The 56,346-nt window shown below is 71.4% G+C and carries 18 protein-coding genes and 2 pseudogenes; 2 read left to right on the forward strand and 18 right to left on the reverse strand.

What is annotated here, in order from left to right; all coding sequences use genetic code 11:
- The 13 genes and pseudogenes from LX83_RS36255 to LX83_RS36315 form a co-directional block, all read right to left on the reverse strand.
- Positions 1-908: beta-ketoacyl synthase N-terminal-like domain-containing protein (locus LX83_RS36255; RefSeq protein ID WP_253780331.1), on the reverse strand; the 908-nt coding region annotated here is incomplete at its 3' end.
- Positions 909-932: 24 nt separating this feature from the next.
- Positions 933-2,324, reverse strand: a complete 1,392-nt coding sequence (locus LX83_RS36260) for a glycosyltransferase (RefSeq protein ID WP_253780333.1) — start codon at positions 2,322-2,324, stop codon at positions 933-935.
- On the reverse strand, positions 2,321-3,568 hold the full coding sequence (locus LX83_RS36265; protein ID WP_301329520.1) for a glycosyltransferase: 1,248 nt from the start codon (positions 3,566-3,568) through the stop codon (positions 2,321-2,323). The genes LX83_RS36260 and LX83_RS36265 overlap by 4 nt, the downstream gene beginning before the upstream one ends.
- Before the next feature lie 350 nt (positions 3,569-3,918).
- Entirely contained in the window at positions 3,919-4,206 is a 288-nt protein-coding gene (locus tag LX83_RS36270; protein WP_253780338.1) for a hotdog family protein, read from the reverse strand.
- A 100-nt stretch (positions 4,207-4,306) separates the two neighbouring features.
- Positions 4,307-5,518 (reverse strand): AMP-binding protein, encoded by a 1,212-nt coding sequence (locus tag LX83_RS36275; protein WP_253780340.1) that lies wholly within the window; start codon positions 5,516-5,518, stop codon positions 4,307-4,309.
- Between the two features lie 31 nt (positions 5,519-5,549).
- Positions 5,550-6,638, reverse strand: coding sequence for a class I adenylate-forming enzyme family protein (locus LX83_RS36280; RefSeq protein ID WP_253780342.1), 1,089 nt, complete (start codon positions 6,636-6,638; stop codon positions 5,550-5,552).
- Positions 6,635-7,615 carry a hypothetical protein gene (locus LX83_RS36285; RefSeq protein WP_253780344.1) on the reverse strand — a complete coding sequence of 327 codons (981 nt, stop codon included), beginning with the start codon at positions 7,613-7,615 and terminating at the stop codon, positions 6,635-6,637. The genes LX83_RS36280 and LX83_RS36285 overlap by 4 nt, the downstream gene beginning before the upstream one ends.
- Positions 7,615-8,382 (reverse strand): NAD-dependent epimerase/dehydratase family protein, encoded by a 768-nt coding sequence (locus LX83_RS36290; RefSeq protein WP_253780346.1) that lies wholly within the window; start codon positions 8,380-8,382, stop codon positions 7,615-7,617. The genes LX83_RS36285 and LX83_RS36290 overlap by 1 nt, the downstream gene beginning before the upstream one ends.
- A 6-nt stretch (positions 8,383-8,388) precedes the next feature.
- Positions 8,389-9,822, reverse strand: a complete 1,434-nt coding sequence (locus LX83_RS36295) for an NDP-hexose 2,3-dehydratase family protein (protein ID WP_253780348.1) — start codon at positions 9,820-9,822, stop codon at positions 8,389-8,391.
- A 223-nt stretch (positions 9,823-10,045) separates the two neighbouring features.
- Positions 10,046-19,627, reverse strand: a pseudogene (locus LX83_RS36300) (SDR family NAD(P)-dependent oxidoreductase); the annotation flags it as partial.
- Between the two features lie 32 nt (positions 19,628-19,659).
- Positions 19,660-31,524, reverse strand: coding sequence for a type I polyketide synthase (locus LX83_RS36305; protein ID WP_253780352.1), 11,865 nt, complete (start codon positions 31,522-31,524; stop codon positions 19,660-19,662).
- A 29-nt stretch (positions 31,525-31,553) separates the two neighbouring features.
- On the reverse strand, positions 31,554-44,093 hold the full coding sequence (locus LX83_RS36310) for a type I polyketide synthase (RefSeq protein WP_253780354.1): 12,540 nt from the start codon (positions 44,091-44,093) through the stop codon (positions 31,554-31,556).
- Positions 44,075-44,497, reverse strand: coding sequence for a hypothetical protein (locus tag LX83_RS36315; protein WP_253780356.1), 423 nt, complete (start codon positions 44,495-44,497; stop codon positions 44,075-44,077). The genes LX83_RS36310 and LX83_RS36315 overlap by 19 nt, the downstream gene beginning before the upstream one ends.
- Before the next feature lie 225 nt (positions 44,498-44,722).
- Here LX83_RS36315 and LX83_RS36320 point away from each other — a divergent pair, with 225 nt between their 5' ends.
- Positions 44,723-46,057 (forward strand): NAD(P)/FAD-dependent oxidoreductase, encoded by a 1,335-nt coding sequence (locus tag LX83_RS36320; RefSeq protein ID WP_253780358.1) that lies wholly within the window; start codon positions 44,723-44,725, stop codon positions 46,055-46,057.
- Between the two features lie 433 nt (positions 46,058-46,490).
- On the opposite strand, the gene LX83_RS36325 is transcribed toward LX83_RS36320, so the two are convergent.
- The 3 genes from LX83_RS36325 to LX83_RS36335 all read right to left on the reverse strand — a co-directional run bounded on the left by LX83_RS36325 (position 46,491) and on the right by LX83_RS36335 (position 52,731).
- Positions 46,491-47,939, reverse strand: a complete 1,449-nt coding sequence (locus LX83_RS36325) for an aldehyde dehydrogenase family protein (RefSeq protein ID WP_253780360.1) — start codon at positions 47,937-47,939, stop codon at positions 46,491-46,493.
- Entirely contained in the window at positions 47,939-49,654 is a 1,716-nt protein-coding gene (locus LX83_RS36330; protein WP_253780363.1) for an HAL/PAL/TAL family ammonia-lyase, read from the reverse strand. The genes LX83_RS36325 and LX83_RS36330 overlap by 1 nt, the downstream gene beginning before the upstream one ends.
- A 284-nt stretch (positions 49,655-49,938) precedes the next feature.
- Positions 49,939-52,731 carry an AAA family ATPase gene (locus LX83_RS36335; RefSeq protein ID WP_253780368.1) on the reverse strand — a complete coding sequence of 931 codons (2,793 nt, stop codon included), beginning with the start codon at positions 52,729-52,731 and terminating at the stop codon, positions 49,939-49,941.
- A gap of 133 nt (positions 52,732-52,864) precedes the next feature.
- Between LX83_RS36335 and LX83_RS36340 the strand changes: the two genes are divergently transcribed.
- Positions 52,865-54,616 (forward strand): 3-hydroxyacyl-CoA dehydrogenase family protein, encoded by a 1,752-nt coding sequence (locus LX83_RS36340; RefSeq protein WP_253780377.1) that lies wholly within the window; start codon positions 52,865-52,867, stop codon positions 54,614-54,616.
- A 221-nt stretch (positions 54,617-54,837) separates the two neighbouring features.
- Here LX83_RS36340 and LX83_RS36345 read toward each other — a convergent pair whose 3' ends face one another.
- Positions 54,838-55,380: an AfsR/SARP family transcriptional regulator gene (locus LX83_RS36345; protein ID WP_253780366.1), complete on the reverse strand. Its 543-nt coding sequence runs from the start codon at positions 55,378-55,380 to the stop codon at positions 54,838-54,840.
- A gap of 81 nt (positions 55,381-55,461) precedes the next feature.
- Positions 55,462-55,629 (reverse strand): annotated as a pseudogene (locus LX83_RS38855) (AfsR/SARP family transcriptional regulator); the annotation flags it as partial.
- Positions 55,630-56,346: the final 717 nt, after the last annotated feature.

Raw genomic sequence — 56,346 nt, forward strand, 5'->3', positions numbered from 1 at the left:
TTCGGCGCCGTCAACCCATTCGACGCACCGTCCTGATTCACCGCACTACCCCGCACCACCGCCAACACCCGATGACCACGACGCCGCGCATCCGACAACCGCTCCACCAACACCACACCCACACCCTCAGAAAACCCCGTACCATCCGCGGAATCCGAAAACGCCTTGCACCGACCATCCGGCGACAACCCACCCTGCCGCGAGAACTCCACGAACACCCCAGGCGTGGACATCACCGTCACACCACCCGCCAAAGCCAGATCACACTCACCGGACCGCAACGACTGCACCGCCAGATGCAACGCCACCAACGACGACGAACACGCCGTGTCCACCGTCACCGCCGGCCCCTCGAACCCGAACACGTACGACACCCGACCCGACAACACACTCCCAGCGGCACCGGTGTTGAGATACCCCTCAACGCCGTCTGGCACCTGGGTCAGCCCAGCCGCGTAGTCGTGGTACATGAGACCCGCGAACACCCCGGTGCGGCTGCCGCGCAGTGACAGCGGGTCGATCCCCGCCCGCTCGAACACCTCCCAGGACACCTCCAGCAGCAGCCGCTGCTGCGGGTCCATCGCCAACGCCTCACGCGGCGAGATACCGAAGAAGTCCGCGTCGAAACCAGCCACATCGGACAGAAAACCGCCGCCAGGTACGACCGGAGCGCCTGGGCCAGCCCAGCCGCGATCCGCCGGTGGTGGGCCGATGCCCTCACGTCCCTCGATCACCAGGTCCCACAGGTCGGCTGGAGATTGAACTCCACCGGGCAGCCGTGCGGCCATCCCGACGATCGCGATCGGCTCCTGGTCGCGTGCCTCCAGGGTACGGACCAGCTGACGGGCGTCACGCAGTTCGGTTGTCACGCGCCGCAGGTAGTCGACCAGCTGTGCTTCATCGGCCATTCGACGTCGTTCCTCTTCGGTCGGTCAGCGGTGGGGCGAACCCGGTGAGTGAGGTACCGATCCAGGAAGATGGCTCAGGATGAGGTCTGCGGCGGCGTCCGCTCCACCCGCGGCTCGCATCCGGTCGCTCCAGTGCGTGGCCCTCTCCTGGAAGGAGTTCTCGGTCAGCAGCCGACGGAGTTTCCCGACGATCTCGTCGGCGTTCAGCCGCCAGCCGTCCTGAATCATCAGACCCGCTCCGCTGTCCACCACGCGCACCGCGATGTCCCGGTTGTCCCAGCCGAACGGCACCATCAGCATCGGCGTTCCGAAGTAGATACCCTGGTTGGCGCCGCCGGCACCACCATGCGCGACGCTTACCCGAACGTTCGTGTGGGCGAGGACCGCGGGCTGGGGCACCCAGGATTCCACCCGGAGGTTGGCTGGCAGCTCGGCTGGCAACAACCGTTGCTGGTCGGTGGACATGCTCCACAGCACGTGGTGCTCCGGACCCAGTTCGCGCACCACGTCCAGCAGCGCGGCGACGTGGTGCGCGGCGAGCCTGGTGATCGTCCCGAGTCCTATGTAGACAACCGATTCGTGGCGGTCGAGCCACGTGAAGAGATCACCGTGCCTGGCCCGGTCAGGCTCGCCGGTCGGCACCATCGCCCCGAGCATCTTCACGTGGGACGGAACGCCGGGGAAGGTGTACTCCACTCCGAACACCGAGTTCCCGATAACCGCGACCGCTCCGTCCGCATACCGCGCCGGGGTCACCGCGACGTTCTCGATCCCGGATGCCCTGCGCCGCCTGGTGACCTCCATCGCCTTCGGAAGCAACTTCGGCGAAAGGAAGACGGTGTGCTGGAACAGCCGGAACAGGACATTGGCACCGAGTTGGGCCGGGCTCATCCGTCTCGGCAGCCCGGACATCGGTGAGGGGAAACGCCAGGGGAGGTTGCGCGTGTAGAGGAAGCTCACCGGCATGGCGGCGTTCAGCACGTACGGCACTTCGCGGGTCATCGCCGCGTCGATGGCGGGCGGGAAGTTCCCGTCGATCACCATCAGTGCCGGCCGAATCTCATCCACCGCTTCCAGTACCCGGCGGTACATGTCCTCCGCGTAGTCGGCGTTGAGCATCCGGCTGAGCAGTGCGCGGTAACTGCGGCGACGTGAGGTGTGGTACATCTCGGCGTACGCGTCGTCGTCCCACTTGTCCGGTGCCATCTCCGGCCAGTGCGGCCCCAGCGAGGCGTGCCGGACCGGGCTCATGTCCCCGAGCGCCTCCACACTCTGCTTCGCGTCGTCGGTGGTGGCGAACCAGAGCGCACTGACGCCCCGGCGAGCCAGCGCTCCGGCGATCGCCTGGAGTGGTGTGCGCAGTCCGGCGTGGCTCTCGACCGCGAACAGGATGGGGTTTTCGGCTGATGCGCTCACGGCTTCGCGGCCCACCGCTCGATCACGTCACAGGCGTTCTCCACACCCTGTTCCCCGCGAATCCGATCGCCGAGAGCGGCAGCGCGGTCCCGCATGCCGTTGTCATCGAGCGCCTGCCGCAGTGCGGCCGTGAGGCGGTCGCCGCTCAGTTCGCTGAACGGCACGGGAGGTGACCCGACGCCCAACGCTGACACGGTCGCCGACCAGAACGGCTGGTCCCCGTACACCGGCACGGTCACGTGCGGCACCCCGGCGCGAAGCACGTCCGCGGTGTGCCCGAGCCCGGCGTGGTGTATCACTGCTGCCGACCGCGGCAGCAGCCACTGGTAGTCCACATCATGCACCCGCACCGCATCGGCTGGAAGATCCCGTTCTGGGCCGTCTACCAGGACCACACGGCGTCCCGCGCGGCGAACGGCGTCGATCACGAGCTGGTGCAGGTCTCCCGCCCGGTAGACCGACCAGTTGCTGCCCATGGCGACGACCACGGGTGCTGGTCCGGCGTCGATGAACGCCCGCAGCTCGGGGGACGGCTGTTTGGCGCGGTTCCAGTACCAGAAACCCGTGACGTGCGTGTTGGTTGGCCAGTCCGGCGACGGAGCGAGCACCTCGGGACTGAAGGGATAAATGACCGGAATGGTTCGGCCGAGATCCCTCAGCGGTGACCTGAACCCGAATTCAGGAAGTCCAGAAGATTTACGCACCCGATTTACCGACGGTCGAACGAGAGCCCACTCGATCTGGTTCGAGATGGCGTACGTCGCCCGGTTGTAGAGCGGCCCGAGGGGCAACCGGGGCAGTCCGATCGCGGGCCGTTCACCGGTCGGTGTGATCGGTTTCCACGAGGTTGTCGCCCATCGGATGGGCGGACCGGTGAGCGCCGCTCCGTGCGCGAGGCCCGACTGGTTGACCACCACGTCCGCCTGGTCGCCCGCGTCCCGCATGGCCCGGAACAGGTCGGTCTCCGTGCCCGGCGGCGGCTTGGGCAGCTTCCGGAGGGCTCGGGAGAACTGCAGGGCGGACCCGCCCTTGCGCAGGGCGTCGACCACCGCGGGATGGCTGAAGAAGTCACTGACGTTGCCGGGCAGCTCGAAGAACTCGATCCCGGCTTCTTTCACCAGTGGTCCGAGGTCACCGGGACACGCCAGCCGGACCTCGTGGCCGCGGGCGAGCAGCCCGGCACCCAGCGCGATGAACGGCTGCACGTCCCCGCGCGAGCCAGTGGTCACCAAGGCGATCCTCATGCCCTCAAACAATCATTCCCGCGGAGTCAGGTAAACCCCTAGCAAGCGAATACCGAATCCCGTCGGTTCGCCGTATTCCCGATACCGGACGTAGGGGCACGCCTTAGGGGTTACGCCCCGATCAGCCGATGTCGTAGCATTCGCAGTCGGGCAATGGACACGATTCCGTCGTTTTTGCAGCGACTGTTCGCGGCCGGGCCGGGGTGACACCACGCTCGACGGTCGTGCCCGCTGGTCAACGTTGGCGCTCACCGGTCGCCCGGCCCTAGTGCCGTCCGCCGATGGCCGTGCTGGCGGTCGTCACGACCCCGGTGGCGGACCCACCACCCCAGCCGTCGAAGTGGCCGAGGTCATGGGTAGTAGCGGAACACCGCTTCGGCGACGCAGGCTGGCTCGGCCTGGTGCTGAACCTCGACGGTGAGGTCGAGTGTCACCTGAACGGCACCGTCCTTGGTCACGACCTCCATGACGCTGGCGTGCAACCGGACGAACGCGTCCGCCGGGAGCGGGCCGGGGAACCGGACTCGGTTCAGGCCGTAGTTCACCCACATCCTGGCACCGCCGAGCAGTTCGCCGAGCAGCGGGATGACCAGCCCCAGCGGAAGGTTGCGGGCCGCTGGATCTCCGGTCGCCCTCACGAACCGCTCGACCCGAGGTTGGCAGACCCACAACCAGCCAGTCCGGCCGAGATCCAGGCCGGGCCGCACCGTGGAGAACTCGAACACGGGCCACCCCCGGTTAGTCCACAACAGACACGTAGCCGTCGGCGTTCACGGCGGCGGTGTGCCCGGTGCGCAGCCAGCCATCCCGGCCGAACACCTCGTCCTGGAGGTCTGGGCGGCGCCAGTATCCGGGCGTCACGTTGGGGCCCGCGATCACCAGTTCTCCATGTTCGCCGGGCGCCGCTTCGCGGCCGTCCGGGCGAATCACCCGTACGCTGGTGAAGAGATGCGGAACCCCTGCGAAACCCAACTGCTCCGCGGGGCTCGCCTCGGCCAGGTGCAGCACACCCTGGCCCGCTTCGGCCAACCGGTAGCCCTGGCTGAAGGCCAGTCCCCGGTCGAGGTACCTGCGGGTGGTCCCGGCGCACACCGGAGCGCCGCCGCAGTCGAGGTGCCGGAGACTGGACAGGTCCGTGCCTGCCCAAGCGTCGCTCGCCGCCATCGCCTCGTACATCGCGGGCACACCGAACATGGACGTCACCCGGTGACGCTCGATCAACTCCAGGACCACGATCGGATCGAACGCACCGACGAGCACCACCGTGCCCCCTTTCAGCAAGGTGGGCAGGCAGCTCATGTTGAGCGCCTCGCCGTGCTGCAGCGGTGCCGCGACCAAGGTGATCTCACTGCCTGCCATGTCGACGTCCACCAGCACGTTGACGCAGTTCCACGTCACGTTGCCGTGAGTCAGGACAACACCTCTGGGCAGCCCGGTGACACCGGACGCGTACATGATCATGCAGGTGTCGTCCAGGCCGGTCGGTTGGTCGATCGCGTCGGTCGCGCCGCCGGCTATCAGGTCAGCGTACCGGTGTTCGCCGTCCTGCAACGGCGAACCAAGGGTGATGAACTGCCGGATCACGCCGGAGGCCCGGATCTGGGTCACCATCGCCGCGTGGTCCCGCGGATAGACGAGCAGGGTGCTGCCCGAGTCGGTGACGTTGTGCACCAGTTCCGGGCCTGCCGCACGGGTGCTCAGCGGCACGAGGATCGCACCGAGCAGACCGGCGGCGAACAACGTGTCCAGGAAGCTGACGTCGTTCGGCCCGAGGTAGGAAATCCGGTCTCCGGCGAGCACCCCCAGGTCCCGGAAGGCGTGTGCCAGTCGGATGGCGCGGTCGTACAACGTCCGGTAGGTCCAGCTCCTGCCGTCCTGCACGACCGCGATCCGGTCGGGGCTCTTTCGGGCGCGGCGTGCCGGCCACGACCCGACACCCTGGTTGCGCATCCGACGAACCTCCTCGTGCTCGTCTCACCGGTCAGTAGACCCCCTCCGGGGCTGCCCGGATCTCCTGCAGGGGTCGGACGTTGGCGATCCCGTCGCACGGCCACACGTCACCGGTGTCGTACCGCATGACCAGGTCCCGCTCCAGGATGTTGGGCAGGAACAGGTCCTCGTGCAGCACGGTCAGCCGCAACCGGCCGTACTGCCCGTACCCGACCCGCCGTTGCCAGTCGGCCCGGTCCACCACGGCCATGGTCACCTGGGGGTAGTGCGGCACGTGTGGCATGGTCCGGCCGTCGTCGACCACCGGGAGAGCGGAGGCGGATCCGAACGTGTTCCCGTAGGAGACGGTGACCCGTCCCCCGGGCATCGCGTCCACGAAGGACATGCGCATCTCGGGCGTCACGTGCGTCCCGCCCAGCAGCGCGCCGCTCAGGCCGCTGACCACGCCTGGCGCGCGACGAATCAGTGTCCGGAACAACGCTGGCGTGGTGAAGAGGTAGTCGATCGGTTGCGCCTTGAGGATCAGCAGGCCCTGGTCGAGAACGTGGTCCGTGTACTCCTGCGCCTCGCGCACCCGCCCTTGACGCAACTCCCTCTTGACCCACCTGGGATCGAAGTCGACCGTGTGCACCTCGGCGTCGTACCCCTCGGCGAGCCAGGCGCAGTGCCCGATCAGGTGCGGTCCGCTCGGAGTGACCCGCAGCCAGGTGCGGCCTCGCTCGAACCCGGCCCGACCAGCCGCCCACCTGCGCCACGTGGCGTAGTGGTCGAGCATCGCGTCGGTGTAGACCACCCGGCACGGGTCACCCGTGGTGCCGCCGGTCTCCCACACCCGGCAGGTCAGTGGGCGCCGCACGGCCAGGGGAACCAGGTCGACGGGCCGACCGGTGCGCAGGTCGTCGAGCGGGAATGGACCGAACGCGGTCAGCTCGTCGTAGCGGGTGATGTCGCGGGGGTCGAAGGTCAGCTCCTTCGCCCGCCTCAGCCAGTACGGGCTGCCCAGGGCGGGGTCGAAGGTTCTCCGCACCACCCGGCTGGTCCACTCGTCCAGGTCGACGTCCAGCCACCGGTCGACCTGCCCCGCGCCATGCCACCTGGTGTCCGCCACGGCACCGCTCATCTCGGCTCCACCTCGATTCCCAGCTCGTACAGGATCGCGGCGGCCTTCCCGACGTCCTCGGCGGTCGACACCTGCACCACCGGGAATGGGAACTCCAGGCCCGCGACGGGGATCGCCACGCCAGGAACGATGGCGGCGCGCACCCCGTACCGGGCCAAGCCCGCGTTGACGTGCGCGAGGTGGATCGGCCGTGTGGTGTTGTCGAGGATGTCGGCGCGGACGTCGTCCCCGGTTTCCAGGCGCGCATCGCGCAGCCCCGAGAACAGCGGAACGCGCGGATCGTGGAACGCCACCTTGTCGACGTACGGCTTCCGCAGGTCGTAGGCGAACTGTTGCAGCGGGGTGTGGCCGCCGTTCAGTGCTTTCATCACCGTGATCTGCCCCGCCGGCGCCTCCGCGGCCAGCGTCTCCAGCGCGTCGACGTACCCGGAGAACATCACCACGTGAGCCTGTCCCATGTAGACCCCGTTGTCCGCCCCGAGGTAGACCCCTGGCCTGCTGTCGCCGCAGTACCAGTCCAGGTCCGCGTCGACCGGTAGCGTGCCGATCGCCATGCCTGTCGGTGGCTTTCCCGGCTCGACCGTCGGCAGCTTGGTGATGTGGGCCACCAGGTCCAGCAGATCCCGGCGCTCCAGCGAGCCGGCCAGGCAGGCCGCGGTGAACGCGCCGAGGCTGAGCCCGCCGATCGCGTTCGGCCGCAGTCCCATCTCGGCCAGGATGTCGGCGATCCCCAGCGAGTTCATGATCTGCCGCACCTGGGAGGTGTAGGCGACCTCGTGCCGAGGCAGCTGCTCGGCCGAGTCGGCGTCGAGCGACACCGCTGTGGTCAGGTCCTGTGTCAACAGCTGGTCGTGGTCCAGGCCGGTCCACTCCGCCACCTGGTCACACCAGCGGCGCATCACCGGGTAGCTGTCGTAGAGCGCGGTGCCTGGCGGTTCCAGCGGGATGCCCGCTGTCAGGATGTATCCGAGGGTCATCAAGTCCCCTTCCTGGTGCGGTTCGTGCCGGCTGGCACGTAACGGGTGATGAGCTGGGTGAGGTAGTCCCGCTCGAAACCGCGCTCGTCGATTTCCGGAACCAGCTCGCGCAGCCGGGCGATCCGAAGTGGACCGTTCTGTGCTGGCCTGTCGACCACTGCTTTCTCGGCGACGGTGCCGAGTCTGGCCTCGATCGCCTCGACGATCCGCTCCACCGGCTCTGGTGTCCCCGAGGCGACGTTGATGACCTCGTCGTGGACGCCCTTGACCAGCAGTCTGTCGATCAACCAGCCCAGATCCCGAACATCGAGCAGGTCCCGATGGGCACCGCGGTAAAGGGTGACCCGACCCGAACGGACCTGCTCCGTCAGCGCCGGCAGCAGTTGGTGCCTCGGTTGCCCGTGGCCCACCACGTGGGTCAGCCGCAGGATCAGCCAGCGCATCCCGGACCGGGCCAGCATGGACTCCAGGGCGAGCTTGTGCCGGGCGTACGCGGTGCGCGGAAAGACCGGTCCGCACTCGGTTCCCGTGCTCAGCCGGTTTCCATACATCCCCCCAGCCGCGGTGGAGAAGAAAACGATGGTGCGGCCCGAGTGGAGGTGCTCCGCCACCGTGTCGGTGAGCAGCGCGGCCTCCCGGTCGAAGTCCTCAAGGGATCGGGAATGCGTCCAGGACACCCCGGCCGCGATCGCCGTGACGTGGGGGTGCCGGTCACTCAGGTGCTCAGCCAGGTTCCTGGCGAGAAATCCGTTTCCGATGATTTGCACGGCGCCTCACCAGACACTGTTCAGGCATGCGATCAGACTGCGCAGTTCGACGTTGAGGTAGTTGCAGTGCGTCAGCAGGCTGGTCAACTGCCGCAGGGTCATCCAGCGGTACTCGGCCGGAGTCCGTTCGGGAAAGTCCTCGTCCGCCTCGACGATCAGGTAGCGGTTGACCGCGTGCAGGAAGCGCCCGCCTTCCTCGGACTGCATCCGGTCGTACCGGATTCGGGCGGGATCGGCGGACAGGACCTGGTCGAGGTAGTGCGGCCGGCAGTGATCGGGCAGATCGCGGTAGTTCGCCGGCTGGCAGTGCACCGTCGGCGCCATCTCCGCCCCGTTCAGCGATCCCGCGTCGGCCCGGGCCTGCACCAGCACGTGCAGGGTCCCGGAGATCCGTTTGGTGATCAGCGCGAGCAGGCCCGCGTCGACCGGTGCGAGGATCGGCTGGGTCCACGAGGGAACCTCCCGGTTTCCGAGCGCCGCGTTGATCCCGACGATGCGGAAGTACTTGCCGGACCGGTGCTCCACCGCGTCCCTCGTCCAGTACCAGCCGTCCTCGGCCGCCCGGTACAGCGGAACCCTGCGCTGAAGCAGTTCCCGGCGAGCCCGCAACTCGGTGAGCCAGCTCAGCACCTCGGTCATCTCGTGCACCGGGCTGCTGTCCGGTCCGATGCTGTGCAGCACCGACGCGACGAACGGACTGGCCGGTTCCGCGAACGCACCCGGCGCGTGGAACGGAATGCAGGACAGCACGGTCCGGGTGTCCATGTTCACCAGGTGGTCGACCGCGAGCAACCTGCGTATCTGACCGATCGTCAACCAGCAGAAGTCGGCGGCCTCCGGTACGTCGTCGAGGGTTTCCACCACCATGTTCCGGTTGCGCTTGCCCAGGAACCAGGCGCCCTGCTCGGACTGCAGCGCGTCGACGAGCGTTCGCCCACCGCCCTCGCCGGTGAAGTAGTCGAGGTAGGGGATCTGGGCGCCGCGGTGCACGCCGAGGTAGTTGCTCCGAGTGGCCTGCACGGTCGGGGTCAGCTGGATCTTGTTGATGTTCCCGGGTTCCATCTTCGCCTGCATCAGGCAGTGCAGCACCCCGTCGAACTCCCGGACGAGGATGCCGAGCACGCCGATCTCGGGCTGCACGATGATCGGCTGAGTCCATTCGGCGATCCACGTCCGATCCGTGCGAACTCGCACCCCTTCGACGGAGAAGAACCGGCCGCTGTCGTGTTCCAGGTTCCCGCTCTCGGCGTTGAACTGCCATCCGGACAGCGCGTCGAGCGGAACTCGCTCGACCTGGAACTGGTTGACCGCGGCGCGTTCAGCCAGCCAGGACGCAACGCGTTCGTTCGGCGTCAGCGGGCTGTCGACCACGTGCGCCGACAGGGTGAACCGGTCCAGCACGTCGGTCCGCTCGCCGACCAGTTGATCTCGATAGGTCATCGGTACCTCGACTCAGTGCCTGTTCTCGCACCCGCGACCGGGTCGTGGCGGGCGATGGGCGGAAGGGGCCTGGTCGTCCCCCTCACGTCGCTCCAGTTCCGCGGACGGGCTGTCGGAACGGTGTGCAGCCACCGTGGCCGCGGAACCGGCAGCGGTCAACCCGAGGGTTCTCTCCTCGGCCGGACAGGGGATCGTGGACTGGAGATAGGGGTGGCGGGAAACATCACTGGATTCCGAACTCCTCGTCGAGCAGGCTGATCAGCTCGTCGGCGCCGACCGCGTCGAGATCTCCACCCGCGGTCGCGTCCACAGTGGTCTCGCCCGCGTCGTCGAGCGAGGCCGCGAGCAGCCTGAGTCTCGTGGCGAGCGCTCTGCGCTGTCCGCGTCCGCCAGGCGCCGCTCGCACGGCGTCGGTCAACGCCCTGAGCGCCGATTCGGCGGGATCGGCTGCCGTGCCGGAGGCTGGCCGCAGCAGGCCGTCCAGGTGCTGGGCGACCGCGGTGGATGTCGGGTGGTCGAAGACGAGCGTGGCGGCCAGCCGCAGCCTGGTGGCCGAGGCCAGCCGGTTGCGGATTTCGATCGCCATCAGCGAATCGAACCCGAGGCCGGTGAACGCCGCGTCGGCCGGGACGTCCGCGGGCCCGGGCAACCCCGCCACGGCGGCGGCCTCTGTCCGCACCAGTTCGGTCAGCCACCTCATCCTGTCCGCTCCGGACAGGCCGGCGAAGTCACTGGGCAGCCCACTGGACGTCCGTTGCCCGGCACCGGCCAGGCCGCGCAGCAACGCCGGTCCGTCGGCCGGAACCGACCGGGCGTCGAGGCGGAACGGCAGCACTGTGCTGCGGCCGGACAGGCCGGCCGCGTCGAACAGATCGAGTCCCTCGGCCGCGGTCAGTGCCCGGATTCCGGTCCGGGCCAGCCGCTGGAGATCGACGTCGGCGAGGTCCGCGGTCATGCCACCGCGCGGTTCCCACGGTCCCCACCCGATCGCGAGAGCCGGCAGTCCGGCCGCGTGCCGCCACTGGCAGAACGCGTCCAGGAACGCGTTGGCCGCGGCGTAGTTCGCCTGTCCGGCACCGCCGAGGGTTCCGGCGAGCGCGGAGCACACGACGAACGCGGCGAGGTCACGATCGGCGGTGAGTTCGTGCAGGTGCACGACCGCGTCCACCTTCGACCGCAGCACGTTGTCGATCTGCTCCGGCGTGAGCGAGCCGAAGATGCCGTCGTCCACCACTCCGGCGGCGTGCACCACGGCCGTTGGCGGGTGATCGGCGATCAGGGCGGCCAGTGCTGCTCGGTCAGCGACGTCGCAGGAAACGGCCTGGACGCGCGCTCCCAGCCCGGTCAGCTCGCGCAGCAGCTCCGGTGCGGCGGCTCGACGGCCGGCCAGCACCAGGTCGCGGACACCGTGCCGGCCGACCAGGTGTCGGGCCAGCTGTCCGCCGATCATGCCGGTGCCCCCGGTGATCAGGACCGTTCCCCACTGCGCGGGTGGACGGTGCTGCGGGTCGGGCCGGACCCGGGTCAGCTCGGGCACGAGAACCGCTTCGCCCCGGACCGCAGCCTGACCGTGGTCGAGCGCGCGAACCAGCGCGATCGCCCGGGGCAGCACGGCGCAGTCCCGGAGGTCACCATCGAGATCGATCAGCGACAGCCGGCCCGGGTGCTCCAACTGCACCGCGCGCCCCAGCCCCCAAACCGCGGCCTGTGGCACGTCGCCGATCCCCTCCCCCGGGTGTGCTTCGACAGCACGGCGCGTGACGAGCACCAGGTGCGCTGAGTCGAAACGAGGATCGGCCAGCCAGTCGCGCACGATGCCGAACGCCCGGTGCACCGCCGCGGTCGTCGTCCCGGCGAGATCCGCCTCTGGCGGCGACTCGCAGCGCACCACGACGACCTCCGCGTCGCCGACATCGTCCAGGCCGGAGTCAGCAAGGGTCCACCCGTCCACATCGGACGTGCCGATCGCGTCCGCGGGAACCCAGGTGAGGCCGAACAGCCAGTGGCCGTGTGACGGGTGGCCGTGGGTGGCCGCAACTTCTGTCGCGTCGATGTCCCGCATGGCGAGCCCGGCGATGGACGCGACCGGTCGCCCCGCCGCATCGATGAGCGCGACGGTGAGTTCCCTCGGTCCCGTCTCGGTCAGCCGAGCCCGCAGCGTCGCTGCTCTCCCGCGGTGCGCGGTGGCTCCCCGCCACGAGAACGGCACCCTCCGGTCCCCCGCGGACGGCAGCAGCGCCAGCGGTTGCAGCACGGCGTCGAGTACCGCCGGGTGGACAGCGAACTCCCCGACGCCGGCGCCGGCTGGCAGGCTCGCCTCCGCGAAGACCTCGGTACCGCGCCGCCAGACGCCGGTCAACCCCTGGAACAGGGGGCCGTAGTGGAACCCGGTCGCCGCCGCGTCCGCGTAGAAGGTGGTCAGATCGACCGGAACCGTCCCCGGCGGCGGCCATGCGGTCGCCGCGGCCTCCGGCAGCGGTGGCGCCACCCCGGTCAGCACCCCGCTGGCGCGTCTGGTCCACTCCGCCGTGTCGTCCGGCCGCGAGTACACGCCGATCTCTCGCCGCTCATCCTCGGCCGCGCCGACGACGACCTGCACCTGCGTCGCGCCCCGGGCCGACAGCACCAGCGGGTGCTCAAGCACGAGTTCGTCCACGGTGGGACAGCCGACCTCGGCGGCTGCCCACAGCGCGAGGTCGAGGAATCCGGTCGCGGGAAACAGGATCTGGTCGAAGAGCACGTGGTCGGCCAGCCAGGGGTGGGTCGTGGTGGAGACTTCACCGGTGAACAGGGTGTCGCCACCCGCTGTCTCGACCTTGGCGGCGAGGAACGCGTGGCCGGTCTCGCGCAGGCCCGCGGCCGACAGGTCACCACGCCGGACGAGCGCGTCCGGCCAGTACCGGTGCCGTTGGAAGGCGTAGGTGGGCAGGTCCACCCGGCGCGCCCCGGTCCCGGCGAAGACCGCGGCCCAGTCCACGTCGATTCCGTTCACGTGCAGCGTCGTCAGCGCCTCAAGCAGCGCTTCCGGTTCCGGCCGGTCGCGGTGCAACGCCGAAAGGCACACCCCACCGTCACCAACGCACTCCTCGGCCAGCACACCGAGCACGGCGTCCGGCCCGAGTTCGAGAAAGGTGTGCACATCCTGTTCGGCGAGGGCACCGATCCCGTCGGCGAAGCGCACGGGCTGGCGGACGTGGCGCACCCAGTAGGCAGGTGAGCAGAGTTCGGCCGCGTCGACCACGCGACCGGTCACATTGGACACCACCGGGATCCGGGGTGGTTGGAAAGCCAGTCCGGCGATGGCGGTGGCGAACTCCTCCAGCATCGGCTCCACCATCAGCGAGTGGAACGCGTGGCCGACCGGCAGCAACCGGGCGCGCAGGCCGGCGGACGCGGCGCGTCGCGCGATTCGGTCGACCGCCTCGGCGGGCCCGGAGACCACGGTCGCGGATGGCGAGTTCACCGCGGCGATCACGACGTCGGGCTGATCGGCCACCAGTTCAGCCGTGCGGTCCTCCGGCGCCGCCACCGCGAGCATCCGTCCGGGTGGCATTTCCTGCATCAGCCGGCTCCGTACGGCGACCAACGCACAGGCGTCGGCCAGTGAGAGCACCCCGGCGACGTGGGCGGCGGTGATCTCCCCGGCGGAGTGCCCCATCACGTAGTCGGGTCGGATCCCCCACGACTCGACCAGCCGGTACAGCGCGACCTCGACCGCGAACAGTGCGGGCTGAGCACACCGGGTGTGGTTGAGTTGCGCCGCGGCTTCGCCACCGGGTTCGGCGAACACCACGTCCGACAGCGAGCGCCCCACGAGTGGGTCGAGATGCCGGCAGACCAGGTCGAAGGCCTCAGCGAACACCGGAAAGCCCCGGTGGAGTCCGGCCCCCATCCCCGGGCGCTGAGCCCCCTGTCCGGAGAACAGGACCGCCAGCCCCCCTTCCCGCGCGGTGCCGGTGCCACCAGCGGTGCCGTCGACGACCGAGGCCAGTGCGGCGAGCACCTCATGCCGGTCGCGGGCGAGGAAACCGACCCGGTGCGGCAGTGCGGCGCGGCTGGTGGCGAGCGAGTGGGCCAGGTCGGCCGCGTCGAGGTCAGGGTGGTCTCGCACGTGTTCGCCAAGGCGCTCCGCCTGCGCGCGCAGCGCGACACCGTCGCGGGCGGAGAGCACCACGGGCGCCACCGGCAGTGGCTCGCCCGCATTGTCCACAGCAGATTCATCCGATGTGGACGGTGCTTCCTCCAGGATCATGTGGACGTTGGTTCCACTGATGCCGAACGAGGAGACGCCCGCCCTGCGCGGGTGCCCGTTCCGCTCCCAGTCCCGAGCCCGTCCCAGCAGCCGCAGCGGCCCGGACAGCCAGTCGACGAGTGGCGTGGGCTCGTCGACGTGCAACGTCCGGGGCAGCCGGCCGTGCCGCATCGCCATCACGACCTTGATCACGCCGGCCACTCCGGCCGCCTGCAGGGTGTGGCCGATGTTCGACTTGACCGCGCCCAGCCACAGCGGTTGGTCCTCGGGCCGGCCCCGGCCATAGGCGGCGATCAGCGCCCCCGCCTCGATCGGGTCACCCAACCGGGTTCCTGTGCCGTGCGCCTCCACCACGTCGATGTCCGCCGGTGCCACACCCGCCGCGGCAAGCGCCCGTTCGATCACCCGCTGCTGTGCCAGCCCGCTGGGCGCCGTCAGCCCGTTGGAAGTGCCGTCCTGGTTGACCGCCGAACCGCGCACGACGGCGAGCACCGGGTGCTGCCGACGGCGTGCGTCCGCCAGGCGCTCCAGCACGAGCAAACCGGCCCCCTCCGCCCATCCGGCGCCGTCCGCCGCCGCGGCGAACGCCTTGCAGCGGCCGTCCGCTGCCATGCCGCCCTGGCGCGCGAAGTCCTCGAACAGGAACGGGGTCGACAGCACCGCGACTCCGCCCGCCAGCGCGAGGTCGCAGTCGCCGGCACGCAGCGCCCTGGTCGCGTCGTGCACCGCGACCAGGGATGAGGAGCAGGCGGTGTCGATCGTGACCGACGGCCCCTGCAGGCCGAGCACGTAGCTGATCCGCCCGGACATGACGCTCGTCGACAGCCCGGTGACACCGTAGCCCGCCAGTTCGTTCGACCCTGGCGGGAACAGCTCGCCGTAGCCGTGCGCGGTGGCACCGATGAAAACCCCGGTCGTGCTCCCCCGCAGGGAGGTCGCCGGAATGCCGGCCCGCTCCAACGCCTCCCACGCGATCTCCAGCAGCAGCCGCTGCTGCGGGTCCATGGTGAGCGCCTCCCTGGGGGTGATCCCGAAGAACGCGGCGTCGAACTCGCCGGCACCGGAGAGGAATCCGCCCACCGGTGCGACGTCCCAGCCCCGGTCGGCCGGGGCCGTGGTGACCGCGTCCCGTTCCGCGTCCACCAGGTCCCACAGCTGCTGCGGAGACGTGACGCCACCCGGGAACCGGCAGCCGATGCCGACGATGGCCACCGGCTCGTCGTGGGCGCGCACCACTGTCCCTGGGGAACGCGCCTGGGACACTCCCCGCAGTCGGTCACCGAGGTGGTCGGCCAGCTGGTTCGCGGTCGGGTGGTCGAAGACGAGCGTTGCGGGAAGTCGCAGACCGGTGGCGTCGGCCAGCCGGTTGCGCAGTTCGAGCGCGGTCAACGAATCGAAGCCCAACTCCCGCAGGGGCTGGTTGCCGGGCACCGCGGTGTGGCCGGGGTATCCCAGCACGGTGGCGACATGGGACCGGACCAGCTTGAACAGGGCTCCCGCGCGCTCGGTCTCCGTCGCTGGAACCACCTGGTCCAGCAGGGGACGGCCGACCTCGCGGGGCGGCGCCGGGGACGTCGCCCCGCGCACGAGGTCCCGCAGGATCACTGGTACCGGTGCGTCGACGCCGATCCTCCGGACATCCAGGTGGGCGGGGACCACCGTGGCGAGCCCGACGCGGATGGCCCGGTCGAACAGGCTCAGTGCCCGGTCGGCGGCCAGCGGAAGGACACCGCCGCGCCGGTACCGGTTCAGGTCGCGGTCACCGACGTGGGCGGACATCTCGCTGCGTCGCGCGAGGAATCCCCAGGCCAGGGCGAGCCCGGCCAGGCCGCTGGCCCGCCGGTGCTGGGCGAGCGCGTCGAGCACCACGTTGGCCGCGGCGTAGGCGCCCTGCCCGGGACCCCCGATCACGCCCGCCAGCGAGGAGAACATCACGAACGCCGTGAGGTTCCGGTCCTTGGTCAGCTCGTGCAGGTTGAGCGCGCCGTCCACCTTGGGCCGCAGCACGCGGTCGATCTGGTCCTCGGTCGTCGACTCGACAAGACCGTCCGCCACCGCCCCGGCCGCGTGCACCACCCCGATGAGCGGATGCTCGGCCGGGATGTCGGCGAGCACCCCGGCCAGGGCGTCCCGGTCGGCCACGTCGCACGAGCGCACCGCCACCCGGGCGCCGAGTTCGGTCAGGTCCGCGACCAGGTCGTCCGCTCCCTCGCGGCCACGCCGGCTGACCAGCAGCAGGTGGGAAACTCCGTGTTCGGCCACCAGGTGGCGCGCGACGAGACCGCCCAGTGTCCCGGTGCCGCCGGTGATCAGCACCGTGCCGTGCTCCAGCCGCGGTGGGTCAGCCGTCGGTTGCGCGCACCGGTCCAGTCGGGGCACCAGAACCGCGCCCGCCCGGATCGCCACCTGGTCCTCGCCCGAGCGCAGCGCGGCGGTGAGCGCGGCCTCGGCCGCGGTGTCGCTGTCGGTGTCGCTGTCGATGTCGGTGTCGGTGTCGACGAGCAGCAGCCGCCCCGGATGCTCGGACTGCGCCGACCGGACCAGGCCCCACACCGCGGCGGCGCCGAGATCGCGCACATCCTCGTCGGGCCCGGTCGCCACCGCGTTCCGGGTCATGAACACCAGCCGGCGGTCGCCGGAGCGCTCGTCAGCCAGCCAGGACCGCAGCCTCGCCACGGCCTCCCGGAGTGCCCGCGCGGGTGCTGTGGCGGCCGGCACGACGTGTGTGTCGACCTCAGGCGGCTCCCCCTCGGCCGCGTTGTCCGCTGTGGACCTCCGCCAGCGGACGTGGAACAGGTCGCCCTCCTCGGACGGTGGATCGTCACTCGACTCCGAGGCGTCCGGCCAGTAGCTCTGCCGGTCGAAGGCGTAGCCCGGCAGGTCGGTGGTCTGGGCGCCGCCGAAGACGGTGGCCCAGTCCACGTCGGCGCCCTGGGCGTGCGCCTGCCCCACCGCGAGCGCGATGCGTTCCGGTCCGCCCTCGCCTCGGCGCAGCGTCGCGGTGACCGACGCCGGTTCCCCGGTGTCCTCGATGATGTCGAGCAGCGGCGCGGTCAGCACCGGATGTGCCCCCACCTCGATGAAGATCCGGTGCTCGTCGCTGAGGAGGTTGCGCACCGCGGCGTGGAAGTCCACCCGCTCGCGCATGTTGCGGTACCAGTAGGCGGCGTCCAGTCCCTGGGTGTCGAACCGGTGCCCGGTCACGGTCGAGTGGAACGGGATCGACGACGGCCGGCCCCGCACCGGCGCCAAGTCGGAGAGGAGCTGTTCGCGCAACAGGTCCACGTGCGCGGAGTGGCCGGCGGTGTCCACCCCCCGGATGCGGCGCGCCGCAATCCCGTCCGCCACGCAGGCCCGGACGAACTCGTCACAGGCGTCCACGTCCCCGGCGAGCGAGCAGGACGTCGGGCTGTTGACGGCGGCCAGGGACAGTCGGCCCGCCCAGCCGGCCAGCCGGTCACCCACCTCGGCTTCGGGTAGCGCCACGGTGGCCATGCCGCCCCTGCCGGCCAGGCCGCGCCACGCGCGGCTGCGCAGCACCACGACCCGCACGGCATCGGCCAGGGACAGCCCGCCGGCCACGTGGGCCGCGGCGATCTCACCCTGTGAGTGGCCGATGACCGCGTCGGGGTGGACGCCGTAGGACTGCCACAGCCGGGCGAGCCCGACCATCATGGTGAACAGCACCGGCTGCACCACGTCGACTCGGTCCAAGGCGGCCGCGCCAGGGGCGTCCCGGAGCACGTCGAGCACCCGCCAGTCCACGTGCCGTTCGATCGCCTCCGCGCACTCGCCCGCGGTCGCGGCGAACACCGCGCTGGTCTCCAGCAGCCGGGCGCCCATGCCCGCCCACTGCGCGCCCTGCCCTGGGAAGACGAAGACGATCTTGCCTGGTGTCGCCTCGGCCCGCACGACGTGCTCGGACCGCTCGCCGGTGGCCAGTGCCGCCAGCCCAGCGAGCAGTTGCCCGGAGTCCCGCCCAACCACGGCGGCCCGGTGCGCGAACCTGGTCCGGGTGACGGCGAGGGAGTGACCCACGTCCGCGTCGCCGCTGTCCCGCTGCCGGCGCACGTGCTCGTGCAGGTTCCCGGCCTGCGCGGCGAGGGCGGCGCGGCTGTGCGCGGACACCACCCAGATCACCGGGGCCGTCGATGCCGCCGGCGCCGGTTCGCCGGCCGGCTCGGCCGCCGCCGCGTGTTCCAGGATGACGTGCGCGTTGGTGCCGCTGATGCCGAAGGACGACACCGCCGCGCGGCGTGGGCCGTCCGGCCACTTCCTCGACTCAGTCAGCAGTTCCACCGCTCCGCTCGCCCAGTCCACCATCGGTGTCGGCTGCTCGGCGTGCAGCGTCTTCGGCATCAGCCCGTGCCGCATCGCCATGATCATCTTGATCACGCCGGCGATCCCGGCCGCGGCCTGGGTGTGGCCGATGTTGGACTTCACCGATCCCAGCCAGAGCGGCCGGTCGGCGGGCCGGGTCCGCCCGTACACCGACAGCAGCGCCTCCGCCTCGATGGGATCGCCGAGGCGGGTGCCGGTGCCGTGGGCCTCCACCACGTCGATGTCCGCCGCGCTCAGCCGGGCCGCGGCCAGCGCCTGCCTGATCACCCGCTGTTGCGCCGGACCGTTCGGGGCGGTCAAGCCGGTCGACGCGCCATCGGAGTTCACCGCGCTGCCCCGGACAACGGCGAGCACGCGGTGCTTGTTGCGGTGTGCGTCGGACAACCGCTCCAGCACCAGCACGCCAACGCCCTCGCTCCAGCCGGCGCCGTCCGCCGACGCGGCGAACGCCTTGGACCTGCCGTCCGGTGACAGGGCGCGTTGGCGGGAGAGGGCGATGAACATCCCGGTCGTGCACATCACCGTGACCCCACCCGCCAGCGCGAGGTCGCACTCACCGTTGCGCAGTGACTGCGCGGCGACGTGCAACGCGACCAGTGAGGACGAACAGGCGGTGTCGACGGTGAGCGCCGGCCCTTCCAGACCGAGCGCATACGACACCCGGCCGGACAGCACACTCACCGAGTTACCGGTTCCCGGGTACCCGTCGACCTGCTCCACCGGATCCGGCATGAGCCTGGCGTAGTCCTGATAGGACACTCCGGCGAAGACCCCGGTCCGGCTGCCACGCAGGGCCGTCGGGTCGAGGCGGGCGTGCTCCAGCGCGTGCCAGCACGACTCCAGCGTCAGCCGCTGCTGCGGGTCCATGGCCATCGCCTCGCGCGGAGCGATCCCGAAGAACCTCGCGTCGAACTCGTCGATCCCGGTCAGGAACCCGCCCTCGGCCGCGTAGCAGGTGCCCACCCGCTCCGGATCGGGGTCGTACAACCGGTCCAGGCGCCAGCCCCGGTCGGTGGGGAACGGCCCGATCGCGTCCGTCCCGTCGGCCACCACTCGCCAGAGGTCGGCAGGAGAGCGCACCCCACCCGGGTACCGGCAGGCCATGCCGACCACGGCGATCGGGTCGGCCGTCCTCGACTCCGCCGCCGCCAGCCGCTCCCTGGTCTGGTGCAGGTCGTCGACCGCCCGCCTGAGGTACTCCCGCAGCCGCTGCTCGTCCGCCATCATCTCGCTCCCAGGTGCGCTCAACGGGTACCGAACTCGGTACGCAGGAACTCGAAGAACCGCTCGTCGGTGCCGGTGCTCCAGGCGGCGACCAGGGCGCGCAGCCGGTCGACCACCTGGGTCCGCAGCGGCCCGTCCCGGTCCAGTGCGGCGACCGCGGCCTCCAACTGGTCGAGTTGGGCCAGCACCGGCAGCTGTGGCCCCGGCCCGTCGCTGGCGACCGCGGACTCCAGGTATCCGGCGAGCGCGGCGGGCGTGGGGTGGTCGAACACCAGCGCGGCCGGGAGCCGAACCCCGACCGAGGCAGCCAGGGCATTGCGCAGCTCGACCGCGGTGAGCGAGTCGAATCCCATGGTGGCGAACGGAGCGTCCGGGTCGATGTGGTTTCGCGACGCGTGGCCGAGCACGGCGGCCACTTTGCCGCGCACCACGTCGAGCAGGGCACGGGACCGCTCCTCGCCGGCCATGGCCGCGAGGCGTTGCGCGAAGGGCGTCTGGTCGGTGCGGCTCCCGGCCAGGTCGCGCAGCGCCGGTGGGAGCGGTTGCTCCCTGGCTTGCAGCACCGACGGGTTCAGGCGCAGCGGGAGGACAACGGCCTCGTCGCCGTTCCAGGCCGCGTCGAACAACCGGAGCCCCTCCCGCGTCGACAGCGGGACCACACCGGACTGCGCCAGCCGCCTCCTGTCCACCTCGGCGAGCGCGCTCGTCATACCGCCGGTCCGCCACGGTCCCCAGCCGACCGCGGTCGCCGGGAGGCCGAGTGCCCTTCGATGGCTGGCGAGTGCGTCCAGGAAGGCGTTCGCGGCGGCGTAACCGCCCTGACCCACGTTGCCGAGAGTGCCCGTGGCGGACGAGAACAGCACGAACCGGCTCAGGTTCAGATCGGCGGTGAGTTCGTGCAGGTTCACCGCTCCATCCACTTTGGACCTGAAGACGTTGTTGACGTGCGCCGCGGAGAGCGAGGTGATCACCGCGTCATCCACCACGCCCGCGGCGTGCACGACGGCGGTCAGGGGGCGTCGCAGTCCGGCGATCAGCTCGGCCAGCGAAGACCGGTCCGCGACGTCGCAAGCGACCACGTCGGCTGTGTGCGCGCCGAGTTGGATCAGCTCGTCCGACAGGTCGTCCTGGCCGCCGCGGCGACTGATCAGGAGCAGGTTCCGGACTCCGTGCGCCGTGACGAGGTGGCGTGCCACCTCGCGGCCCAGCCGTCCTGTCGCGCCCGTGACCAGCACCGTGCCCGCCACCGGCGGCCGTGCTGCCGGCCTGCCGATGTGCGTGGTCAGCGTGGTCAGCCTGGGCACCTGTGGCTTCCCGCCAACCAGAGCCACCTGTGACTCGCCCGCGACCAGCGCCGACCCGACCGCGTCGGTCAGCTGCCCCGGTTCGCCGTCGCCGAGGTCGACCAGCACGACGCGACCCGGGTGCTCCAGCTGTGCCGAGCGGAGCAACCCCCACGCCGCAGCCGACACCGGCTCGCTCGCCGCGCCACGGGTGACCACCACCAGCCGCGCGTCAGCGAGGTGTGCCGCGGTGAGGAACCGCTGGACCACGTCCAGGACCCGCAGGGTGACGTGCCGAGCACCATCGGGTAGCGGGCCGGGGGCGGCGGCGACCGGGAGCAGGACGAACGACGTGCCCTGGCGCAGCGCGTCGAGGTCGGAGCAGGCGGTCGCGCCCAGCGCCTCGGCCAGCACCGGGTCGCCCAGCACGCTCCAATCGCCTGCCGGTGGTGTGGGCTCAGCGGTCACCGGCTCCCAACCCGGCACGTACAACTCGGCGGGAGCCGCGCCGGCGACCGCGACCGGGTGGTCCGCGCCGGGGTCACCCAGCCAGTAGTACTCGCGCTGGAACGCGTAGGTGGGCAGGTCGATCTGCTTCGCATCGGCGAAGAACGCGCGCCAGTCCACGCAGCGGTGTCGCACGTGCAGTCGACCCGCCGCGGTCAGCACGGTCGACACCTCGTCCTGGTCCCGCCGGGCGGTCGGAACGCAGACCGCCGGAGTGTCGGCGAGCAACTCCTGCGCGGCCGCGGTCAGCACCGCGTCCGGACCGATCTCCACCATGGTGCGGGTGCCCTCCGCGACCAGCGTCGCGACGGCGTCGGCGAACCGGACCTCCCGCCTGGCCTGCCGGACCCAGTAGTCCGGCTCGCCCAGGTCGGCCGGTTTCCCGGTCAGTCCGGACACCACCGGCAGAGCCGGCTGGTGGCAGCGCACGTCGCGCAACACCGCCCCGAACTCCGCCAGCATCGGCTCCACCAGCGGGGAGTGGAAGGCGTGCGACACGGTGAGCCGCCGGACGCGGACGCCGTCATCGACGAACCCGGCGGCGAGCCGCTCCAGCACCTCGCCGTCACCGGAGAGCACGACCGACGCCGGGCCGTTCACCGCCGCGATGCCGACCCGGTCGGTCAGGCCGGACAGCCGCTGCACGGCCGTGTCCTCCGGGACCGCCACCGCCAGCATCCCGCCGGACGGCAGTGCCTGCATCAGCCGCGCCCGCGCGCCGACCACCCGGCCCGCGTCAGCGAGGCTCCACACACCGGCCACGTGTGCCGCGGCCAGCTCGCCGATCGAGTGCCCGAGCAGGAAGTCCGGCCGGATGCTCCAGTGCTCCAGCAACCGGAACAGGGCCACCTCCACGGCGAACAACCCGGACTGGGCGTAGCCGGTCTGGTTGATCAGCTCGGGATCGTCCTCGGCGCACAGCACCTCGCGCAGCGGGCGACGCAGGTATGGGTCGACGTGACCGGCCACCGCCTCCACCGCGTCGTCGAAGGCCGAGGCGAACACCGGGAACGCCGCGTACAGCGATCGTCCCATGCCGTGCCGTTGGGCTCCCTGGCCGGAGAACAGAAACGCCAGGCCACCGTCGGTCGGTTCCTCGATCACCGCGTTGGCCAGGTCCAGCCCGGCGCGCAGCTCGTCGACTCCGCGCGCGACGAACACCGCGCTCTTCGCCAGCACCGCCCTCGTGGTGGCCAGGGAGTAGGCGACGTCCCGGACGGCTTCACCGTCCAGATCGGACAGCCGTGCCGCTTGCGCGCGCAGTGCCGCCTCATCCCGCGCCGACACGATGACCGGTACCAGGCCGCGTTCGCAGCCGACGGGCGCGTTGGCGCCGGGCGAGGTGTCTGCTGACGTCTCCGCAGCCGCCTCGCCCAGCACGACGTGCGCGTTCGTACCGCTGATCCCGAACGAGGAGACCGCGGCCCGCCGGGGTCTTCCCGTGCGCGGCCACGGTGTCGGCTCGGTCACCAGCTCCACTCCGCCGGACCACGCCACGTGCGGTGTGGGCTCGTCCACGTGCAGGGTCATGGGCAGCATTCCGTGCCGCATCGCGAGCACGGTCTTGATGACACCCGCGACGCCGGCGGCCGCCTGGGTGTGGCCGACGTTGGACTTCAGCGACCCCAGCAGCAGGGGAGCACCGCCGGACCGGTCGCCGTAGGTGGCCTCGATCGCCTGCGCCTCGATCGGGTCGCCGAGCCTCGTGCCCGAGCCGTGCGCCTCGACGTAGTCCACATCGGAGGGCCGCAGGCCGGCGTCCGCCAACGCCTGCCGGATCACCTGCTGTTGCGCAGTGCCGTTCGGCGCGGTCAGTCCGTTGGAGGCGCCATCCTGGTTGGTGGCGGTGCCGCACAGCACGGCGAGCACCGGATGGCCGAGCCGCTGGGCGTCGGACATCCGCTCGACGAGGACGAGTGCGACTCCCTCGGCCAGCGACGTGCCGTCCGCGGCCGCCGCGAACGACTTGCACCGGCCGTCCTCGGCGAGGCCGTCCTGGGTGCCGAGCGCGAGGATCGCGGTCGGCTCGGACATCACGGTGACCCCGCCGGCGATCGCCAGGTCGCATTCGCCGGCCCGCAGCGCCCGCGCCGCCAGGTGCAGGGCGACCAGCGACGACGAGCAGGCGGTGTCCACGCTGAGCGCGGGGCCGGCGAGCCCGAGGCTGTAGGCGATCCGGCCGGACGCGACGCTGGAGGTCCCGCCGGTGGCCAGGTACCCGAGGTACTCCGCACCGGAGCGCAGCAGCCGACCGATCTGCGCCTGGTCGCTGAGTCCCAGGTAGACCCCGGTCCGGCTGCCGCGCAGCGAGACCGGATCGATCCGACCGCGTTCCAGCACCTCCCACGCGCTCTCCAGCAGCAGCCGCTGCTGCGGGTCCATCGCCATGGCCTCCCTCGGGGCGATACCGAAGAAGGCGGGATCGAAGTGGCCGGCGTCGGCGAGAAACCCGCCGAGATAACCGGGTTCGCTCGGCCAGCCGCGGTCGGCCGGCGGTTCGCTGATCATGTCCGCGCCGGCGCACAGCGCCTCCCACAACCCGTCCGGGTCGTCGATGCCGCCGGGCAGGCGACACGCCATCGCCACGATCACCACCGGATCATCGGCGTCCACTGTGGACCCGCGCGTGGTGGTGGTCTCGCGCTGGCCGCTCTCGCCGTGCATGCGCTGGTCGAGGAACTCCGCCAGAGCAGACACCGACGGGTGGTCGAACACCAGCGACGCGGGCAGCGACAGACCGGTGGCCGTGCGCAACCGATCCCGCAGCTCCAGGGCCATCAGCGAATCGAATCCGGCGTCGGTGAACGGGCGTGCGAGGTCGACCTCCTCGGGGCCGCCGTGTCCGAGCACGACGGCGACCTCCTCCCGCACGAGGTCCCGCAACGCACGGGACCGGCGGGTGGAGTCGAGGTCCGCGCGCCACCCGCCAGGGGCCACGTCCGGGTGGTCCTTTCCCCTGTCCTCCCTGGCCGCACCGACCTCGGCGATCTCGTCGAAGAGCCGGCTGTCCCGTGCCGCGGTGTACACGGTGGCGAACCGCGGCCAGTCCACGTCGGCGACCACCACCGACGCGCCCGGCGCGCCGAGCGCGTCTGCCATCCTGGCGACGGCGTCGAGCGGATCGAGCATGCGGATACCTCGGGCGGGCAGCGTTGCGTAGCGCGGGTCGTCGGCCATGCCGGCGCCGCTCCACGGCCCCCAGTTCACCGAGCAGGTGGGCACGCCGTCGGCACTCCTGCGCTCCGCCCTGGCGTCCAGCACCGCGTTGGCCGCGGCGTACGGGCCGTGCTCCCCCGCTCCCCACACCGCGGTGATGGAGGAGAAGTAGACGACCCGGTCCAGGTGCTCCGGGGTGAGCGCGGCCTCCAGGTTCTCGATTCCGGCCACCTTGGCCGACAGGCAGTACGCGAGGTCGGCGACGCTCGCGTCCGCGAGGGATCGCAGCACCCCCGCTCCCGCCGCGTGCACAACGGCGCGGATGAGTTCGCCGTCCGACTCGATGTTCTGGACCAGGGCGGCGACCGCCGTGCGATCGGTCAGGTCGCACGTGGCGACCGTGGCGCGGGCACCGTGTGCGGCCAGATCAGCCACCACGTCCTCGACACCGGGTGCGTCGGCGCCCCTGCGGCCGACCAGCACCACGTGCTCCGCGCCGTTGCGGCCGAGCCATCTGGCGACGTGGGCGGCGAGGGCACCGGTGCCGCCGGTCACCAGCACGGTCCCTCGTGGACGCCACGGTTCACCGCCGGCCGGCACCCGCACGACGCGGCGGCCGAACACGGAGTCGGCCCGCAACGCCACCTGGTCCTCGCGCCGTTCTCCGCCGAGGACACGGGCCAGCTGGTCGATCACCTGGCCGCTCACCTGTTCTGGCAGGTCGACCAGCCCACCCCAGCGGTCGGGGTGTTCAAGCGCGGCGGTGCGCCCCAGTGCCCACACCGCGGCCTGGCCGGGGTCTGCCGGACCGGCGTCGCCGGGCACACCGACGGCACCGCGCGTGGCACACCACAGCGGCGCGGTGACTCCGACCTCGCCCAGTGCCCGAACCAGCGCGAGGGTGAGGGCGAGACCTGCCGGCACCTCCGCGTGCGCCGGGTGCGGGGTGCGGTCCATGCCCACCAGGGACAGCACTCCGCTGATTCCGTCGCCCACCCCACGGACCCGTTCCACGAGGTCCCCGGCACCGTCGACGAACACCGCGACAGCCCCGTCCCCCAGCGCCTGCACGATCGCGGCGACCGTCCGGTCGTCGCGCTGCCGCTCCGTGGCCACGACCAACCAGGTGCCGGTCGTCGGGGCAGCCCCGGTCTCGCCGGTGTCCCAGTCGGGCAGTGCCCGCCACCGCACGCGGTAGCGATCGGGATCACGGGAGACCGGCTCCGGCCAGAACCGCCGGTGCTGGAAGGGATAGCCGGGCACACTGGCCACCCCCGCACCGGTCGGTACCGGCCAGCGAACGTCCACACCGGACACCCACAGCTCGGCCAGTGAGGTCAGCACCCGCGCCAGACCTCCGTCGTCGCGGCGCAGGCTCCCCACCACCACCGGATCCGCGCCAGCCGCCTCCACGGTCCGCGCGACCGGGACCGCCAGCACGGGATGGGGACCCAGCTCGACGAACACGCGATGTCCCTGCTCGGCCAACGCGGTGACGACGGGTGCCAGCAGGACGGTGTCCCGTGCATTGCGGTACCAGTACCGGGCATCGAGTCCGGTGGTGTCGAACCGGTCGCCGGTCACGGTCGAGTAGAACGGGATCGTCGCCGCGACCGGCCGGATCGAGGCCAGCTCGGCCACCAGCTCGTCGTGGACGTCCTCCACCTGGGGGCTGTGCGCGGCGTACCCGATCGAGACCCGGCTGGCCACGATCCCCTGTCGTGCCGCTTCGGCCAGCATGTCGTCCAGTGCCGCCAGCTCTCCGGTCACCGCGACCGAAGAGGTGCCGTTCACCGCGCCGATGGTGAGCGTGTCCCAGCGTCGCAGCCACCGCTCGGCCGGCACGGGCGGCAGGGCAACCGCGGCCATCCCACCCCTGCCCGCCAGCTTCGCCAGAGCCCTGGCCCGTGCCGTGATCACCCGCGCCGCGTCGTCAAGGGACAGGGCCCCGGCCACGCAGGCGGCGGCGACCTCACCGACCGAGTGCCCGACCACCGCGGCGGGCCGCACCCCGTACGAGCGCCACACCTCGGCGAGTGACACCTGGACGGCGAACAGCAGCACCTGGCTCACGTCCACCCGCTCGGCCTCGGGGGTCCCGGCGATGTCCGTGAGCGACCAGTCCACACAGGAGCCGATCGCACTCGCGCACTCGGCCCAACGGCTGGCGAACACCGGGCTGGTCTCCAGCAGTTCGGTCGCCATGCCCAGCCACATGCCGCCGTGCCCGGAGAACAGCCACACCGGCTCGCGGTCGGGTGCGGCAGCACGGCCCACCACGACGCGGCGGCCCGGTACCCCGTCCGCCACCGCGCGCAGCCCGGCGGTGAACTCCTCCCGCGCCGCGCCGAGCACTACCGCGCGGTGCTCGAACACCGACCGGGCCAGCAGGGCCCGCTCGACGTCGGCGACCGGCGCGGTCAGCGCCGTGAGCCGGCCCGCCTGGGCCCGCAACGCTTCCGGGGTCTTCGCCGACAGCACCCAGGGCCGCACGAGTTCCGGCTCACCGCTCACCGGTTCCGCTTCCGGCGCTGGCGGCCCCTGCTCGACGATGACGTGCGCATTGGTACCGCTCATGCCGAAGCCGGAGACCCCCGCCCGACGTGGTCGGTCGTGCGCCGGCCACGCCCGCGCCTCGGTGAGCAGCCGAACCGTGCCGGCCGACCAGTCCGCGTGCGTGGTCGGGGTGTCGACGTGCAGCGTCTCGGGAAGCACGCCGTGCGACATCGCCAGGACGGTTTTGATCAGTCCGGCGATCCCGGCCGCCGCTGAGGCGTGGCCCAGATTGGACTTGACCGATCCCAGCCACAGCGGCCGGTCGGCGGGTCGGTCGCCGTAGACGGCCTGCACCGCCTGCGCCTCGATCGGGTCACCGAGCCTGGTCCCGGTGCCGTGCGCCTCGACGTGGTCCACGTCGGATGGCAGCAGGCCGGCGTCGGCCAACGCCGCGCGGATCACCCGCTGCTGCGACGGTCCGTTCGGCGCGGTGAGCCCGTTGGACGCCCCGTCCTGGTTGACCGCACTGCCGAGGATCGTCGCGAGGACGCGGTGCCCGTGCCGCAGCGCGTCCGAGCGGCGTTCCAGGACGACGACCCCGACCCCCTCGGACCACGCCGTGCCGTCCGCGGCGTCGGCGAACGGTTTGCAGCGGCCGTCCGGAGCCAGCCCACCCTGGCGGGCGAACTCGGCGAACGCCGTCGGCGTGCACATCAGCGTGACCCCGCCGACCAGCGCCAGGTCACACTCGCCGCTGCGCAGCGAGCCGGTCGCCAGGTGCAGCGCCACCAGCGCGGACGAACACGCGGTGTCCACGGTGATCGCCGGGCCTTCCAGGCCGAGGGCGTAGGCGACCCGGCCGGACAGCACGCTCGGGGCGGTCCCGGTGAGCAGGTGCCCCTCCACGTCCGGGACCGTGGTCAGCAGGGCCTGGTAGTCCGATCCGGCGACCCCGGCGAAGACACCGGTCCGGCTGCCGCGCAGCGCGGCCGGCACGATCCCGGCGTTCTCCACGGCTTCCCACGACACCTCCAGCAGGTGGCGCTGCTGCGGGTCCATGGCCAGCGCCTCCCGCGGCGCGATGCCGAAGAAGTCGGCGTCGAACCCGGCGACATCGGCGAGGAAGCCACCAGCCGTCGGCAATCCCCTCGCCCGCAACGCGCCCAGATCCCAGCCCCGGTCGGTCGGGAACGGGCCGATGGCCTCCTGGCCGGAGCTGACCAGCCGCCACAGCCCGTCGGGATCGGTGATGCCGCCGGGAAAGCGGCAGGCCACACCGACGAGCACGACCGGGTCCGCACTGGTGTCCCGCCGGGACCGGGCCGTCGCGGTGGTGGGCGTGTCAGCACCGCCGAGTACCGCCTGGCGGAGGAACCTCGCCAGCGCCACCGGTGTGGGATGGTCGAAGACCACCGTGGTCGGCAGCGCCAACCCGGTCTCCTCGACCAGGGCGTCCCGCAGGCGGACCGCGCTCAGCGAGTCGAATCCGAGTTCCCGGAACGCCCGGTCCTGCTCGAACGCCTCGGCCGAGGTGTGCCCGAGCACCACCGCCGTGTGCGTGGTGATCAGCTCCAGCAGACGCGGTTCGAGTTCGGCGGGTTCGAGTGCGGCCAGCCCGGCGGAGGGCCGAGCGGTGGTCGCCGTCGGGGGCCGGTGCACCCTTGGCGGTTCCGCGCCGGGGGTGGGCGGCAGCCAGTACCGCTGCCGCTGGAAGGCGTAGGTCGGCAGCTCCGCCCCGGCCACGCCACGGCCAGCCATGACGCTGGTCCAGTCCACGGCCACGCCGCGGACGTACAGCTCGGCGAGTGCGGTCAGCACCGCGACCGGCTCGGCGCGATCGCGGTGCAGCGCGTGGGTCACCGTCGGTTCGGTGTCCGTGCGGCCGCTGTCGCCGAGGCATTCCCTGGCCACGGCGGTCAGCGTCCCGTCAGGGCCCAGTTCCAGGTACGCGGTGGTGCCGAGTTCGGCCAGCCGCTGGATCCCGTCGGCGAACCGGACCGTGTCCCGGGCCTGCCGGACCCAGTACTCCGGCGAGCAAGCCTGGTCAGCGGTCAACTCGCTGCCGGTCACCGTTGACACGACCGGAATCCGGGGCGGGGCGAACCGCAGTCCTGCCGCCACCGCGCGCAGCTCGTCGAGCACCGGCTCCACCAGCCCGGAGTGGAACGCGTGGCTGACCGGCAACCAGCGGGTTCGGTGCGCGCGCTCCGCACACGCCCGTGCCACCCCGGCGACGTGCTCCCGGACACCGGAGACCACCACCGAGTGGGGGCCGTTGACCGCGGCCACCCAGACGTGGCCGATCGCACCGCACTCCGCGATGAGTGCGCCGACCTGCGCCTCGCGGGCATTGACGGCGAGCATCGCGCCGCCCCTCGGCAGGGCGTACATCATCCGGCCGCGCGCGGCCACGAAGGCGCACGCGTCCGCGAGCGACAGCACGCCGGCCACGTGCGCGGCGGCCAGCTCGCCGACGGAGTGGCCCAGCAGGACGTCCGGCCGCACCCCCGCGTTGGCCACCAGGCGGAACAACGCGACCTCCAGCGCGAACATCGCGGGCTGGGTGTAGCGGGTCTGGTCGAGCACGTCCTGCGGACCGTCGAACACGAGGGGCGCCAGCGGCCGGCCCAGCCACGGGTCCAGGTGCTCGCACACCTCGTCGAACGCCTCGGCATAGGTGGGGAACGCGTGGTAGAGCTGCCGCCCCATGCCCGGTCGCTGCGTCCCCTGCCCGGTGAAGACCACCGCGAGCCGGTGTTCCGGCCTGATCCGGCCGCGGACCACCCTGGGGTCGGCGGCCGAGGTGGCGAGCTTGTCCAGCCCGCCCGCCAGGTCGTCGCGCCCGACCCCGACGATCACGGCCCGATGCGCCAGCCGCGCCCTGCCGTGCGCCAGGGAGACCGCGACGTCTCCCGGCTCGATGTCGCGTCCTTCGAGGAACTGCCGCAACCGGTCTGCTTGGGCGGGCAGGGCGCCGGCGTTCGCGGCCGACAGCAGCCACCCGAGCGGCAGGTCCGGCCTCGGGTCAGCGGACCGCGGTGACGGTTGCGGCTCGGCGGCCTGTTCCAGCACGACATGCGCGTTGGTTCCGCTGATCCCGAACGCCGACACCCCGCACCGGCGGGGACGACCGGTGTTCGGCCACGGGCGCGACTCGGTCAGCAGCCGGACAGCGCCTGCTGACCAGTCCACCGCCGGAGTGGGCTCATCCACGTGCAGGGTGCGCGGCAGCACACCGTGCCGGAGGGCCAGCACCATCTTGATCACACCGGCCAGCCCGGCGGCGGCCTGGGTGTGGCCGATGTTGGACTTGACCGAACCGAGCCACAGCGGTTGGTCCTCGGGGCGGTCACCGTAGGCGGCCTGCAGCGCCTTCGCCTCGATCGGGTCACCGAGTCGTGTTCCGGTGCCGTGCGCCTCGACCGCGTCCACCTGCCCGGGACTGAGCCGGGCGTCGTCGAGCGCCGTGCGGATCAGCCGCTGCTGGGCCGGACCGTTGGGCGCGGTCAGACCGTTCGACGTCCCGTCCTGGTTGACCGCGCTGCCGCGGACCAGGGCCAGCACGGGCTGGCCGTCCCGCTGCGCGTCGCAGCGTCGGCGCAGGAGCAGGACAGCAACGCCTTCGCCCCAACCAGTGCCGTCCGCGGCGGCGGCGAAGGACTTGCACCGGCCGTCGGCGGCCAACCCGCCCTGTGCGGCGAACTCGTCGAACAGCCGGGTGCTGGGCAGGATGGCCGCGCCACCCACGAACGCGTACGAGCACTCCCGCGCGCGCAGCGACCGCACCGCGAGGTGGAGCGCAACCAGTGACGAGGAGCAGGCGGTGTCCACTGTGACGGCGGGGCCTTCGAAGCCGAACGTGTACGCCACCCGCCCGGAGGCGACGCTGGTCGTGGTCCCGGTGAGCACGTGCCCGCGCACCTGGTCGAGCGCGTCCTCGTCGGACGGGCCGTACCGTTGGTCCGCCATGCCGACGAACACGCCGGTGTCGCTGCCGCGGAGCCGCGCCGGGTCGATCCCGGCTCGCTCGACCGCTTCCCACGTGGTCTCCAGCAGCACCCGCTGCTGCGGGTCCATCGCCAGTGCCTCGCGCGGGGGCAGCGAGAAGAACTCGGCGTCGAATTCGGCGGCACCGTCCAGCGGGCCGCCGAGCGGGCGGAAGCGCTCGCTCCAGCCCCGGTCGGCCGGGAACCGCGCGACAGCGTCCCGACCGGTGTCGACCAGGTTCCACAGGTCTTCGGGCGAGGCGACACCACCGGGAAAGCGGCACGCCATGGCCACCACCGCGATCGGTTCGCTTTCCGCCGCCTCCAACTCGGCCAGCCGCTGCCGGGTGCGCCGCAGGTCGCCCGTGGCCCGCCGGAGGTAGGAAACAAGTTCTTCCTCGGTGTTCTTCGGCGAACCCGGGGCTCGGCCAACGGTGGGTTCCGTGCGGTCATCCACGCGGGTCCCTCCAGTTCCTGGACGGGCTGTCAGTCGCCACGGGGATCAACTCCGTCGAGGTAGGCGAGCAGTTCGGCGGTGTCCGAGAGGTCTGCTGAGAAGTCCGTGGACACCTCGGTGACGCCGTCCAGGTGGTGCAGGATCCGCCGCAACCGCCGGGTGATGTCCTGGAGAGCCGGGTCCGCCCGGTCGATCGTCTCGGCGAACACCGCCACTCGGTCGAGATCCGCCACCACCTGCTCGGCAGGGGTCGCGTGCTCCGGGAAGGCGAGTTCCAGCAGGTGCTCGGCCAGCGCGACCGGGGTCGGGTGGTCGAAGACCAGGGTGGGCGGCATCGGGATCGACGTGGCCTCCCTGAGCCGGTTTCGCAGCTCCACCGCGGTGAGCGAGTCAAAGCCCTGCTCCTTGAACGGTTCGTCGAGCGGAACCGGATGAGTCGGCGGATACCCGAGCACGACCGCGACGTGGCCGCGAACCAGGTCGAGCGCGGCCTTGCGTCGCTCTGGCGCCGGCAGGCCGGCCAGTGCCTCGCCGAACTCGACGGTGTGCGCCTCGCGTGTGTCGCGGTGGGGTGCGCGGACCAGGCCACCCGCCAGCGCGGCCAACGCCGAGTCGCCAGTGAGGTCGAGCCTGGCGGGCACGAGCACCGGGTCACCCGCGTGGACCGCGGCATCGAACAGGGCCAGGCCGTGCTCGGCCGTCATCGGCAACACACCGGCCCGGACCAGCCTCGCCGCGTCGTTGCCGGTCAGGTCGGCGGCCATCCCGATCCCCTGCCAGTGGCCCCAGGCCAGCGACACGGCTGTCATTCCCCGCCGCGCGCGGTACTCGGCCAGCTCGTCGAGGAAGGCGTTGGCCGCCGCGTAGTTGGCCTGGCCCGGGTTGCCGAGCGTCGCCGAGAGCGACGAGAACAGGACGAACATCGACAGGTCCAGGTCCGCGGTCAGCCGGTGCAGGTTCCAGGCTCCGGTGACCTTGGGGGCCAGCACGGCCGCGAGCCGCTGACCGTCGATCGCGGTCACCGCGCCGTCATCGACGACCCCGGCCGCGTGGACCACTCCGGCGAGCCGGTCCCGGATCGGTTCGAGCAGTTGGGCCAGGGCGCGCTCGTCGCAGACGTCGCAGGCGGCCAGGGTGACCGTGACGCCCAGTTCCGCCAGGTCTCTGCGCAGTCCCTCGGCTCCCGGGGCGGCGGGGCCGCGGCGGCTGGCCAGCACCACGTGCCGCAGGCCGTAGCCCACCGCCAAGTGGTGGGCGAGCAGCCCGCCGAGCGCTCCCGTTCCCCCGGTGATCAGCACGGTGTCGCTGGCGCCGAACGGCCGCTGGGTGAGGACCGCCTTCCCGGTGATCTGGGCGCGGCTGAGCGCCCGGAACGCGTCCCGTGCTCGCCGGATGTCCCATGTGGTCAGTGGGAGCGGAGTGAGCGCGTTCCGTTCGGCCAGGGCTGTCACCTCGGCCAGGATCTGGCCGATCCGCTCCGGGCCCGGGTCGGAGAGGTCGAAGGCCCAGTAGCGGCCCGCGACGTCACGGACATCGGTCTTGCCCAGCTCCAGGAACCGGCCGCCAGGGGCGAGCAGGTCGAGGGACGCGTCCAGGTACTCGCCGGTCAGGCAGTTCAGCACGACGTCGACGGCGGGGAAGCGCTCGCGGAACTCGACCGAGCGGGACGAGGCGATGTGCTCGTCGTCCAGGCCGCTCTCCCGCAGTGCTGCCCACTTCCACGGGCTGGCCGTGCCGAAGACCTCCGCGCCGAGATGCCGGGCCAGTCGCACCGCGGCCGTGCCCACGCCCCCGGCCGCAGCGTGGATGAGCACCTTCTCACCCGGTCGGAGACCAGCCAGGTCCACCAGGCCGTAGTAGGCCGTCACGAACGCCACCGGCACCGTGGCCGCCTGCTCGAACGACCAGCCGTCGGGCATCCTGACCACGGTGCGCTGGTCGGCCACCGCGGTCGGCCCGAACGCGCGGTCGAACAGGCCGAGCACCCGGTCGCCCACGGTGAAGGCGGTGACACCGGGCCCGGTTTCCACGACCACGCCCGCCCCCTCGATGCCCAGTTCGGCGTCACCGGGGTAGCGGTCGAGGGTCACGAGCACGTCGCGGAAGTTCACCCCGGAGGCGTGCACCGCGATCCGGAGCTGGCCGGTCCGCAGCTCGGGTTCGGCACGGCCGACCAGGGCCAGGTGGTGGAGGCTGCCCCGGCCGACCGTGTCCAGCGACCAGGCGGTCCTTCCCTTCGGCGGCACCAGTGAGACGCCCCCGCCGGCTCGGGAAAGCCGCCGGGCGTACAGGCGCCCGGCGCGGATCGCGACCTCGGGCTCACCGCACCCGGCTGCGGCAGCCACGAGTTCGGGAGTCTCGGACCCGTCCACCCGCAGGAGGGTGAACCGGTCCGGGTGCTCCGCCTGTGCCGTGCGGACCAGTCCGCGGACCGCGGCGTGTGCCAGACAGCTCCGGGTGACGACCACGGCCCGACCGGCGGCAGGCCGTTGCTCGGCCAACACCGACCGCAGCACGGCCAGGGTGTGCTCCGCGGCCAGTGCCGCCGCGTCCGCGACGCTCTCGACGTCCGCGCCGCTCGGCTCGGGGACGGGCAGGAGGACCGGATCACTTCCGCGTTCATCGTGGACCCCGGAAAGTTCCAGCGCGGTCCACGCCACGCGGAACAACGAGTCGTCCAGTGCGGTGGCCGCCCGGTCCGGCTCCTGAGCTGACGCGGGGCGCAAGGTCAGCGCGTCAACCGTGATCACCGGATGGCCGGCCGAGTCGGTGGCGAACAAGCTCACCCGGTCGCCGGACCGGGTGAGCCGCACCCGCATCGACCGTGCACCGGCGGCGTGGCGGCGCACACCAGCCCACGCGAACGGCAGCAGCGTCGCCTCGGCAGGTTCCCCCGCTCGCATCAGGTGCAGCGCGGAGTCCAGCAGGGCGGGGTGGACGGCGAACCCGTCGACGTCGATGTCTTCGGGGAGTTCGACCTCGCCGTAGCGGTCCGCACCCTCCCGCCAGGCCAGGCGCAGCCCGCGGAACGGGGGATCGAACCGGTAGCCCGCGTCGGCGAGGTCCTCGTAGAAGTCGTCGAGCGGCAGGGGGCGCGCACCAGCCGGTGGCCAGGCCGGCAGGTGCGGTCCGGTGTCGTCTCCGGTGGTCCGCCCGGCGCGGATTCTCCCTTCGGCGTGCAGAGTCCACGGTTCGTGCCCCGGCCCGTCGGGCCGTGAGTACACCCGCACCTCGTCACCGCCCTCGACAACGACCTGGAGCTGAACGGTGCCAGCCAGCACGAGTGGCGCCCGCAGGGTCAGTTCGGCCAGCTCGTCGTGTCCCAGTTCGGCCGCGGCCCACAGGGCGAGTTCCACGAAGCCGGTGCCGGGCAGCAACACCCGGCCGAGCACGACGTGTCCGGACAACCACGGCTGAGCGCCGGGTGATATCCGTCCGGTGAAGGTCACCCGCTCCCCGGACGGGTCGGCCAGTCGTGCGCCGAGAAGGGGGTGGCCCGCGACGGTGAGCCCGGCCGAGGACACGTCCGCTCTGGCCGATCGTGTCGGCCAGAACCGCTCGCGCTGGAACGGGTAGGTGGGTAGGTCGACGTGCCGGGCCTGGCTGCCGACGAACAACTGCGACCAGTCCACGTCGACCCCGTGCACGAACATCCTCGCGACGGCGGTGACCAGTGCGCCGGCTTCGTCCCGTCCGTCGCGCAGCGCTGCCACCGCCTCCAGCGACTCACCGTCCTGGCTCGCCATGCCGGACAGCACTCCGTCCGAGCCCAGTTCCAGTGCGGCTGTCACCCCGTGCGACACCAGCGTGGCGACTCCGTCCGCGAAGCGCACCGTGTCCCGGAGGTGCCGCAGCCAGTAGTCCGGTGTGGACAGCTCGCTGGTGGCGATCCGCCCGGTCACGTTCGACACGACAGGCAGCACCGGTTGCCGGAACCGAACCTGCCGCAACACATCCCGGAACGGCCCGAGCACCGGTTCCACCAGCGGCGAGTGGAAGGCACGGGCGACGTTCAGCTGCCGCACGCGGCGTCCTCGCGCCCGCCACGTCCCGGCCAGCCGGCGCACCGCGTCCGCGCGACCGGAGATCACCACCGACCGGCGTCCGTTGACCGCGGCGAGGGCCACCACGTGCTCGCGGCCGGCCAGGTCGGGTGCGATCTGCTCCGCCGCGGCCTCGATCGCGACCATCGCGCCGTCGTCCGGCAGCGCCTGCATCAACCGTCCCCGGGCAGCGACGACCCTGGCGGCGTCGGCCAGCGACCAGACACCGGCGACGTGCGCGGCGGCGAGTTCACCCACCGAGTGCCCCAGCACCAACCGCGGCCGCAGGCCCCACCGCTCGACGAGCCGGAACAGTGCGACCTGCAGGGCGAACAGACCGGCCTGGGCGAGGCCGGTGTGCGGCACCGCCTCCGCCGGGTCGAGAAGCACGTCCCGCAGCGGGCGGTCGAGCAGGCCGTCGAAGTGTTCGCACGTTTCGTCGAACGCCTCGGCGAACGCGGGGAACGCCTGGTGGAGACCGCGTCCGACGCCCTGGTACCGGGAACCCTGGCCGGGGAACAGCAGCGCGAGCCCGTCCCCCCTGGCACGTCCCGTGATCACGTGCGGGGAGCCGGTACCCGACGACAGGTCGGCGAGCCCGGCGCGCAGTGCGTCGTCGTCGCAACCCACCACCACGGCGCGGTGGTCCCAGGTGGCTCTGGCCGTGGCCAGGGTCCAGCCCACGTCACGCGCCTCCAGCGCGGAGTTGGCGTCCAGGTGAGCGCGCAGCTGCCTCGCCTGGTCGTCGAGCGCTGGGGCCGAGCGGCCGGAAACCACCCACGGCAGCACCTTCCGCCCGGCCGGTGCCCGCCCAACCGGTGGCTCCTCGTACTGCTCGACGATCACGTGCGCGTTGGTGCCGCTGACCCCGAACGCCGAGACCGCGGCGCGCCGCGGGCGCCCGGTGGCTGGCCACGGGCGAGCCTGGCTCAGCAGCCGCACGTTGCCACTGGACCAGTCCACCTGGGACGAGGGTGTCTCCGCGTGCAGCGTGCGCGGCAGCACTCCGTTCCGCATGGCCTCAACCATCTTGATCACACCGCCCACGCCCGCCGCCGCCTGGGTGTGCCCGATGTTCGACTTGAGCGATCCCAGCCACAGCGGCTCGGCCCGGTCCTGGCCGTAGGTCGCGAGCACGGCCTGCGCCTCGATCGGATCGCCGAGCACCGTTCCGGTGCCATGCCCCTCCACGACGTCCACATCGGACGGGGAGAGCCCGCCGTCGGCCAGCGCCTGCCGGATCACCCGTTCCTGCGCCGGGCCGTTGGGCGCGGTCAGCCCGTTCGACGCGCCATCCGAGTTCACCGCGCTGCCTCGGACGACGGCGAGCACCCGGTGTCCGAGCCGGATCGCATCGGAAAGCCTGGCCAACACGAGCAGTCCGGCGCCCTCACCCCAGCCCGTGCCGTCGGCGGCAGCCGCGAACGACTTGCACCTGCCGTCCGGCGCCAGGCCACCCTGGCGGGCGAACGCCACGAAGGGCGCGGAAGTCGCCAGCACGGTCACACCACCCGCGAACGCCAACTCACATTCGCCGTTCCGCAGCGACCGGGCGGCGGTGTGCAGCGCGACCAGGGAGGCCGAGCACGCGGTGTCAATGGTCAACGCGGGGCCTTCGAGTCCCAGCGCGTACGCGATCCGGCCGGACAGCGCGCTCGCCGCGGCGCCGGTCAGCAGGTAGTCGTAACCGTTTTCCGCGGCGCTCAGCACGGTGCCGTAGTCGTGTGCGGACGCGCCGATGAAGACACCGGTCCGGGTGCCGCGCAACGAGTGCGGGTCGATCCCGGCCCGTTCCGCGGTTTCCCACGCGACTTCGAGCACCAGCCGCTGTTGGGGGTCGGTCGCGATGGCCTCGCGGGGGGACATCCCGAAGAACGCGGCGTCGAACAGCGTGGCGTCCGTCAGGAAGCTGCCAGTTGTCCGCGGGTCGACGTCCCAGCCCCGGTCGGCCGGGACTCCGGCAACGGTGTCCACTCCGGACGCGACGAGCCGCCACAGCGCCTCCGGACTGTTGGCGCCACCGGGGAACCGACAGCCCATCCCGATGATCGCGATGGGCTCGTCCTCGCCACCCGGCCGCACCTGCTGCTCGCGGCGCTCGTGTGCGCCGGGAACCAGCTCGTCGCGCAGCCGGTTTGCCACCGCGGCCACGGTCGGGGAGTCGAAGACCAGGGTCGCGGGTAGCCGCACCCCGGTGCGCGCGGTGAGCTGGTCGCGGAGTTCCACCGCGGTGAGCGAGTCGATGCCGAGGCCGGTGAAGGGGATGTCCGCGTCGATCGAGCCGGGGGCCGGATAGCCCAGCACGGTCGCCGTCGCCGACCGGACGAGGTCGAGCAGCACCCGGTTCCGCTCCCCCGGGGGCAGATCGGCGAGTTCCAGCCGGTCACCGCGCTCCTGACCGACCGCGGGATCGACCGCCACCGCGAGGTCGTCGACCAGTGGACGCGGCCTGGTGTGGCGGTAGGTGGCCACGAACCGCTCACGGTCCAGATCCGCCACGACCACGGTGGTCTCGTCGAAATCGAGCGCCTGCCGCAGTGCCGCGATCGCCAGTCCCGGTGGCATCGGGCGGATGCCGGCCCGGCCGAGCGCGGCCCCGACGGCCTCGTCGACCATGCCGCCTCCTGCCCACGCGCCCCACGCGACGCTGGTCGCCGTCAGGTCGCGGGCGCGCCGCCGCAGCGCGAGTGCGTCGAGATACGCGTTCGCCGCGGCGTAGGCCCCGTCACCGGCGCTTCCCCAGACGCCGGCGCCGGAGGAGAACACCACGAAGGCGTCGAGTTCGCGTCGCCCGAGCAGCTCGTCCAGGTTGCGCGCGCCGACGACCTTCGCGGCCAGCGCGTTCACCAGATCGGCCTCGGTCATCTCGGCGATCCTGCGCGGTTCGGTCACTCCGGCGGCGTGGAAGACCGCGGTCACCGGGAAGGCGTCCAGCAGTTCGGTCAGTGCGCGACGGTCGGACACGTCGCACGCGACCACATCCACCCTGACCCCGAGATCGGTGAGCTGTGCGGACAGTTCGGCCGCGCCGCCCCGGCGACCGACCAGGATCAGGTGTTCGGCGCCCGACCGAGCCAGCCAGCGAGCGATGTGCGCGCCGATGCCACCCGTGCCACCGGTGACCAGCACGCTGCCTCGGGGCCGCCACTCCCGGTTGGCCACCGCGCGGCCGCGCTCCGCGCGGACCAGCCGCCGCACGGAGACTCCGGACGGACGCACGGCGAACTCCTGCTCGGCACCGATTCCGGTCAGCACCGCGACCAGGTGGTCGGCCGCCTGGTCGTCGAGTGCCCCCGCGAGATCGACCAGACCGCCCCACCGGTCCGGATGCTCCAGGCCGATCACCCGGCCCAGTCCCCACACCTGGGCCTGGGCCGCGCCCGCCAGCCGCTCGCCGCCGGTTGACACCGCCTCCTGGGTGAGGCACCACAGCGGCGCGTCGATGCCGGCGTCACCCAGGGCCTGGGTCAGGGTGACGGTCGCCACCAGACCACGGGGCACCAGCGTGCCGTCCTCGGCCAGCGCCAGGGTGGACACCACGCCGGCGACGGGTTCGTCGGGCAGCAGGCCGGTCAGCTGGGCCCGACTGATCCCCGGGTCGACCAGCAACGGCACGACCCGGGCGCCGCGCGCGGACAGCGCCGCGCGCACCCACGACGTGGTGGCCTCCGGGGTCCGGGCCGACACCAGCAGCCAGGTCCCGGACAAGCCGTCACCCCGGTGCGCCCGGACCGGCTGCCAAGCCACCCGGTACCGCCACGAGTCCACTACGGCATCCTCGGTGCGGGCGGTGTCGTCCGGCCTCGCCCAGTACCGCTGCCGCTGGAACGCATACGTCGGCAGCTCGATCCGCTTCGGTTGGTGACCGCCGAACACCGCTGCCCAGTCGACCCGGGCACCGCGGACGGCGAGTTCGGCCAGGGAGCGCACCATCTGCCGGTCATCCGGCTCGCCCCGACGCAGCGAGCCAACCACCACGCGATCGTCGGCGCCGTCCCGCAGTGCCGGCACCAGCGTGGGATGTGGGCTGACCTCCACCACGGTCCGCAGTCCCGCTCCGGCCAGCTCTCGTGCCGCGAGGTCGAACCGCACGGTGTCGCGCAGGTTGCGGGACCAGTAGCCCGCGTCGAGCCGGGCGGTGTCGAGCCAGCCGCCGGTGACGGTGGAGAGAAACGGGATTCGACCCGGCACCGGCCGGATGGACCGCAGCGCGGACTCCAGCTCGTCCCGGATCACGTCCACGTGGCCGGAGTGGGAGGCGTAGTCCACGGCCAACCGCCGCGTCCGCACCGCCCGCCCCTCGCACCACGTCACGAACTCCCCGACGGCACCGGCGTCACCGGACACCACGGTGGCGGCGGGCCCGTTGACCACCGCCAAGGCCAGCTCGCCACCCCACTCGGTGATCAGCCCGCGCACCTCGTCCACGGACGCGGCAACGGAGGCCATTCCGCCTCGACCGGACAACGCCTCACCGATCAACTGGGCGCGGCGAGTCACCACCAGCGCGCCGTCCTCAAGGGACAGTCCACCTGCGACGCACGCGGCGGCCACCTCGCCCTGGGAATGCCCGACGACAGCGCTCGGCTGCACACCCCACGACTCCCACAGGTCCGCCAGGGACACCATCACGGCCCAGACCGCGGGTTGGAGGACATCGACGCGGTCCAGCGGCGGCGCACCAGGTTCCTGACGCAGCAGTTCGATCAGCGACCAGTCGACGTGCTGGCGCAACGCCTCGGCGCACGCGGTCATCCGCGCGGTGAAGGCCGACGAGCGGTCCAGCAGCCCGGCCGCCATTCCCGCCCAGTGCGCACCCTGGCCGGGGAACACGAAGGCCGTCCTGCCGCCCTCGGCGGCGGTCCCGCGGACCACGTCGGCCGAGGAGCCCCCCGATGCCAGGACGCGAAGCCCGCTGCGCAGTTCCTCCCGGCTCGCACCGACAACCACGGCCCGGTGCCGCAGCGCAGCGCGGGTCGTCGCCAGTGACCAGCCGATGTCGGCTGTGGACCCGGCGACGGGGAACTCAAGCAGCCGGCGGGCCTGGTCGGCCAGTCCCTGCTCGGTCTGCGCCGCAAGCATGCACGGCACCGCGGCGCTCAACTCCGCGCCGGGCGCGGTCGCTGCCTCTGTCGGTGCCTGCTCGACGATGACGTGGGCGTTGGTACCGCTGATCCCGAAGGAGGACACGCCTGCTCGGCGCGGCGCGTCCGCGGCCGGCCACGGCTGGGCCTCGGTGAGCAGCCGGACCGCTCCGGCCGACCAGTCCACGTGCGGCGTCGGCTCGGTGATGTGCAGGGTCTTCGGCAGCACACCGTGCCGCATGGCCATGACCATCTTGATCAACCCGGCGACCCCGGCCGCCGCCTGGGTGTGGCCGGTGTTGGACTTCAGCGATCCCAGCCACAGCGGCCTGTCGGCCGCGCGGTCCCTGCCGTAGGTGGCGATCAGGGCCTGCGCCTCGATCGGGTCACCGAGTTCCGTCCCGGTGCCGTGCGCCTCCACGGCGTCCACATCGGACGGGGAAAGCCCGGCGGCGGCCAGCGCCTGCTGGATGACGCGTTGCTGCGCCAAGCCGTTCGGGGCGGTCAGTCCGTTCGAGGTGCCGTCGGAGTTCACGGCTGTTCCGCGGATAAGGGCGAGTACCGGGTGCCCGTTCCGCCGTGCGTCGGACAGGCGCTCCAGCAGCACGAGCGCCACGCCCTCGCCCCACACGGTGCCGTCGGCGGTCGCCGAGAACGGCTTGCACCGGCCGTCCGCGGCGAGGCCGTGCTGCTGCGCGAACGACACGAACAGACCGGGGCCGGACATCACCATCGCCCCGCCCGCGAGTGCGAGCGTGGACTCCCCCTCGGCCAGCGAACGGCTTGCCAGGTGCACCGCGACCAGTGATGACGAGCAGGCGGTGTCGATCGTGATCGCCGGGCCGGTCAGCCCGAAGGTGTAGGCGATCCGGCCGGACGCCACACTGGTCAGACCACCGGTGAGCAGGTGGCCCTCAAGTTCCGGCGGTGCCTCGTGCAGCCGGGGTCCGTAGTCCTGCTGTGCCAACCCGGTGAACACGCCGGTTCTGCTGCCCCTCAGGGTGTCCGGCGCGATGCCGGCGTGCTCGAACACCTCCCACGAGGTCTCCAGCAGCAGTCGCTGCTGGGGGTCCATCGCCGCCGCCTCTCTCGGGCTGATCCCGAACAGCGCCGGATCGAACAGGTCGGCCGCCGGTAGGAAACCGCCGTGCAGCGTGTAGGTCCGGCCCGGTGTTCCCGGTTCCGCCGCGTACAGCCCAGCCAGGTCCCAGCCCCGGTTCTCCGGTGCGGACGACACCACCTCCGCCCCGTCGGACACCAGCCGCCAGAGCGCGCTCGGCGAGTCGACGCCGCCGGGGAGGCGGCAGCTCATTCCGATGATCGCGATCGGCTCGTTCACCGGCTCGCTCGTCGTCCTGGTCGTGGCCGGTGTCGCGGCCGGCTCCTCGGTCAGGAACGCCGCGATGTCCTCCGGGGTCGGGCAGTCGAAGGCAAGCGTCGCGGGCAGCCGCGTGCCCAGCGCGTCGGCGAGCCGGTCCCGCAGTCGGACCGCGAGCAGCGAGTCGAAACCGATGTCGGCGAAGGTGCGTCCGGCCGGGACGTCCGCGCCGAGCAACTGGGCGGCCTCGGCGCGGATCACGTCGACCAGGTCGACCGGCGCCGCCTGTTGTTCGGGTGCGGGCTCGGCCGCCACGCTGCCGAACGGGTAGGTCGGCAGGTCCACCAGGGTGCCGCGGCCGGCGAACGCGTCCCAGTCGACGTGCGCGCCCGCAGCATGGGCGTTCCCCACCGAGGTCAGGAACTGGTGCGTGCCCGGGCGGGACCGGTGGCCCGTGCCGAGCACGGTGATGCCCGTTCCGGAGCGGTCGACGATCTCCCGGGCGTCCGGCGCGACCACGGGGTGGTGGCTCAACTCGATCAGCACGCGGTAACCCGCAGCGGCCACGGCACGAACGGTGTTCTCGAAGTGGAAGGGGTTGCGCAGACTGGCGTACCAGTACTCGGCGGTCATCCCGGACGTGTCGGTTCGGCCCCCCAACGCGCACGAGTAGAACGGAGTGCCGGTGGAGCGCGGCCGGATCCCTGCCAGCAGGCCGGTCATCCGCTGACGAATCCGTTCGATGTGCGGTGAGTGTGCGGCGTACCCGAGCGGGAGCCGCTGCGCCCGGGCACCAGCCGAGCGGACCTCGTCCAGCAGCTCAGCGACCGCCCCGGTGTCGCCCGACACCACGACCGAGTTCGGCCCGTTCACGCCGGCGAGCACCAGCGCGTCGCCCCAGCGCGGCAGGTAACCCACCACCTGGTCGACCGGCAGCAGGACCGCGGCCATCTCGCCTTCCCGCGCGACGTCCCGCAGACTGTGCCCGATGGCGGCTGCTACCCGACACCCGTCCTCGATCGACAACGCGCCGGTGAACGTCGCCGCCGCGACCTCGCCGATGCTGTGTCCGAGAACCGCGTCGGGCTCCACACCCGAGGACCGCCACAACTCGGCGAGCGCAAGCGTCACCGCGAACCAGACCGGTTGCAGCACACCGACTTCACCCACTCGCTCGGGCGCACCGGTGAGCACGTCGAGCAGCGACCACCCGACGATCGGGGCCAACGCGGCGTCACAGGTTTCCAGCCGAGCCCGGAAGATCGGGGAGGTGGCCAGCAGTTCGGTGGCCATTCCCGGCCAGTGCGGGCCGATCCCGGGAAACACGAACACGACGGGGGCGGTCTCGGGCGCGCTGCCCCGGATCACACCGGCATCCGCCCTTCCCCCGGCCACGGCGGCCAGTCCGGCGAGCATGGCCTCCCGGTCATCGGCCACGAGCACGGCTCGTTCCGGGAAGTGAGTTCTTGTCCTGGCCAGTGCGGCGCCCACCGCGCGCAGGCCGAGGCCCGGATGCTGCTCGACGTGCGTGCGCAGCCGGTCAGCCTGTAGCCGCAAGGCCGAGACGGACGGCGCGGACAACGCCCACAACGCCGGCCCCGAGTCACCGGGGTCCGCGGTCGCCTCGCTCTCCCGCTCACGATCCGCCGTCGGCGTCAACGCCTCGCCGGGTTCGACGAGACGATCCACCCGCCTGCCGGCGGCCCGGGCGTCCGCGGCGCGCTCCAGCACCGCCACCCCGCAGTCCGCCGCATCCCCTCCCACGGCCACAACCAGGGCGAGGTCGACCTCATTGGACCGCAGCGCGCTCACCGGATCCCCGGACCGGGGCTGGGCGCCGTCCACGCAGCGCGCGATCGCCGCTCCGACGGGTCGTGCACCGGGCAGGGTGAACAGGCCGACCCGCCATCGCCCCAGGCGGTCCGGTGCGATGCGCGCGTCCTCCAACGCGGTCCACACCACTTCCAGGCCCGTCCGGAGTCGGTCATCCAGCCCATCGGCGTCCGCCGCGGACAGTCCGAACACCTCGCGGTCGAATGCCCCCGCACCCCGGAACTCCCCGGTGTGGCGCGCCGATCCGATCAGGGCTACTTCGGCCCGGCCGCCTACCTCTTGCGATGACATTCGATGATGTCCACCGGAACGCGGTCGCCGTCGACGAGGTGGAACCCCTTCTTGACGTAGTGGTTCTCGCCCTCCCTGGTGAACTCTTCCAGGAAGACCGTTTTCGCACCGAATGCGTAGTACTCTCCGGTGAACACCAGAACACCGTTTCGCCAGCCCGGCGAGGTCGTGGTGCCGAAATTCCCGAAGTTGTCGTAGTAGTAGGTGATGAAGCTCGCGGTGAGCGGATCACGACCGAAGATGAGCTTGCATTTCAGACCCGGCATGGTCTGGTCCATCACGTAGAAATGTCCGCGCATCGTCCGCTCGGTGTTCCACTCTGCCGATCCCGTGGTGGGCGGGTCCACCGTCAGGTTCACCCAACTGCAGGAGAAGTCACCAAGCAGGAAATCCAGTTCTTCCATGAGAGCTCCGCACTGGTCGAGGCCGCCGGCGCGGTCAACGCTATCCAAACACGCGGCAGTCACCTCGATTGTTAGGGGAAACCCGTTTCTCCCTCCCGTCGCGTAGGGGTGCGGCACTCGGGTCCGGCACAGTTTCCCCTATCCTGCGAACGGACGCCGTCCGGAAATCGCTGCCTCAAGTAGCGTTCTCACCGTTTTGACCGCCGGACCACGAGGTGAGAAACAGTGCCGACCCCCCACGAGGAACGTTTCGACGTCGTCATCATCGGTGGCGGCCCCGCCGGGTCGTCCAGCGCCACCGTGCTGAGCCAGGCCGGTTATTCGGTGCTGGTGCTGGAACGGCTGCAGTTCCCGCGATTCCACATCGGCGAGTCGATGCTCACCTACAGCGCGGCGATATTCGACCAGCTCGGCGTCGGCGATGCGGTGCGCGCCGCGAACTTCCCGGTCAAGAAGGGCGCGGAGTTCTGCAACCCGGACGGATCCTTCCGCCGGGTGGACTTCGCCGACCAGGGCCAGCACCGGATGAGCAGCACGTATCAGGTTGAACGCGCCGACTTCGACCAGCTGCTCCTTGAGCACGCCTCGGCCAGCGGGGCCACCGTCCGACACGGCGCCAAGGTCACCCAACTCGTCCTGGACGGTGAGCGGGTGACCGGCGTCAGGTACACCCTCGACGGAACCACGACGGTGGTGCACGCCCGCCGGGTCATCGACGCGAGCGGCCGGGCCGGCGTGATCGCCAACCAGCACCTCAAGGCCAGGAAGATCGCGGACAAGCTGCGGATGGTCGCCGTGTTCAAGCATTTCGGCGACGTCGACGAGACGACCAACCCCGGTACGCCCGGCGACATCCAGATCGGCAGCCACCCTGACGGGTGGGTGTGGGCGATTCCGATTCGGCCGGACAAGCTCAGCGTGGGTACGGTCACCCGCCCGGAGACGCTCAAGCGACTGACCCCGGAGGGGGTCTACGCCGAGCACCTCGCGCGCATCCCGCGGATCAGCGGGCGAGTCGCGAACGCGACCCCACTGACCGGGCTGCACACCGAGAGCGACTTCACCTACTACTCGGAAACCGTGTCCGGTCCGGGGTTCTTCGTCGTCGGGGACGCGGGCTGTTTCGTCGACCCGATCTTCTCCGCCGGTGTCCTACTCGCCATCGCCACCGGCATGCGGGCGGGGAAGCTGACGGCGGACCTGCTGGCCGGTCGACTGTCCGAAGCGGACGCCATCGCCAGTTACGACCGCTTCTACAAGACCGGGTACGACACCTACTTCCGGCTGATCTACGCGTTCTACGAGCACGACTTCAAGATCGGTCGCTTCCTGAAGAGTTCGGGGGTGTGGGTGGAGCCGGTGTGGGTGGCCAGGCTGCTCGGCGGTGACTTCTGGAGCGAGAAGAACGCGCTGGCCAACCACCTGCGCGGGATCGCCGAGTACCAGACGTTCGCGCCGTTCGAGCCGCTGTTCGGCTGCCCGGTCTATCCCGGTCTGGACGAGCAGGAGTCTGCCGACGTCGCACTCGACGAGGTTCCCGCCGCGGTGCTCGTGCCGTGACGACCGGCGCGGCGGTGGCCCGCCACGAGTAGCTCCTCGGGTGGCCGTCGACGGACCGAGGACGGTGTCCCACCGGGACGCCGTCCTCCCTCCCGGTACGGGCGAGGTGTTCGCGGCGGGGCGGGTCGCACGTCGTACTTCCACGACCTTGTTCCCCTTCCCGGTCGACCTTGTTCCCCTTCCCGGTCCGGCTGGGCGTGGTCGCGGGGATCGCCGGCGACACCTGCGCGCCCGCCACCCGGCGGGGTCACGCGCCCGAGGAGGCATTCCGGGGCTGCCCTGACATGCCGTGCGAGCAGTGCCACGGCTCCGCCGTGCCGAATGCGCCCAACGCGCGGTTCCTCGACCGGAACCAGGGCCGGGAGCGGGCCCGCGGCGGTTGCTGTCACGCGGTTCTGTCACGCGCTTCCTGGCTCGCCCCGGTCCAGCCGACTCACCGACTCGGGTCGAACCGGGTGAGGGTGTGCGCCACCTGGAACTCCCGCACCCCGGCCCAGCCCAGCTCGCAACCGATTCCGCTGTCCTTCGTCCCGCCGAACGGCGCGCGCTCGTCGAGCACCGTCGCACCGTGCGCGTTGACGAAGGTGATACCGGCGTCGAGCCGGCGCGCCAGCGCCTCCGCCCGGCCCGGGGTGGCCGACCACACCGAGGAGGCCAGCCCGAAGTTGGACGCGTTGGCGAGGTCAACCGCCTCATCGTCGGTGCGGAACGGGATGATCGGCAGTGCCGGCCCGAACTGCTCGGTCCGGACCAGGTCAGCCCCCGGGTCGGGATCGAGTGCGAGAGCTGGCCGAACGAACCACCCGCGGTCGAACTGCTCGGGATCGAGCACCTCGCCCAGTTCACGCACTGCACCGCCGGCCGAGCTGATCTGCGCGCGCAGCCGCCGGCGCGCGGCCTCGGTGTGCACGGGGCCCATGGTGGAGCGCGGGTCGAGACCGTCACCGACCACGGTGGCCGAGACCACACGGGTCAGCGCGTCAACGACCTCGTCGTAGCGGGACCTGTGGACGTAGAGCCGCTTCACCCCGACACACACCTGGCCCGCACCCAGGAACGCGCCCGTGGCCAGGCGCCTGACCGCGGCCTCGTCCAACTCCGCGTCCGCCAGGACCAGGGCGGCGTCGTTGCCGCCGAGTTCGAGGGTGACCGGCTTGAGGTGGGCAGCGGCGGTGGCGTAGATCCGGCGCCCCGACTCCACTGAGCCGGTGAACGCGATGTGCCCGACGCGCGGATGGGTCAGCAGCACCGGCCCGATCTCCTCGGTCCGGCCGGTGACCACGTTGACCACTCCGGGAGGCAGCGCCGCGGCGATCGTGGCCAGGGTAAGCGTGGTGGCCAGTGGCGCCGTGGGCGGCGGTTTCACCACCACCGTGGCACCGGCGATCAGCGCGTGCGGCAGGCAGGCACCGAGCACCGACAGCGGCCAGTTCCACGGGATGATCAGCACAGCGACACCGCGTGGCCGGTAGGTCACCCGGCTGTGCAGTGGCGGCCCGGGGTGGGTCTCCTCGGCGGCCAGCAGGTCGGCCATGTCGGCGACGCCGATGAGCCGTCCGGTGAACCTGGCCAACTCGACTTCGGCCTCCCGCCGGACCTTTCCGTTCTCCCGCACCAGTATCTCGGCATACCTGCTGGTGTCGAGGTCACGCGCACACCGGCGCAGCACCGCGCCGCGCTCGGCGTAGTCCATCGTGGACCACTCAGCGAGCGCGCCGTGCGCCGCGTCGACGGCACGCGCGGCATCCACAGCGGACCCCGCGGCCGCCCGGCCCACCAGTTCGTCCGGCCGCGCCGGATTCCACACCGGAATCGCCGCATCGGGCGAGACCGGTTCGGCACGGCCCGCGATGACCAGCCCGGCGTCCACCGCGGCCGCCATCACTCGGCGACCGAGTCGACGAGTTCGCCGGACCGGATGAGCCGGAGCACCGCGGCGATGTCGCTGTCCATCCGGCGATCGGCTGGCTGCCTCGGCACCTCTCGGCGGACGAGGTCGTGCACGGCTCGGGTCCGCGGGCTCATCCGCTCCGCCCCGCGCAGATCCAGCGCCTGGCACGCGGCCAGGAGGTGTATCGCGGCCACCTCCTCGACCAGCTGGGTGACCGCCCACGCGTCCCGTGCCGCCAGCGGTGCCATGCTCACCTTGTCCTGGTTGTGGGCCTCAGTGGACCGGGAGAACACGCTCGCCGGCATGGTCGTCTTCAACGCCTCCGCCGTGATGGCCGAACACGCGATCTGCATCCCCTTGAAACCGTGGTGCAGCCCGGCCGCCCAGTCGCCCGGCTCGACCGGCTCGATCAGGTTCGGTGTGAGGCCGTTGTTGAACTTCTCGTCGACCAGCAGCGCGACCTGGCGATCGAGCAGGTCGGCGATGTTCGCGACCGCGGCCTTCAGCGAGTCCATCGCCTGCACCAGGTGCCCGCCGTAGAAGTTGCCGCCGCTGCGTGCCGAGCCGCTTTCGGTGTCGAACAGCGGGTTGTCGTTCGTAGAGTTGATCTCGGTCCGCACCCACGCGCTGGCGAACGTCAGGGTGTCCCGCAGCACCCCGGTGACGTGCGGTGCGCACCGGATCGAGTACCGGTCCTGGATGCTGCGGCTCAGCTGCCGGTAGCCGCCTTCCGCGTGCGGCGGGTTCATCGCGACCACCTGGTCGTGGTCCAGCGCGAGGTGTGAACCCGCGAGCAGTTCGGCGATCAGACCGGCGCTGGCGAGCTGACCGGGATGCGGCTTCTGCAGGTGGATGAAACGGTGGAACGCCCCCCGGTTTCCGAGAAGTGCCTCGGTCGCGAGCGCGGTGCAGATGTCAGCGAGCACGGCGAGCCGTTGCGCGGCCGCGACGGTCAGCGCCGAGTACGCGGCGCTGAACGAGGTGCCGTTGATCAGGGCGAGTCCGTCCTTGGCGTGGAGTGTGACGGGGGTCAGCCCGAGCGCGGCGAGCACTTCGGCGCTGGGGCGGAGCTGCCCCGCGTACCTCACCGTGCCCTCACCGATCAGTGCCGAGGCCACGTAGCAGAGCGGCACCAGATCCCCGCTCGCACCGACCGAGCCACGTTGCGGAATCACTGGCAGAACGTCGTTGGCGAGCAGGTCGGTGAGCGCCAGGATGATGGCCGGGTTGACCGCGGAATACCCCCGGCTCAGGCAGTTGGCTCTGATGAGGAGCGTCGCCCGCACCACCTCCGGCGGTGCCGATGGTCCCGTCCCGTTCAGGTGGTAGCGGATGAGGTTGTGCTGCAGCTCGGTCGTCTTCTCCGGCGAGACCTGCCGCACCACGCTGTCCCCGAAACCGGTGGTGACCCCGTAGATCGCCATGCCGGTCTCGATGAGGCGGAACTTCATCAGCCATGACTCACGCACCCGGTCCACTGCGGACTCGTCGAGGTCCACCCGGGTACCTGAGCGGTTCGCCACCGCGACGACCTGGTCGATCTCCAGGCTCGTGCCGTCGAGCACGAGTCGGCCCGGGTCGGCCTCGCCCGCAGTCGTCGGCACTGAACACGTGGAATTGTCCGCCCGGACTTCTGTCACCGCAGCTCCCTGGGATCGAGCCGTTGTCGCACGAGAAGAACCTAAACTCGCCGTTTCCCGCACCACACCCCTAATCACCGCAACGGCGCGGCTCCGGGGTGAACACCGCACCAGGCTGGGGTTCCGCGTGGTCGTGCACCTGAATAGGCTGGGTGTTCCAGACCTCCGGACGTGTCACCGACCAGCGCACGACAAGTCCCCGCATCCGGATCCCCACGGCTCCCGCACGCGGAACAGCAGACCGACTCCTGGCGCCAGCTTCGCCGCCCCGGTGCGGCGATGACACCGCTGCCCGACCGGGTCGGGGACGACGAGGACGCACCGGCGTCATCAGCGGGGCGAGCGGGGACTCAGGCGGATTCGATCACCACCGGTTCCAGCCGGGCTGGCAGATCCGCCCGCCTGCTCACCTTCAGCTTCCGGTACGCCTTGGTGAGATGCTGCTCGACGGTGCTCACGGTGATGTACAGCGACCGGGAGATCTCCCTGTTGGTCAGCCCGCGGGCGGCCAGCGTGGCAACCCGCATCTCGGCGTCGGTGAGCACCTGCCTGGGCTTGAACTCCAGCGCGACCCCGCACACCTTGGCCAGTTGCCAGGCCTGGCGTCCCACCGTTTCGGCCTTCTCGCTGTATCCCAGCTCATCGTGGACGTGGGCCAGATCCGACAGCGTGTAGGTCAGTTCGAGCCGGGCTGCGCACTCGTCCAGCACCTCGGCGGACTCCTCAAGCAGCTCCAGCCGCTCCTCCGGCTCCGCCGTGGCGGCGAGCAGGCGCAGCGCCACCCCCCGGACGCTGGACGGATCGTCGCCCGCCCTGGCGAGTTGGGCTCCGGCGACCGACCGGACCAGGTCGAGCCGGCCCTGCCGCAGGTACAGCTGGCCGAGGTCATTGCGCCACGCCAGCACCCCTGGGCGGTCAAGCTCCCAGTCCACGGTGAGTTCACCGCAGGCCGAAAAGTCGTTCTGGGCCGCGCGAAGCCGTCCGGTCGCGAGGAAGTAGTGGCCACGCGCTCGCCAGTAGTGCAACCCCGCCTGCACCTGGAACATCTCCGTCGGCACCGGCTGGTCGAGCACGGCGGCGGCCGCGTCGTGCAACCCCATCGCGGTGTAGGCCAGCACCAAGCTCCCCAACGGGATGCCGACCCGGGTTCCCCACTTCTCCACATCGACGTGGTCGAGAGCCGACTTCGCGCACTGGACGGCCGCGGCCAGGTCACCGGCTCGCAGTGCGATCAGGGCGCGCGCCGACAGCAGCTCGGCCTGCCAGGTCACCGCGTTCTGCTCAGCCGCCTGCTGGAGCAGGGTGTCACACCAGGTGCCCGCGATGGTGTGCCGGTCGACGGAAACCAGTGCGAGCAGCGCGGTGAGCAGCGGTTCGAAGGTTGAGTCGTCCAACGCGCAACTGCGCAGGATGTGGTCGGCCCCGGCACGGACCTGCGTCTTGGTTCCGTTGCCCAGCAGGCAGTCGATCACCTCGCCGGCGTACATCCGCGGGGTGGCGGCCAGGACGGCGGGAGTCGCCTGCGCGGGCAGAACCGCCTGGGACTCCGGAACGCGGCTCAGCAAGGTCGGACACCAGTAGGTCAGCCACTGGCGGAGCAGGTTGAGCAGGGCCCGCCGCCCCGGGTCCTGGGACGGCGCCTCGGCGACCAGGCGTCTGAGCGCGGTCTCGGCTTCGTCCAACCAGCCACGGCACACCAGCTGGCTGATGACCATGACACTGTCCTTGGTGGTCAGTTCACCGTCCTGCTGTGCGGCGATCAGCCGCGGCAGGTGTCGTTCGACGGCCAGCGGGCTGGTCCGCCACTCCACCGACGCGAGGGTCGCCCGCAGCGCCGCGCGGTCCCTGCCGGTGCCCGCGAGCCGATCCGCACTCGTCAGGAACTGGATCGCGCCGCCGGTTCGGCCGTGCCGCGCTTCCTCCTCCGCGATCCTGCTGAGCACCTGGACGCCCCAGCACTCCAGCGGGAAGCCGGCCGCGACCAGGTGCTTGGCGACAACCGTCAGCTCCGCACCCGCCTGGTGCAGCAATGCGGCCGCGCGCTGGTGGATCTCCGCCCGTTCGGTTCCGCTGAGACTCGCCAACACCACTGACCGCACGGCTGGATGGCGGAACCACCCGTCACCCAACAAGCCCGCGGCCTCCAGCGCCCTGGTCGCCCCGACGACCGCGGTGTCGGCCAAGCCGAGCAGTGCGCCGGCGAAGCGGCTTGTCCGCTGCTCACCGAGCACTGCCATGACCCGGATCAGGTCGAACATCGTCCGGTCGCAGCAGTGCAGGCAGGCCGAAACGGCTTCCCGGAAGGCGTTTCCGACCGCAGGGGCCGCACCGTCACGGACCGCGGCGGTCGCCGTGTCGTGGATGAGCGCGCTGAGCAGTCGCAGATTTCCGCCGCTGATCCGGTGGAACGCGGGCCCCAGATCCCTGGCCGCCGCACCGCCAAGGTGTTCGTGGAGCGCGCTGGCCACCTCCGCTTCGGCCAGGGGGGTGAGCCGGATTCGGTGGAAGCGCGGACCACGGCTGATCGCAGCGTCGTACCGCTGGTAGGTAGCCGCGATGGGGTCGCCGACGCCGACAACGATCTGCAACCGGTTCGAGCGCAGCCTGCGCACCATGAACAGCAGGCAGTTCAACGAGGCTTCGTCGCAGTGCTGGGCATCGTCGACAACGATCGCGACCGGCCTGGAGGTGGTGAGTTCGAGCATCGCCAGGCCGGACAGCCGTACCGCGTCCGCGTCCGCGGCATCCGGTACCAACTCGTCCGCGGGGTGCCCGGCACCATCGCCGACCGCCGGAGCCGGGATGTGCCGGACGAGTTGACGGATCACGCCGAGCGGGTCGTCCTGCTCCTCCGGCGAGGCGGTCGCGGTGAGCACGAGCACGCCCCGCCCGACGAGCTGCTCGGCGAAGTCGTGCAGCAACGAGGTCTTTCCAGTGGCCATCGGCCCCTGCACGGCCACGATCGAACCGGTTCCGCTGCTGCCCGCCGCGAAGAAGTCCTGCAGCAACTCCACTTTGTCCTGTCGGTCGCTGACTCTCATCGGCTTCCCCAGTGGTAGAACAGTGGGCCGCTCCAGAGCGTTGCCCTGCGACAGGTCTGAAGTCGGCCGAGATAGGGCAGGGATGTTACGGGGACGCCGCACACGCAACCGCACAACGATCGCTTCCGCCCGGCCAACCCCGAGGGGCGAAGCCACTGACTCTTAGGGGTTGTCGTCGCGTGTTCGCTGGAGCAGGGTCGATCGGAAAGCTCGGTGTCGGGAGGGGTTCTTGGCGATGATCCGGCCTTTTAGCACGATATGCGTGATCGGTCTGGGCACCACGGGCTCCGCCCTGGCCGCGCTGCTCGCCGCGCACGGTTATCGCGTCGACGGGGTCGAGTGCGACGCCCACTCCCTGCTGCGCGGCCGGTCCGCTGTGGCGGCGGCGATCGACGCGCTGGGCCTGCCGGATGCCGCCGAGGTCGAGGCGCTTCGTCGCGTCAACCTCACCACGAGCACGTCCCTCTTCTCCAGGGCTGACCTGGTCATCGAAGCCGTACCAGAACAGTTGCCGCAGAAGGTCGAGGTGCTGCGACAGGCCGATTCGCTGTGTCCGGCGGCCACGGTGTTCGCCACGACCACCACCGCGTTGCCGGTCACGGAGATCGCGTCCCGGTCCGGCCGGATGACCCGCACCGTGGGGTTGCACCTGTGCCATCCCGGCCAGCTCAGCGACGGCAGCGTTGTCGAGGTCGTGCTTCCCCCGGTCACCGACCACCGCGTCCGGAGCGAGATCGACAACCTGGTCCGCTCTCTGGGGAAGAGCCCGGTGGCGGTGGCCGACCACCCCGGCCTGCTCGGCGCCGGCCTGTACCTCGGTTACCTCAACAGCGCGGCCGCGATGTACGCCCAGGCGTACGCGTCTCGCGACGACATCGACGCTGCGCTGATCCACGGGTGTGGCCTGCGAGTGGGTCCGTTGACCCAACTGGACGTCATGGGCCTGGACGTCGTGCTGGACAGCCTGCGCGTGCTCGCTGAACGGACGGGTGACGAGTGGTACGCGCCTGCTGGGATCCTGTCCCGGATGGTCGACGCGGGTCTGCTGGGCCGCAAGTCCGGTCGGGGGTTCTACCAGTACGACAACGATGAGGACCCACCACGGGAACCTGACGACGGCGCGACAGCCAGGCAGGTCACCAAGGTCGGTGTGGTGGGTGCCGGCACGATGGCGGCGGGCATCGCGGAAGTGTTCGCCCGGGCCGGATACCCGACCGCGGTGGCGGCCCGCACGGACGAGCGCGCCACAACCACGCTGTCCACAGTGGAGAAGTCACTGTCCCGGGCGGTTCACCGGGGCAAACTCGTCGGGGAGGACATGGACCGAGCGATGGCTCGACTGTCGGGAGCAGGCGAACTCGGCGCCCTGCACGACTGCGACCTGGTGATCGAGGCGGTCACCGAAGAACTGACGGTGAAGCGGAGCGTGTTCGCCGAGTTGGACAAGCTGACCCGGTCGGGCACGGTGCTCGCGACGACCACGTCCAGTCTGCCGGTGCTCCAGATCGCCACCGCGACCGCCAGGCCCGAGGATGTCGTCGCCATGCACTTCTTCAATCCCGCACCGGTGATGAAACTTGTCGAGGTCGCACACACACCGCTGACGTCCGACGACGTCGTCGCGACGGCGCTGGCGGTGACCAGGTCTCTGGGCAGGTGCCCGGTCCGGTGCGGCGACCGCACGGGTTTCATCGTGAACGCCCTGCTGTTCCCGTACCTGAACCGCGCGGTGAACCTGGCGCAGCGACTCCACGTTGGTCTTGACGTCGTCGACTCGGTGATGACCGGTGCGTACGGTCACCCTGTCGGCCCCTTCCAACTGCTGGACATGGTCGGTCTCGACGTGTCACTCGCCATCCAGGAACGCCTGCACGAGACCTGTCACGATCCCGGCCTGGCACCGGCCGAGTACCTGTCGGACTTTGTCGCGGCAGGCTACCTCGGTCGCAAGAGTGGGCGCGGCTTTCGCGTGCACCAACCGGCCTGACGCGATGGGCAGCGTTGCGCGGCGGGGTGGGGTGACCGGACCGGTGTGACGACGCGACCGAGTCAGGCACCGGCGGTCCGTTTCGGACAGTGCGCGTCACGGTGCCGCACGAGGACGTCCGAACTCGGGTGCGTCCCGCAATCCACACCACACCGCGCGGTCCTGGCGCACCCCGGGACCCGCCCCTGCCGCGTACCGGCCTGCTCGTCGCCCGGTGACCACTACACCTCCAGGAACGACCCCAACGGGACCGTCCGCGGACCTGGGCGCTGGGGACAAGCCGGGCGCGAACGACTCAACCGGGGATCGCGGCGCAGCATTGACCGGTACAGCACAGTCAGTTCGGCACCGGGCTCGACCCCCAGTTCCTCCGCGAGCGCTCGCCGCGCGCTGCGGTACGTCGAGACAACCGCGGCCAGATCTCCCTGGTGGTAGCACGCCAGCAGCAGTCCACGCCAGGCCCGCTCCCGGGCCGGGTGGTCGCCGACAAAGTCGTGCAGCACCGTCCTGGCCCGCTCGTAGTCACCCAGCTTGATCAGCAGGTCCGCGTACTCCTCGACCGCCGAGAGCCACTGGGCGGTGAGCACGGCCGCACGTGCGCTGAGCAGGGCGCCCTGGGGGATGTCCTGCAACGGCACTCCTCGGCAGGCCAGCGCGGCTCGACGCAGGTACGGCTCCGCTCCACACAGGTCATTGGCGTCAACCAGTTGTCTGCCGGTCCGCAGATCACGCTCGAACCCGTGCACGTCGATGGTGACGGTCATGCGCTGGGCAAAGCCCAGCGCCCATCCGTTCCCGGTGCTGAGCAGCCCGGACTCAGCCGTCTCGGGCAGACAGTCCCCCAACCAGGACCGCAGTCCGGAGACATGGGTACGCAGGTTTGCCGCTGCCGATCGCGGCGGCGCCGCTCCCCACAGTTCTGCGGTCAGCCTGTTCCTGGCGACCGCACGCTGCGGGGTGAGCAGCAACATGGCCAGTAACGATCGCTTCTTGCCTCCCGGTCTGGAGAGCACCTGATCGTCACGGCGAATCTCCAGCGGTCCCAGCAGACTGAAACTGACATGTACCAAAATCGCTTCCTCCGGACTTGACGCGCGTCAACTGGTGGGCCAACGAGATCCCTTCGAAAGAGGGCACCGGTACCGACAACACCGCAGGTACGAGTTCTCCAGCACACCGTGTCCCCCTCACCGCGGCGCCCATGATGCCCGAGCCTCGCGCTGGTGTCCTTGTCCATCAGCGCACAGTGCTTGTCCATTCGCGACCAGCTGTTGCCGCGAGCCTGACGGCGCCGGTTTGGTGTCGAGCAGCCGAGGCAGCACGAGGTCGGACGAGGTGCTGCCGAGCAGTCGCGGGCCCGGTGACCGCGGTCCGGTTGTCGCGGCGAGTTCGGTGAGCACGCCGTCCGCGGCGAGCGGGTGCGTGCCGTGCTCGCGACCGGGTTCGCGCCGGAAGGGTCGCGGAGTTCGCGGAGACACTGCGCCGGCACCGGGATGAGATCTTCAACCCACTGGTCCAGGATCTCAGCCCAGCGGCCCCGACCTCGAACGGCTCTGACTCCCACCGCACTCAGTGAGCGTCCACACTGCTCGGACGCCTGCGGGCGCGACGCCCGAGCAGGAGCGAGAGGCACAGCGGTAGCAGCGCCGCCGCGGCGACCAACGACAAGCCGGCGAATCCCACCCCGGCCATCAGGGGACCGGCGAGGAACGCGGCGGCCGCGGCGGCGA

This window comes from Goodfellowiella coeruleoviolacea, assembly GCF_024171785.1.
In the GTDB taxonomy this organism is placed as follows: Bacteria; Actinomycetota; Actinomycetes; order Mycobacteriales; family Pseudonocardiaceae; genus Goodfellowiella; species Goodfellowiella coeruleoviolacea.

What these genes read in the sequence shown, in the direction of transcription:
- LX83_RS36265 (WP_301329520.1), bottom strand. Translation starts at nt 3,568, where the DNA reads ATGAGGATCGCCTTGGTGACCACTGGCTCGCGCGGGGACGTGCAGCCG.
- LX83_RS36275 (WP_253780340.1), bottom strand. Translation starts at nt 5,518, where the DNA reads ATGCGCAACCAGGGTGTCGGGTCGTGGCCGGCACGCCGCGCCCGAAAG.
- LX83_RS36280 (WP_253780342.1), bottom strand. Translation starts at nt 6,638, where the DNA reads ATGAGCGGTGCCGTGGCGGACACCAGGTGGCATGGCGCGGGGCAGGTC.
- LX83_RS36285 (WP_253780344.1), bottom strand. Translation starts at nt 7,615, where the DNA reads ATGACCCTCGGATACATCCTGACAGCGGGCATCCCGCTGGAACCGCCA.
- LX83_RS36295 (WP_253780348.1), bottom strand. Translation starts at nt 9,822, where the DNA reads ATGACCTATCGAGATCAACTGGTCGGCGAGCGGACCGACGTGCTGGAC.
- LX83_RS36310 (WP_253780354.1), bottom strand. Translation starts at nt 44,093, where the DNA reads ATGTCATCGCAAGAGGTAGGCGGCCGGGCCGAAGTAGCCCTGATCGGA.
- LX83_RS36315 (WP_253780356.1), bottom strand. Translation starts at nt 44,497, where the DNA reads ATGGAAGAACTGGATTTCCTGCTTGGTGACTTCTCCTGCAGTTGGGTG.
- LX83_RS36325 (WP_253780360.1), bottom strand. Translation starts at nt 47,939, where the DNA reads ATGGCGGCCGCGGTGGACGCCGGGCTGGTCATCGCGGGCCGTGCCGAA.
- LX83_RS36340 (WP_253780377.1), top strand. Translation starts at nt 52,865, where the DNA reads ATGATCCGGCCTTTTAGCACGATATGCGTGATCGGTCTGGGCACCACG.
- LX83_RS36345 (WP_253780366.1), bottom strand. Translation starts at nt 55,380, where the DNA reads ATGACCGTCACCATCGACGTGCACGGGTTCGAGCGTGATCTGCGGACC.